The organism is Xanthomonas sp. NCPPB 2933 (assembly GCF_056725225.1).
In genome coordinates, this window is the sequence record NZ_CM161518.1 from 3,681,568 (window position 1) to 3,739,238 (window position 57,671).

General features: G+C 64.7%; 48 protein-coding genes and 2 pseudogenes (1 of these 50 running past the window's edge). 41 read left to right on the top strand and 9 right to left on the bottom strand.

What is annotated here, in order from left to right; genetic code table 11:
* Positions 1-152: 152 nt before the first annotated feature.
* The 16 genes and pseudogenes from AC1PLU_RS15185 to bamA all read left to right on the top strand — a co-directional run bounded on the left by AC1PLU_RS15185 (position 153) and on the right by bamA (position 18,465).
* The gene (locus AC1PLU_RS15185) at positions 153-677 is read left to right on the top strand and encodes a Csu type fimbrial protein (protein WP_481106651.1); all 525 of its coding nucleotides are present in this window, start codon (positions 153-155) and stop codon (positions 675-677) included.
* Between the two features lie 8 nt (positions 678-685).
* A complete protein-coding gene (locus tag AC1PLU_RS15190) occupies positions 686-1,456 on the top strand; it encodes a fimbrial biogenesis chaperone (protein ID WP_115038081.1) in 771 nt (256 codons plus the stop codon).
* A 16-nt stretch (positions 1,457-1,472) separates the two neighbouring features.
* Positions 1,473-3,823: pseudogene (locus tag AC1PLU_RS15195) on the top strand (fimbria/pilus outer membrane usher protein).
* Positions 3,820-4,854 carry a Csu type fimbrial protein gene (locus tag AC1PLU_RS15200; RefSeq protein ID WP_268212153.1) on the top strand — a complete coding sequence of 345 codons (1,035 nt, stop codon included), beginning with the start codon at positions 3,820-3,822 and terminating at the stop codon, positions 4,852-4,854. The pseudogene AC1PLU_RS15195 and the gene AC1PLU_RS15200 overlap by 4 nt, the downstream one beginning before the upstream one ends.
* A 48-nt stretch (positions 4,855-4,902) precedes the next feature.
* The gene (locus tag AC1PLU_RS15205; RefSeq protein ID WP_023903442.1) at positions 4,903-5,229 is read left to right on the top strand and encodes a hypothetical protein; all 327 of its coding nucleotides are present in this window, start codon (positions 4,903-4,905) and stop codon (positions 5,227-5,229) included.
* Positions 5,230-5,231: 2 nt separating this feature from the next.
* Positions 5,232-5,939 carry a fimbrial biogenesis chaperone gene (locus AC1PLU_RS15210; RefSeq protein WP_481106652.1) on the top strand — a complete coding sequence of 236 codons (708 nt, stop codon included), beginning with the start codon at positions 5,232-5,234 and terminating at the stop codon, positions 5,937-5,939.
* 638 nt (positions 5,940-6,577) lie between these two features.
* Positions 6,578-7,417 (top strand): 30S ribosomal protein S2, encoded by an 840-nt coding sequence (gene rpsB / locus AC1PLU_RS15215; protein ID WP_023903440.1) that lies wholly within the window; start codon positions 6,578-6,580, stop codon positions 7,415-7,417.
* 170 nt (positions 7,418-7,587) lie between these two features.
* Positions 7,588-8,466, top strand: coding sequence for a translation elongation factor Ts (gene tsf / locus AC1PLU_RS15220; protein WP_023903439.1), 879 nt, complete (start codon positions 7,588-7,590; stop codon positions 8,464-8,466).
* A 279-nt stretch (positions 8,467-8,745) separates the two neighbouring features.
* Positions 8,746-10,269: a sensor domain-containing diguanylate cyclase gene (locus AC1PLU_RS15225; RefSeq protein WP_095574863.1), complete on the top strand. Its 1,524-nt coding sequence runs from the start codon at positions 8,746-8,748 to the stop codon at positions 10,267-10,269.
* A gap of 107 nt (positions 10,270-10,376) precedes the next feature.
* Positions 10,377-11,099 carry a UMP kinase gene (gene pyrH / locus AC1PLU_RS15230; protein ID WP_006452833.1) on the top strand — a complete coding sequence of 241 codons (723 nt, stop codon included), beginning with the start codon at positions 10,377-10,379 and terminating at the stop codon, positions 11,097-11,099.
* A gap of 189 nt (positions 11,100-11,288) precedes the next feature.
* A complete protein-coding gene (gene frr / locus AC1PLU_RS15235) occupies positions 11,289-11,846 on the top strand; it encodes a ribosome recycling factor (RefSeq protein WP_006452832.1) in 558 nt (185 codons plus the stop codon).
* A 17-nt stretch (positions 11,847-11,863) separates the two neighbouring features.
* Complete coding sequence (gene uppS, locus AC1PLU_RS15240; protein ID WP_481106653.1) at positions 11,864-12,625, top strand: polyprenyl diphosphate synthase; 762 nt, start codon at positions 11,864-11,866, stop codon at positions 12,623-12,625.
* Positions 12,622-13,449, top strand: coding sequence for a phosphatidate cytidylyltransferase (locus tag AC1PLU_RS15245; RefSeq protein ID WP_349779039.1), 828 nt, complete (start codon positions 12,622-12,624; stop codon positions 13,447-13,449). Before uppS ends, AC1PLU_RS15245 begins: the two co-directional genes overlap by 4 nt.
* Before the next feature lie 2 nt (positions 13,450-13,451).
* A complete protein-coding gene (locus tag AC1PLU_RS15250) occupies positions 13,452-14,642 on the top strand; it encodes a 1-deoxy-D-xylulose-5-phosphate reductoisomerase (protein ID WP_481106654.1) in 1,191 nt (396 codons plus the stop codon).
* Positions 14,643-14,668: 26 nt separating this feature from the next.
* Positions 14,669-16,015 (top strand): RIP metalloprotease RseP, encoded by a 1,347-nt coding sequence (gene rseP, locus AC1PLU_RS15255; protein WP_481106655.1) that lies wholly within the window; start codon positions 14,669-14,671, stop codon positions 16,013-16,015.
* 83 nt (positions 16,016-16,098) lie between these two features.
* Complete coding sequence (bamA, locus tag AC1PLU_RS15260) at positions 16,099-18,465, top strand: outer membrane protein assembly factor BamA (protein ID WP_006452827.1); 2,367 nt, start codon at positions 16,099-16,101, stop codon at positions 18,463-18,465.
* 79 nt (positions 18,466-18,544) lie between these two features.
* Here bamA and AC1PLU_RS15265 read toward each other — a convergent pair whose 3' ends face one another.
* Complete coding sequence (locus AC1PLU_RS15265; protein ID WP_205391954.1) at positions 18,545-18,736, bottom strand: hypothetical protein; 192 nt, start codon at positions 18,734-18,736, stop codon at positions 18,545-18,547.
* A 127-nt stretch (positions 18,737-18,863) separates the two neighbouring features.
* Here AC1PLU_RS15265 and lpxD point away from each other — a divergent pair, with 127 nt between their 5' ends.
* The 8 genes from lpxD (at position 18,864) to AC1PLU_RS15305 (ending at position 29,050) form a co-directional block, all read left to right on the top strand.
* On the top strand, positions 18,864-19,877 hold the full coding sequence (gene lpxD, locus AC1PLU_RS15270; protein ID WP_481106656.1) for a UDP-3-O-(3-hydroxymyristoyl)glucosamine N-acyltransferase: 1,014 nt from the start codon (positions 18,864-18,866) through the stop codon (positions 19,875-19,877).
* A complete protein-coding gene (fabZ, locus tag AC1PLU_RS15275; RefSeq protein ID WP_006452824.1) occupies positions 19,874-20,332 on the top strand; it encodes a 3-hydroxyacyl-ACP dehydratase FabZ in 459 nt (152 codons plus the stop codon). Before lpxD ends, fabZ begins: the two co-directional genes overlap by 4 nt.
* A 25-nt stretch (positions 20,333-20,357) precedes the next feature.
* Positions 20,358-21,149 carry an acyl-ACP--UDP-N-acetylglucosamine O-acyltransferase gene (gene lpxA / locus AC1PLU_RS15280; RefSeq protein WP_317061877.1) on the top strand — a complete coding sequence of 264 codons (792 nt, stop codon included), beginning with the start codon at positions 20,358-20,360 and terminating at the stop codon, positions 21,147-21,149.
* Complete coding sequence (gene lpxB, locus AC1PLU_RS15285) at positions 21,146-22,465, top strand: lipid-A-disaccharide synthase (protein ID WP_430544159.1); 1,320 nt, start codon at positions 21,146-21,148, stop codon at positions 22,463-22,465. The genes lpxA and lpxB overlap by 4 nt, the downstream gene beginning before the upstream one ends.
* Complete coding sequence (locus AC1PLU_RS15290) at positions 22,462-23,202, top strand: ribonuclease HII (protein WP_481106657.1); 741 nt, start codon at positions 22,462-22,464, stop codon at positions 23,200-23,202. The genes lpxB and AC1PLU_RS15290 overlap by 4 nt, the downstream gene beginning before the upstream one ends.
* 286 nt (positions 23,203-23,488) lie before the next feature.
* A complete protein-coding gene (gene dnaE / locus AC1PLU_RS15295; RefSeq protein WP_481106658.1) occupies positions 23,489-27,079 on the top strand; it encodes a DNA polymerase III subunit alpha in 3,591 nt (1,196 codons plus the stop codon).
* Positions 27,080-27,261: 182 nt separating this feature from the next.
* Positions 27,262-28,221: an acetyl-CoA carboxylase carboxyltransferase subunit alpha gene (locus tag AC1PLU_RS15300; RefSeq protein ID WP_023903424.1), complete on the top strand. Its 960-nt coding sequence runs from the start codon at positions 27,262-27,264 to the stop codon at positions 28,219-28,221.
* A gap of 73 nt (positions 28,222-28,294) precedes the next feature.
* Positions 28,295-29,050, top strand: coding sequence for a tetratricopeptide repeat protein (locus tag AC1PLU_RS15305; protein WP_481106659.1), 756 nt, complete (start codon positions 28,295-28,297; stop codon positions 29,048-29,050).
* A 74-nt stretch (positions 29,051-29,124) separates the two neighbouring features.
* Here the strand turns inward: AC1PLU_RS15305 and AC1PLU_RS15310 are convergent, their stop codons facing one another.
* The gene (locus AC1PLU_RS15310) at positions 29,125-29,571 is read right to left on the bottom strand and encodes a CopD family protein (protein ID WP_023903422.1); all 447 of its coding nucleotides are present in this window, start codon (positions 29,569-29,571) and stop codon (positions 29,125-29,127) included.
* A 73-nt stretch (positions 29,572-29,644) separates the two neighbouring features.
* Between AC1PLU_RS15310 and AC1PLU_RS15315 the strand changes: the two genes are divergently transcribed.
* Together AC1PLU_RS15315 and AC1PLU_RS15320 are read left to right on the top strand one after the other, a co-directional pair.
* Positions 29,645-30,247 carry a class I SAM-dependent methyltransferase gene (locus AC1PLU_RS15315; protein WP_317061872.1) on the top strand — a complete coding sequence of 201 codons (603 nt, stop codon included), beginning with the start codon at positions 29,645-29,647 and terminating at the stop codon, positions 30,245-30,247.
* 242 nt (positions 30,248-30,489) lie between these two features.
* Positions 30,490-31,833 (top strand): polyhydroxyalkanoate depolymerase, encoded by a 1,344-nt coding sequence (locus tag AC1PLU_RS15320; protein ID WP_162498260.1) that lies wholly within the window; start codon positions 30,490-30,492, stop codon positions 31,831-31,833.
* A 66-nt stretch (positions 31,834-31,899) separates the two neighbouring features.
* Here AC1PLU_RS15320 and AC1PLU_RS15325 read toward each other — a convergent pair.
* The 3 genes and pseudogenes from AC1PLU_RS15325 to AC1PLU_RS15335 form a co-directional block, all read right to left on the bottom strand.
* A pseudogene (locus AC1PLU_RS15325) lies at positions 31,900-32,127 on the bottom strand (hypothetical protein); the annotation flags it as partial.
* A 794-nt stretch (positions 32,128-32,921) separates the two neighbouring features.
* The gene (locus tag AC1PLU_RS15330) at positions 32,922-33,833 is read right to left on the bottom strand and encodes a sensor domain-containing protein (RefSeq protein WP_176340578.1); all 912 of its coding nucleotides are present in this window, start codon (positions 33,831-33,833) and stop codon (positions 32,922-32,924) included.
* Positions 33,830-34,192, bottom strand: coding sequence for a PadR family transcriptional regulator (locus AC1PLU_RS15335; protein WP_162498259.1), 363 nt, complete (start codon positions 34,190-34,192; stop codon positions 33,830-33,832). Before AC1PLU_RS15335 ends, AC1PLU_RS15330 begins: the two co-directional genes overlap by 4 nt.
* 342 nt (positions 34,193-34,534) lie before the next feature.
* Here AC1PLU_RS15335 and AC1PLU_RS15340 point away from each other — a divergent pair, with 342 nt between their 5' ends.
* Positions 34,535-36,109, top strand: a complete 1,575-nt coding sequence (locus AC1PLU_RS15340) for an alginate export family protein (protein ID WP_481106660.1) — start codon at positions 34,535-34,537, stop codon at positions 36,107-36,109.
* 902 nt (positions 36,110-37,011) lie between these two features.
* Here the strand turns inward: AC1PLU_RS15340 and AC1PLU_RS15345 are convergent.
* Complete coding sequence (locus AC1PLU_RS15345) at positions 37,012-38,379, bottom strand: hypothetical protein (protein ID WP_481106661.1); 1,368 nt, start codon at positions 38,377-38,379, stop codon at positions 37,012-37,014.
* A 155-nt stretch (positions 38,380-38,534) separates the two neighbouring features.
* Between AC1PLU_RS15345 and AC1PLU_RS15350 the strand changes: the two genes are divergently transcribed.
* The 3 genes from AC1PLU_RS15350 (at position 38,535) to AC1PLU_RS15360 (ending at position 40,807) form a co-directional block, all read left to right on the top strand.
* Positions 38,535-39,209: a DUF502 domain-containing protein gene (locus AC1PLU_RS15350; protein WP_023903330.1), complete on the top strand. Its 675-nt coding sequence runs from the start codon at positions 38,535-38,537 to the stop codon at positions 39,207-39,209.
* A 4-nt stretch (positions 39,210-39,213) separates the two neighbouring features.
* A complete protein-coding gene (locus AC1PLU_RS15355) occupies positions 39,214-39,990 on the top strand; it encodes a queuosine precursor transporter (RefSeq protein ID WP_115038507.1) in 777 nt (258 codons plus the stop codon).
* A 226-nt stretch (positions 39,991-40,216) separates the two neighbouring features.
* Positions 40,217-40,807, top strand: coding sequence for a LysE family translocator (locus tag AC1PLU_RS15360; RefSeq protein WP_481106662.1), 591 nt, complete (start codon positions 40,217-40,219; stop codon positions 40,805-40,807).
* Here the strand turns inward: AC1PLU_RS15360 and AC1PLU_RS15365 are convergent.
* A complete protein-coding gene (locus AC1PLU_RS15365) occupies positions 40,773-41,636 on the bottom strand; it encodes an AraC family transcriptional regulator (RefSeq protein WP_481106663.1) in 864 nt (287 codons plus the stop codon). The genes AC1PLU_RS15360 and AC1PLU_RS15365 overlap by 35 nt on opposite strands.
* Before the next feature lie 184 nt (positions 41,637-41,820).
* Between AC1PLU_RS15365 and AC1PLU_RS15370 the strand changes: the two genes are divergently transcribed.
* Positions 41,821-43,761 carry a DUF885 domain-containing protein gene (locus AC1PLU_RS15370; protein ID WP_481106664.1) on the top strand — a complete coding sequence of 647 codons (1,941 nt, stop codon included), beginning with the start codon at positions 41,821-41,823 and terminating at the stop codon, positions 43,759-43,761.
* Positions 43,762-43,767: 6 nt separating this feature from the next.
* Here AC1PLU_RS15370 and mmuM read toward each other — a convergent pair whose 3' ends face one another.
* Both mmuM and mmuP read right to left on the bottom strand, forming a co-directional pair.
* A complete protein-coding gene (gene mmuM, locus AC1PLU_RS15375) occupies positions 43,768-44,730 on the bottom strand; it encodes a homocysteine S-methyltransferase (protein ID WP_481094978.1) in 963 nt (320 codons plus the stop codon).
* Complete coding sequence (gene mmuP / locus AC1PLU_RS15380; protein ID WP_481106665.1) at positions 44,727-46,124, bottom strand: S-methylmethionine permease; 1,398 nt, start codon at positions 46,122-46,124, stop codon at positions 44,727-44,729. The genes mmuM and mmuP overlap by 4 nt, the downstream gene beginning before the upstream one ends.
* Positions 46,125-46,560: 436 nt before the next feature.
* Between mmuP and gloA2 the strand changes: the two genes are divergently transcribed.
* The 10 genes from gloA2 to AC1PLU_RS15430 form a co-directional block, all read left to right on the top strand.
* Positions 46,561-46,950, top strand: coding sequence for an SMU1112c/YaeR family gloxylase I-like metalloprotein (gene gloA2 / locus AC1PLU_RS15385; RefSeq protein ID WP_481106666.1), 390 nt, complete (start codon positions 46,561-46,563; stop codon positions 46,948-46,950).
* A gap of 208 nt (positions 46,951-47,158) precedes the next feature.
* Positions 47,159-48,052: an ABC transporter ATP-binding protein gene (locus tag AC1PLU_RS15390; protein WP_481106667.1), complete on the top strand. Its 894-nt coding sequence runs from the start codon at positions 47,159-47,161 to the stop codon at positions 48,050-48,052.
* A 12-nt stretch (positions 48,053-48,064) separates the two neighbouring features.
* Complete coding sequence (locus tag AC1PLU_RS15395) at positions 48,065-51,655, top strand: ABC transporter permease/M1 family aminopeptidase (RefSeq protein WP_481106668.1); 3,591 nt, start codon at positions 48,065-48,067, stop codon at positions 51,653-51,655.
* 105 nt (positions 51,656-51,760) lie between these two features.
* Entirely contained in the window at positions 51,761-52,210 is a 450-nt protein-coding gene (locus AC1PLU_RS15400) for a DUF2147 domain-containing protein (protein WP_006450214.1), read from the top strand.
* Positions 52,211-52,479: 269 nt separating this feature from the next.
* Positions 52,480-54,570, top strand: a complete 2,091-nt coding sequence (gene metG, locus AC1PLU_RS15405; RefSeq protein WP_481106669.1) for a methionine--tRNA ligase — start codon at positions 52,480-52,482, stop codon at positions 54,568-54,570.
* Positions 54,571-54,917: 347 nt separating this feature from the next.
* A complete protein-coding gene (locus tag AC1PLU_RS15410) occupies positions 54,918-55,508 on the top strand; it encodes an HAD family hydrolase (protein ID WP_481106670.1) in 591 nt (196 codons plus the stop codon).
* A gap of 1 nt (position 55,509) precedes the next feature.
* Positions 55,510-55,941, top strand: a complete 432-nt coding sequence (gene rnfB / locus AC1PLU_RS15415; protein WP_481106671.1) for an Rnf electron transport complex subunit RnfB — start codon at positions 55,510-55,512, stop codon at positions 55,939-55,941.
* A 117-nt stretch (positions 55,942-56,058) separates the two neighbouring features.
* Positions 56,059-56,844, top strand: a complete 786-nt coding sequence (locus AC1PLU_RS15420; RefSeq protein WP_046931879.1) for a hypothetical protein — start codon at positions 56,059-56,061, stop codon at positions 56,842-56,844.
* Between the two features lie 85 nt (positions 56,845-56,929).
* Complete coding sequence (locus AC1PLU_RS15425; protein ID WP_023903316.1) at positions 56,930-57,298, top strand: hypothetical protein; 369 nt, start codon at positions 56,930-56,932, stop codon at positions 57,296-57,298.
* Positions 57,299-57,356: 58 nt separating this feature from the next.
* Positions 57,357-57,671 carry the 5' portion of a sigma-70 family RNA polymerase sigma factor gene (locus AC1PLU_RS15430; protein ID WP_023903315.1) on the top strand. 249 nt of this gene lie beyond the right edge of the window, so the window shows 315 of its 564 coding nt (coding positions 1-315); the start codon lies at positions 57,357-57,359; its stop codon lies off the right edge, out of view.

Sequence of the window (57,671 nt, forward strand, 5' to 3'; positions counted from 1 at the left end):
ATCCGCAGGACATCCCAATTTTGCGAAAAGAACCAGATTAAACAGCTAGATAGCGCGTGAATTCGGCGTTATCGTTTGGCACAGCTGATGCATTGGAGGAAGGGCGATACGTCGTCGCGTCACCAATGACCAGACCGGTCAAGGAAATGTCCATGCGTACTGTCCGTCCTGTCCTGCTGTCCCTCGGCCTGCTCTCGACCATTGGCGTTGCCACAGCAGCCGATACCACCACATTCAACGTCAAGATCGCCGTCACCAAGGCCTGCACCATTACGGCGGCGTCTGCGACGGACGTCGACTTCGGCTCGGTGTTGTCCACCTCGACTGCCAATGCCGACGCCAACGGCAGCGTGACCGCACAGTCCACCGCGTTGACGCCGTACAACATCGCCTTGAGCGCAGGCAGCAATGCCGGCACCGCCAACGACGTCACCACCCGCCGCATGAAGAACACCGATGCGCTGGTCACCACCAACAACTTCATCGCCTACCAGCTGTATCAGGATCTGGGACGCAGCACGGTGTGGGGCAGCACCAGCGGCACCAATACGCTGAGTCGTACCGCCACCGGCATCAACCAGGTCTATCCGGTCTACGGCCGTGTGACCAACCCGTCCGCCAACAATCCGGCAACCGGTGCGTACCAGGACACGATCACCGCCACGATCGTCTATTGAGCGCGCGCATGCCCTTGCACCACCGCCTGTCGTCTCGCATGCCGGCGTGGCTGGTCACGACCGGAATGGTCTTGACGCTCGCGCTGAGCAGCGCCTGGCCGCTGCTATCGGCGCGCGCAGCCAGCCTGCAATTGGCACCGACCTCGCTGACGCTGAGCGCAGAACAGTCCGCCGACGGGTTGTGGCTGAGCAACAGCGGCGGCGTGCCGGTGCAGGTGCAGACCCGCGCCTATCGCTGGACCCAGCGCGACGGGCAGGACCAGCTCGACCCGACCCAGGAACTGCTGGTCAGCCCACCGATGCGCACCTTGGCCGCCGGCGAGCGCCAGTTGATCCGGGTGATCCGCGCCGGGCCTGCGCCGACCAGCCAGGAAGTCTGCTACCGCATCATCGTCGACGAATTGCCCAACGCCGATGCCGACCGCAAGGGCATGCAGTTCGTGCTGCGCTACTCGGTGCCGATCTTCGTGCTGCCGCCCGGAAAAGCCGAGCCCACGCCGACCTTGAGCACGCAAGTGGTGGCCGGCAGCGACGGCAATGCGCAGATCCAGATCAGCAACACCGGCAATGGGCATGCCCAGGTCGCCGACCTGCAGCATCGGGTCGATGGCGCGACCAAGACCACATTGAACGGACTGGTGGGCTATGTACTGCCCGGCCAGACCATGCGCTGGTCGCTGGGTGCACCGCTGGCGCAGTTCGCCCGCGGCACCATCATCGCAAGGATCAATGGTGAGGCGGACGAACGCACCCTGTTGGCAACGCCGACAGCGCCGTGACACGGCCCGGCTGGCGATGACGCTGCTCGCGACCGCCACCTGCCTGGGAAGCGCCGCGGCTGTCGATCTGGCCGACGTTGCCGCGCTGCCCGATCAAACCCCGCAAAGCGCCAGCGCACTGCCGCAGACGCTGTACCTGGATGTCACCCTGAATCAGGCCGACCGCGGCCTGGCGCCGTTCGAACTGGTGGACGGCCACCTGCGTGGGTCGGTCGAACGCTGCGCAAGCTAGGCTTCATCCTGGCCGACCGCAGCGCCGGCGAGCTGGTCGATCTGGATCGCCTGCCCGATGTGGAAGTGCGCTACGACGCCGCGCTGCAGCGGCTGGCGCTGCAGGTACCGCTGGCGCAGCTGTCGCTCTCCACCACGGTGTTGAAAGCCGAAGAAGTCGCCCCGCCCAGCGCCACCGCCTCCCCGGGCATGCTGCTCAATTACGACGTCTATGCCACGCGCAATGCCGGTGCCAGCAGCGTGTCGTTGGCGACCGAACTGCGCGGCTTCGGCATCGGCCGCGGCATGGTCGACACCACCGCCGTGTTCCTGGCCTACGACCGCCCGCAGGACCAGCGATGGCGCAGCGAAGCGGTGCGTCTGGACAGCGCCTGGCAGATGGATTTCCCGGACACCGCTACCAGCCTCAGCGTTGGCGATTTCTACAGCGGCTTCGTCGACTGGAGCCGTTCGATCCGCCTGGGCGGCGTGCAGATCGGCCGCAATTACGCCTTGCAGCCCTATCGCGTGTTGACGCCGACGCCGAGTTTTCTGGGCGAAGCGGCGGTGCCTTCGACCATCGAGCTGTACGTCGATGGCCTGCGTCAATACAGCGGCCAGGTGCCGGCCGGGCCGTTTCAGCTGGCCGCACAACCGGGCATCAGCGGCACCGGCCAGGCGCAGATCGTGGTGACCGATGCGTTCGGCCGCGTGCGCCGGCTGGACTTCGCGTTCTACGGCACCCCGCAACTGCTGGCGCGCGGCATCTCCGAATGGTCGGCCGGGATCGGCCACCTGCGCCAGGACTACGGCGTGCGCTCGTTTTCCTACGATGCGCGCACGGTTGCCAGCGCCACGCTACGCAAGGGCCTGCGCGACGATTTCACCATCGAGGCGCATGCCGAAGCCGGCGGCGGCGTGGTCAATGCCGGTGCCGGCGGGATCTGGCTGCTCGGCGTGGGCGGGGTGTTCAACATCGCCTATGCGCATAGCCAGATGGATGCGCTGCGTGGCGGCCAGTACGTGCTGGGCTATGCCTGGAACAACCGTCGCTTCAACTTCAATCTCGGCACCCAGCGCACCCACGGCGACTACCGCGACCTGGGCGCGCTGCAGGGCGCATTGCCGGCACGCATCAGCGACCGCGCAGTGTTCGGCGTCAACGTCGCTCCGATCGGCTCGCTCGGCACCAGCTACGTGCGGCTGAGCTATCCGCAAGGCGACACCTCGCGCTATGCCAGCGTGTTCTGGTCGCGCAGTTTCGGGCGCAACTGGGCGGCCAATCTGTCCGGCAATCAGAACCTGGACGTGCGCAGCGATCGCAGCCTGTATCTGTCGCTATCGACCACCTTCGGCGAGCTGCGTCAGGCCAGCGCCTCGATGCAGCGCAACGGCAATCGCACCGGATTTGTGGCTGATGTCAGCCAGCCGTTGCCGGGCGACGGCGACCTGGGCGGCATCGGCTGGCGCCTGCAGGGGCGTGCCGGCGACGATGCCAGCGGCGGCTTGGCCGAACTTGGCTGGTTGAACCGGGTCGGCCGCTACAACCTCGGCGCGGCCAATCAGGATGGCGACAACTTCGGCTATGCCAGCGCCAGCGGCAGCCTGGTGTGGATGAACGGGCGCGGCTTTGCCGCGCGCGATATCCAGGATGCGTTTGCGGTGGTGTCCACCGACGGCCAGGCCGGCATTCCGGTGCGGCTGGAGAATCGCCTGATTGGCGTCACCGATGCGCGCGGCACGCTACTGGTCACCCCGCTGCAATCGTGGCAGCGCAACCAGTTGTCGATCGACACCTTGAACCTGCCGGCAGATCTGCGCGTGGACCGCGTCGATACCGCAGTGACGCCGCGCCAGCAATCCGGCGTCGCGGTGCGCTTCGGCATCACCCGCGTGCGTGCGGCGATCATCGTATTGCACGACGCACAAGGCGCCCCGCTGCCGGTGGGCAGCGTGGTGCAGCGCGAGGGCGATGCCGAACGCGTGGTGGTCGGCTACGACGGCGAAACCTATCTGGACAATCTGCAGAGCGACAACCGCCTGCTGGTCGACTTGCCGCAGGGCCGCTGCAGCGCGCAGTTCACCTATCCGGCCAACCCGAGCGGTATTCCGCGGGTGGGACCACTGCAATGCGTCACCGAGCAGAAAACGCCATGAACCTGCACGGCCTCTGGCGCCTGGTGATTGCACTGGCTATCGCGATGTTATGGCTGACACCAAGCCAGCGCGCGCAGGCCGACACCACGTGTACCGTCACGCTGGGCACGCCATTGGCGTTCGGCAATGTGGCAGCCAATGGCACCACCGATGCAGTGGCAACGCTCAACGTCTCCTGCGCAACCGCCGCGCTCAGCGTCCTGGGCTATGCACAAGTGAGCCTTTGCCTGGACCTGGGGCCAGGCAGTGCCAGCAGCGGGCTGTATGCACCACGCCGCATGCTCAACTCCACCAGCGACAGCCTGGACTTCCAGGTCTACAGCGATGCCACGCGTACCCAGATCTGGGGCGCCACCGGATCGACAACGCCGTCGCCGCGCACCTTGACGCTGTCGTACGGCGTCCCGGTGATCACCGGTGGCTCGCAGACGGCCACCATCACGCTGTACGGACGCATTCCGGCCAACCAGATCCTGTCGGTCGGCAACCACACCAGCAGTTTCGGCGGCGCCGACACCGTGCTGCGCTATGCCTACAACGAAAGCATCATCGGCATCCCACCGCTTCCGGGCAGTTGCATGGCCGGCGGCAGCGGCGCCAAGACCGCCAGCAACGCCTTCCCGTTCACCGCCTCGGCGAACGTGCCGGCACGCTGCAATACCTACGTCACCACCGACCTGGATTTCGGCAGCATTGCCGGCACCATCAGCACCGCCATTGACCGCAGCTCCACCATCAGCCTGACCTGCACCAACCGCACCGCCTGGAACATCGGCCTGGGCGACGGCATCAACGCCACGGGCAGTCTCCGCCGCATGCGGCATTCCAGCAGCGCCAATTACATCGCCTATGAGCTCTACAGAGACGTCGGCCGCGGCAGCCGTTGGGGGACCAGCATCGGCGTCGATACGCTCAGCGGCACCGGCAACGGAGTGGCCCAGACGGTGACCGTTTACGGCCGCGCGCCCGCACCGCAACTCCCCATCGCAGGCGACTACAACGACACGGTGACCGTCTCCATCACTTATTGACAGTTAATCAAGTTCGCATCCGGGACGTCGCTATTTGTTACGTCTCCAATGCAAACGATTGCCTTCATGATGCCGGTCACTCTCCTGAAGCGCCTGATGCTGCTTGCTCTGTTCTGCAGCGCGTCTGTGGCCAATGCGGCGGCCAGCCGCGGCCCGGAAAATTCCACCCTGCACATCGGCCTGCGCCTGCTCAGCGGTTGCGAGCTGCGCACCACGCCGCCGCGCGCCAGTTGTTCCAGGGGCACGCCGATGGCGATTGCCCAGCCGGCGCGTGCCGCCGAAACACCAGCCATCGCAAGCACCGGCCAGGACGCCAGCGCATTGGCAGGCCCTGCGCCGGCCACCGCCGCACGCATCACCACGATCGCGTTCTGACCATGGCCACGCGACGCTCCCTTCATTGCTGGATCGCAGTTGCGCTGGCCTGCGTCGCAATCGACGGCGGCGCCGTCGCTGCCGAGATCGCCATCGCACCGACCACTGCGCATATCCCGGCCGACAGCGATCAGGCAACGGTCTGGCTCTACAACCAGGCCGCGCTGCCATGGCGCGCCGAAGCCAAGCTCTACCGCTGGCGGCAGGATGGCGAGCGCGAAGTACTTGAACCCGCCACCGGCGCCACGGTCAGCCCGAATCATTTCGAGATCCCGTCGCAAGGGCGCCAGCTGTTGCGGGTGATCCGGCTCGGCCCCAGCCCGGTGCAGACCGAAGACAGCTATCGACTGGTGGTGACCCAACACGCCACCAGCGACGAAACCGAGTTGCTGCGTTATTCCACCCCGGTATTCGCCCTGCCCCGCCAGCCAGCCGCGCCAAATCCGGTGCTGCGGACCACCCTGTCCGGCCACGGCGGCGGACGCGCACTGAGCGTGCACAACGCCGGGCTCAGCCATGCACGGCTGGCCGATCTGGCCTACATCGATGCCGGCGGCACCCGCCGCAGCATCCGCGATGATCTGGCCGGTTACGTGTTGCCAGGCCAAACCCGCCAATGGGCACTACCGGCCAACCTGCCCACCGGCAGCGGCCGCTTCGTGGCGCGCATCAATAGCGACATCGAGACCACGCTGACGCTTGAGCCGTGAATCGGGAATCGGGAATCTTTTAGGGTGGCTGACGAAACCGCTCAGTTGTTTGGATCGAACTGAGCTAATCAGGCCGCACCGCATCTGACCGCCGCGTCGCATTCACCGCTCGCAACCATGCACACCGACCATCTCCACTGGTCCTTGCCCGCCCACCGTCGCGGGACCTTACGCGGCATGGATGCCGCGTAAGAGCCTACATGGATGTACTTGCGGCGTGTCCCGCGATGGTAGGCGGGCAAGGACCCTGCAGCCAATCAACAGACCAGCCGCTCTGCCCCAACGCATCCACACCTCCAATGCACCTCTCAAGGCGCGAAGACCTTGAGCTTCAGCGCAGCTGGACGTCCCCAATCCGACCAATTGCGCAGACGCGCCCTGCCGGCTATACTCCGCCGGCTGTTTTGCGTCTTTACGCATTGCGTCGTCCACGTCGGACGTCACCGACGAATTCACACCTGCCGCCGCCATCCGTGCCGGGGTGCCCCGCGAGGGGTTCGACACGGAGGCGACAGGGAAGCCCAACCCCGGAATCATGTGCGTTTTGATGCGAGTCCCTCGCAACAGCCCGCACATCCATGTGCGGACTTTTCAACAACAAGCCGCGCACGGCGATTCCGCTACCAGGAATTACTTCAATGCCCCAAGTCACCATGCGTCAGATGCTGGAAGCCGGCGTCCATTTCGGTCACCAGACCCGTTATTGGAACCCCAAGATGGCGCCGTACATCTTCGGCGCGCGCGGCAAGATCCACATCATCAACCTCGAGAAGACCGTTCCGCTCTTCAACGACGCGATGAACTTCCTCTCCTCGATCGCGCAGAAGCGCGGCACCATCCTGTTCCTGGGCACCAAGCGCAGCGCGCGCGAGTCCATCAAGGAAGAAGCCGAGCGTTGCAACATGCCGTTCATGACCCAGCGCTGGTTGGGCGGCACGCTGACCAACTTCCGCACCGTCAAGCAGTCGGTTGCGCGCCTGAAGGAACTGGAAGCGGCCGAGACCGATGGCACCTTCGAGAAGCTGGTCAAGCACGAAGTGCTGGGCCTGCGTCGCGAGCGCGAGAAGCTGGACGCCTCGCTGGGCGGCATCAAGGAAATGAACCGCCTGCCCGACGCGATCTTCGTGATCGACATCGGCCATGAAGATATCGCCATCAAGGAAGCCAAGAAGCTCGGCATCCCGGTGATCGCCGTGGTCGATACCAACTACGACCCGGCCCTGGTCGACTACGCCATCCCGGGTAACGACGACGCCATTCGTGCCGTGCAGCTGTATGCACGCGCCGCTGCCGACGCCGTGCTGGAAGGCAAGGCTGCTGCTCCGAACTCCGCTTCGGTGCGCGAAGAAGAGTTCTCGGCCGAATCCGCCGACGAAGGCAAGGGCCGTCGCGCCCCGGCCAAGAAGGCCGAGAAGACCGAAAAGAAGGCTGACGCTCCGGCCGATGCCGCAGCTCCGGCTGCTCCTGCTGCCGAGTAATCGGCCTGCAATGCGGCCGCACCATGCTGTGCGGCCGCAGCCCCGACGGGACCATGGCGTCCCGTCGCCCGGGCCACTGAAGACATCTACGGGGGCGGCCAGCACATTGCGCCGTCTCCTCATTGGCGGAACATCTCCGCCGCATGCATTCGTCCAAACGAGGTAATTCCATGGAAATCACTGCTTCCCTGGTCAAGGAACTGCGCGAGCGCACTGGCGCCGGCATGATGGAGTGCAAGAAGGCACTCGTCGAAAACGCTGGCGACATCGACGCCGCTGCCGAATGGCTGCGCAAGTCGGGTCTGGCCAAGGCCGACAAGAAGGCCGACCGTGTTGCCGCCGAAGGCCGCATCGCGACCGCCCAGGCTGGCGGCAAGGCCGTACTGGTCGAAATCAATTCCGAAACCGACTTTGTCGCCAAGGATGAGAACTTTCTGGCCTTCACCGAGACCGTGGCCACCGCCGCGTTGAACTCGGATGCGGCCGATGCCGAAGCGCTGAAGAGCGTCAAGCTCGACAGCGGCGAGACCATCGAAGAGCGCCGCGCTGCAGTCATCGCCAAGGTCGGCGAGAACCTGCAGGTGCGTCGCCTGGTGCGTATCGACAGCGCCAACAACGTCGCAGCCTACGTGCACGGCGGCCGCATCGGCGTGCTGGTCGAGCTGAAGGGTGGCGACATCGAGCTGGCACGCGGCATCGCCATGCACATCGCCGCGATGAACCCGCCGCACGTCAAGGCCTCCGACGTTCCGGCCGAGTTCGTTGCCAAGGAAAAGGAAATCGAACTGGCCAAGATGTCCGAGAAGGACAAGTCCAAGCCGGCCGAGATCCTGGAAAAGATCATCAGCGGCAAGATCAGCAAGATCATCAACGAAGTCACGCTGTACGGTCAGCCGTACGTGCTGAACACCGATCAGACCGTCGAACAGGCCGTCAAGGCGGCCGGTGCAGAGGTGATCGGCTTCCAGCGCCTGGCCGTTGGCGAAGGCATCGAGAAGGTGGTGGAAGACTACGCCGCCGAAGTGATGAAGCAGGCCGGCCTGGCCTGATCTTCGCCACACGCAAAAAAGCCGCGGCATGCCGCGGCTTTTTTTTGCCTGAAACCTGATGCGCATCCGCACTGACGCTCAAAGCTGAAGCGCACGCATACACCGCACCGACAACCGACCTCGACTCTACAGATGTTGTGACGGTGGCCGCTAAATCTGAATGCCGACAAGGCTCTCAGCGTCCAGAACGCGCACATCGCAACGCAGCGATTGCAAAGCTTGGCGTGCCCCACTCAACGAACGCAGCTGTATGCTTGCGCTCACTGTCGGCGATGAATCATGCAACCAGACCTCCAAGCCGCCTTGCACTATTGCCGCAATCTGCCATCGCCGCCCGGCGTCGCGCTGCGCATCATTGAACTTGCGCAAGACCCCGATGTGGACATGACCGCGACGGCCAATGTCATCGGCATGGACATGGCATTGAGCGCACGCATGCTGCGCGTTGCCAATTCGCCGCTGTACGCCAGCCGCCGCCGCATCGACAACCTCGGCCAGGCGCTGACCATGCTCGGCCTCAACGCCACCTTGAGCCTGGCACTTGGGTTTTCGATGGTGCACGGCGTGCGCAGCACCTTCACCGCGCATCCGCTGCACGATCGTATCTGGCGGCGTGCCGGCTTGTGCGCACTGGCCAGCCGCATCCTCGGGCAGGCCTACGGCATCCGCAAACCCGAAGAATTGATGCTGGCCGGCCTGCTGCAGGACATCGGCAAACTGGCTCTGCTGCAAGGCGCACCCGCGCTGTATGCGCCGCTGCTGGAACAGGCACCGGACAACACCGCGTTGCTGGAAGCCGAGCGCGAGCACCTGGGCGCAACCCATGCCGAGGTCGGCGCCTGGCTTGCGCATCAATGGCAGTTGCCGCCGTATCTGCAGAACGCGATCGCGCAAAGCGAACAGGAGCCAGCCAGCCTGGAACCGTTCATGGCCTGTGTCGCGCTGTCCGGGCGGCTGGCCGATATCTGGCTGTCGGCCAGCGCGGTCACCGCCACCGAACACGCACAACAGCAGGCCCAGCAGGTGCTGGAACTGGACGCCGAACGCTTCGAAAAAGTGATCGAGCGCATCGCCGAATCGCTGCCCGAACTGGAAGCCCTGTTCGACATCCGCGTGCCGCAGCCCGAGCACATCCAGATGATCTTCGAGCAGGCCCGCGAGTTGGCGATGCTGCGCAGCCTGCGCGAGTTGCAGGATGTGGCCGAAGCGCGCCGGCATGCCGACGAATCGGAAAACCGCATGCGTCATCTGGCCGAACAGGCCAGCCGCGACGCACTCACCGGTGTGTTCAATCGGCACCAGCTCGGCACTGCGCTCGAGCACGAATTCGAGCTTGCATCACGCCAGAGCTGGCCGCTGTCGATCGCCTTCATCGACCTGGACGACTTCAAGCGCGTCAACGACTCGCATGGGCATCTGATCGGCGACGAAGTGCTGCGCAATTTTGCGCAGACACTGCAGCGGATGGTGCGCACCAGCGACCTGGTCGCACGCTACGGCGGCGAAGAATTTCTGGTGATCCTGCCCAACACCACAGCCGACGCGGCGTTGATGGTGATCGAGCGCATCCTGGTCGAAACCGCACGCACGCCGATGGCGCAATTGCAGAGCGGACCGCTGCACATCACCTTCTCCGCAGGGCTGGCCACGCATGGCGGCGGCGGCCGCCAGTTCGAGAGCATCGAGCATTTATTGCAGGCTGCCGACAGCACGCTGTATCGCTCCAAGCATCGCGGCCGCAACCGTGTCACCGCTTACGATGCGACCGATGTGCCAGCCCCGCAGCCGCCGCGCGCGCACTGAGCAACGCATCACGTCACGCCCCGACAAGCGAATTTTTACCACGCCCGGTGACAGGCTTCCGCTAGACTTGCCGGCGTTTGCCGATCCCCCACACCGAGGTTTCCCCCATGTCTGCACTTCCCTATCGCCGCATTCTTCTCAAACTTTCCGGGGAGGCGCTGATGGGAGACGGGGATTACGGCATCGACCCCAAAGTCATCAATCGCCTCGCCCATGAAGTGATCGAAGCGCAGCAGGCCGGCGCGCAGGTCGCACTGGTGATCGGCGGCGGCAACATCTTCCGCGGCGCAGGTCTGGCCGCCAGCGGCATGGACCGCGTCACCGGCGACCACATGGGCATGCTGGCCACCGTGATCAACGCACTGGCCATGCAGGACGCGCTGGAAAAGCTCGGCGCCAAGGTGCGCGTGATGAGCGCGATCAAGATCAACGACGTGTGCGAAGACTTCATCCGCCGGCGCGCGATCCGTCATCTGGAAAAGGGCCGCATCGCGATCTTCGCCGCCGGCACCGGCAACCCGTTCTTCACCACCGACTCGGGCGCGGCGCTGCGCGCGATCGAGATCGGCGCCGACCTGCTGCTCAAGGCAACCAAGGTCGACGGCGTCTACGACAAGGACCCGAAGAAGCACACCGATGCGGTGCGTTACGACACCCTGACCTACGACCAGGTCATCATGCAGGGCCTGGAAGTGATGGACACCGCCGCCTTCGCCCTGGCACGCGACAGCGACCTGCCGCTGCGCATCTTCGGCATGAGCGAGCCCGGCGTGCTGCTGCGCATCCTGCACGGCGAGCAGATCGGCACGCTGGTTCAGGGCCGGAGCTGAGGTTGGGAATCGGGATTGGGGAATCGCAAAAGCGCCGTTCCAGCAACTGCGCTGATACCTGACCGATAGCGCCGCCGGGCTGAAGCGGCGCCGCAAGTGAACCGGCTGCGCAGGACCCTGCCAGCCGGCAAGTCTCAAAACGCAGTCCCGGCTATAATCCCCGGATTCAGTTCCACACGGATTCCGGCGATGCTCAACCAGATCAAACAAGACGCGCTCACGCGCATGACCAAGAGCATCGATGCTCTGCGCCATTCCCTGACCACCGTGCGTACCGGCCGCGCCTCTCCGGCGCTGCTGGACAACATCAAGGTCAAGGCATACGGCACCGACACCCCCTTGAATCAGGTTGCCAGCATCAGCGTCTCCGAAGGCCGCTCGCTGGTCATCAGCCTGTTCGACAAGGGCATGATCAAGGACGTCGAAAAAGCGATCTATGCCTCGGATCTGGGCCTGACCCCGACCGTGGTCGGCACCGTGATCCGTCTGAACCTGCCGCCGCTGACCGAGGAGCGCCGCAAGGAGCTCAGCAAGTCCGTGCATGGCGAAGGCGAAGACAGCAAGGTGGCCATCCGCAACATCCGGCGCGATGCCAACCAGCAGGTCAAGGATCTGCTCAAGGACAAGGCAGTCACCGAAGACGAGGCGCGCAGCGCCGAAGACGACATCCAGAAGCTGACCGACAAGGCCATCAAGGACGTGGATGAGGTCGTCAAGGGCAAGGAACAGGAACTGATGACGGTCTGATCGTGGCATCGCCTGCCATGCATGCAGAACCCTCCGCTGCCGCCGTGCCGCGCCACATCGCCATCATCATGGATGGCAATGGGCGTTGGGCGCAGCGTCGGCGCCGTCCGCGCATGATCGGCCATCGCGCGGGCGCGCGCGCGGTCAATCGCACCATCGACTTCTGCCTGGAAAAAGGCGTTTCGGCGCTGACCCTGTTCGCGTTCTCCAGTGAAAACTGGGGCCGCCCGCAGGAGGAAGTCGATGCCTTGATGAAGTTGTTCCTGCATGCGCTTGATCGCGAGGTCGACGAACTGCAGCGGCGTGGCGTGCAAGTGCGTTTCATCGGCGACCGCAGCCGCTTTGCCGCGCCGTTGCGCGAGCGCATGGCCGGCGCCGAGCGCATCACCGCCGCCAACTCGCGGCTGGTGCTGAGCATCGCTGCCAGCTACGGCGGCCGCCAGGACATCGCGCTGGCCGCACGTGCACTGGCCGAAGAAGTGGCTGCCGGCCGTCTGCAGCCGCAGCAGATCGACGAAGCCCTGCTGGCCAGCCGGATCGCATTGGCCGACCTACCGGCGCCGGATCTGTTCATCCGCACCGGTGGCGACACCCGCATCAGCAATTTCCTGTTGTGGCAGCTGGCCTATACCGAACTGTGGTTCACCGAAACCCTGTGGCCGGAGTTCGATGCCGCGGTGCTGCAGCAGGCGCTGGACGACTATGCCGGGCGCGAACGTCGCTTCGGACTGACCAGCGCCCAGATTGCCGACAAGGCGACAGAGACCCCCTCCGCATGACCAGGACCCGCGTGATTGCCGCGTTGATCATGGCGCCGCTCGCCATCTGCGCGATCGTGCTGCTGCCGACCCAATGGCTGGCAGCGCTGGCGGCGATCCTGTTCCTGACCGGCCTGTGGGAGTGGCTCAAGCTGTCCGGCATCGACGACAGCCTGCCGCGCACCGTGCTGCTGATGCTCAATCTGCTGCTGATGGTGCTGATGGTGTGGGCGTCGGCCGGCTCCATGGTGCTGTTCCAGATTGCCGCGTTGGTGGGTGTCGCCTGGTGGCTGCTGGCCTTGCTCTGGCTGCGCTTTTTCACCTTTGGCGCCGACCACGGCAACGGCCAGGCGCGTGCGCTCAAGCTGGCCGCCGGCACGTTGGCGGTGCTGCCTGCCTGGGCCGCGCTGGTGCTGCTGCATGCCAATCCGGACAAGGGCAACCTGTGGTTGCTGACCGCGCTGACCATGGTGTGGGCGGCCGATTCGGGCGCGTATTTCGCCGGTCGCGCGTTCGGCAAGCACAAGCTGGCGCCGCGGGTCAGCCCGAACAAGACCATCGAAGGCCTGCTCGGCGGCATGCTTGCCGGCATCGTGGTCGCCTGTGCATTCGGCTGGCTGGCCGGTCTGACCCTGGCGCATGTGCCGCAGCTGATTCTGGTCTCTGCCATTGCGGTGCTGGCCTCGGTGCTGGGCGACCTGTTCGAGAGCCTGCTCAAGCGCCACGCCGGCGCCAAGGATTCGGGCGCGGTGATTCCGGGCCACGGCGGCGTGCTGGATCGCATCGATGGCGTGCTCGCCGCCCTGCCGGTGTTCGCACTCGGCAAGGAAATTCTCGGATTCTAGGCATGGCTGGCTCCTCTCTCCGTCAGGTCGCCGTGTTCGGCGCCACCGGCTCGATCGGTGCGTCGGCATTGGATGTGATCGCCCGTCACCCCGAGCGGCTGCGCGCCAGCGTGCTGTCGGCCGGTAACAAGGTCGAGGCATTGCTGGCGCTATGCGCCGCGCATCGACCCGCGCATGCGGTGATTGCCGACCACTCCATGTACCCGGCGCTGCGCGATGGCTTGCGTGCGGCCGGCCTGGCCACGCAGGCGCATGCCGGTAGCGAGGCGCTGGATGCACTGGCCGGCAGCGATGCCTGCGACACCGTGGTGGCCGCCATCGTGGGCGCCGCCGGCCTGCCTTCGACCCTTGCCGCCGCACGCGCCGGCAAGCGCCTGCTGCTGGCCAACAAGGAATCGCTGGTGCTTGCCGGCGAGCTGCTGACCCGCACCGCGGCGGCGGCGGGCGCGGAGATCATCCCGATCGACAGCGAGCACAGCGCCATCTTCCAGTGCCTGCGCTCCTGCGACGCCAGCCGTGGCGTGCGTCGGGTGATCCTGACCGCCTCCGGCGGGCCATTCCGCGGCTGGGAGCGCGCCGCGCTGAGCGCGGTCACCCCGGCGCAAGCGGTCGCGCACCCCAAATGGTCGATGGGCCCGAAGATTTCGGTGGATTCGGCGACCCTGATGAACAAAGGCCTGGAGGTCATCGAGGCGCATCATCTGTTCGGCCTGCCCGGCGCGCAGATCGATGTACTGGTGCACCCGCAAAGCCTAGTGCATTCGCTGGTCGAATTCGTCGACGGCTCCACCCTGGCCCAGCTGGGCCTGCCGGACATGCGCACCACCCTGGCAGTCGGCCTGGCGTGGCCGGAGCGGGTCGAATCGGGCGTTGCCGGGCTGGACCTGCTGACCCAGGGGCGACTGGATTTCGAGGCACCGGACACCGCCGCATTTCCGTGTCTGCGGCTGGCCTGGGAGGCACTGGAGGCCGGTGGAACCGCGCCAGCGATCCTGAACGCGGCCAACGAAGTGGCTGTTTCAGCCTTTCTTCAGGGCAAAGTGGGTTTCCTAGCGATCCCTGCGTTGGTCGAACACACACTGACAACGCTCCCACGGCACAATGCCGACACCCTCGACACCCTTCTTTCTGCCGATGCCCAAGCCCGGCAGATCACTGAACGCGCCCTCGCCCATCATTCCTTTCATGCCTGATCGATCCACGCAGCCGAGTTGCATCCATGGGTGATTTCATCGGTTCGGTCTGGTGGATGATCGTCAGCCTGGGCGTGTTGGTGACGTTTCACGAATTCGGGCACTTCTGGGTCGCGCGCCGCTGCGGCGTCAAGGTGCTGCGCTTTTCGGTGGGTTTCGGCAAGCCGTTGTGGATGCGCCGCGACCGCCACGGCACCGAGTTTGCGATCGCCGCGATTCCGTTGGGCGGCTACGTCAAGATGCTCGACGAGCGCGAAGGCGAGGTGCATCCGGCCGAGCAGGATGAGGCCTTCAATCGCAAGACGGTGTGGCAACGCATCGCGATTGTCGCGGCCGGCCCGATCGCCAACCTGTTGCTGTGCATGGCGATGCTGTGGGCGATGTTCGTGGTCGGCAAGCAGGATTATTCGGCCACCGTCGGCCGTGCCGATGGCCTGGCCGCCGAAGCCGGGCTGACGCCTGGCGAGCGCATCGTGCGGATCGACGACCGCAACGTGAGCAGCTGGAGCGATGCGAGCATGCAGCTCACCACCGCAGCGATGGACAGGCGCGATATCCGCGTGCTGACCGCCGCCGAGGGCGCCGGCAACAGCGAGCACACCCTGCGCCTGTCGCAGCTGCCGGCCGGTTTCGACGAGCGCCGCGTGGCCGCGCTGGCCGGTATCGGCTGGCAGTTCATGCTGCAGCCGCCGGTGGTGGGTCAGGTGGTCGCCGGCTCTGCGGCAGAGGGCCTGCTCAAGCCGGGCGACCGCATTGTCGCCATCGATGGCCAGCCGATCCGCTCGGCCGACGAGATTCCTGCCCAGCTGCAGACGCTGGGCGCGCAGGGCGGGAACGGCATGATCGAGGTCGCACGCGGGGAAGACCGGCTGGCGCTGGAAATTGCCCCGCGCAAATCGCCGCAAGGACAGTGGATGCTGGGCGTGGGGTTTGCCCCCGCACCAGCCCCGGCCTACGACAGCCGCCAGCAGTACGGCCTGTTCGCCGCCGTCCCTGCCGCCATCCGCGAAACCGGCAAGATGACCGCCGATTCGCTGGGCATGATGAAGCGCATGCTGACCGGCCAGGCCTCGGTGAAAAACATCTCCGGCCCGGTCACAATTGCGCGCGCCGCCAATGCCTCGGCCGAACGCGGGCTCGACTGGTTCCTGTATTTCCTGGGATTGCTGTCGCTCAGCCTGGCGATCATCAACCTGATGCCCATCCCGATCTTGGACGGTGGGCATCTGCTGTATTACCTTATCGAGTTGATCAAGGGCAGCCCGATCAGCGAACGGGCCATGATTGCCGGGCAATATGTCGGCCTGGCGCTCCTGGCAGGGCTGATGGGACTGGCGTTCTACAACGACATCCTCGGCCTGCTTCCACGATGAAACCGCTCCACCCTTTCCGCCTGTTGTCGTCGTCATACGTCGGCATCCAGCAACACCCGAAATCGACTCCAACCGGATGTGACATGACGCGTCTTCCCACTCGCCGCCTGCTTGCCCTCGCTCTTGCCGCCGGCCTCAGCCTGCCAGCCCTCGCCCTGGCGGCCGAGCCGTTCGTTGCCAGCGACATCCGCGTCGACGGCCTGCAGCGCATTGCCTCCGGCACCGTGTTCACCTATCTGCCGGTGAATCGCGGCGACACCGTGGACGATGGCAAGGTTGCCGACTCGATCCGCGCGCTGTACCGCACCGGCTTCTTCGAAGACGTGCAGCTGGATCGCCAGGGCAACATCCTGGTGATCACGGTCAAGGAGCGCCCGGCGATCAACAAGCTCACCGTGACCGGCAACAAGGACATCAAGTCCGAAGAGCTGCTCAAGGGCCTGGGCGATATCGGCCTGACCGAAGGCGGCACCTTCGACCGGCTGAGCCTGGACCGCGTGACCCAGGAACTGACCCGCCAGTACAACAACCGCGGCAAGTACAACGTCGAGATCACCCCGACGGTGAGCCCGCTGGATCGCAACCGCGTGGACGTGGCCATCGCGATCAAGGAAGGCAAGGCGGCCAAGATCCGCCACGTCAACCTGATCGGCACCGAGAAGTTCGCCAACGAGGACATCCTGGAAAACTGGGAATCCAAGGAGCACAACTGGGCCTCGTGGTATCGCCGCGACGACCAGTACTCCAAGGAAAAGATGTCCGGCGACCTGGAGAAGCTCAACTCCTGGTACCTGGACCGCGGCTATGTGGATTTCAGCATCGACTCCACCCAGGTGGCGATCAGCCCCGACAAGCGCGACATGTTCGTCAGCGCCGGCGTCACCGAGGGAGAGCAGTACAAGATTTCCGAGATCAAGGTCACCGGCGACACCGTGTTGCCGCAGGCCGACATCGAGCGGCTGGTCATTCCCAAGGCCGGCGACATCTTCTCGCGCGCGTTGCTGGAATACACCTCCGATGCGATCACCAACACGCTGAGCAACGTCGGTTACGCGTTCGCCAAGGTCAACCCGATCCCGACGCCGAACCGCGAGGACCGCACCGTTGCGGTGAACCTGCAGGTGGTGCCGGGTCCGCGCGTGACCGTGCGCCGCATCCTGTACAAGGGCAACAGCCGTACCTCCGACGAAGTGTTGCGCCGCGAAATGCGCCAGTTCGAAAACACCTGGTACTCGCAGGCGGCGATCGACCGTTCCAAGATCCGTCTGCAGCGCCTGGGCTACTTCGAGAGCGTGGACGTGGAAACGCCGGCCGTGCCGGGTAGCAACGACCAGGTCGACGTGGTCTACAACGTCAAGGAAACCACCTCCGGCAGCTTCGTGTTCGGCCTGGGCTACTCGCAGAGCTTCGGTGTGACCACCTCGGTGCAGTTGTCGCAGAACAACTTCCTGGGCGGCGGTAACCGCGTGGCGGTAGAAGCCTCGCGCAGCACCTTCCAGCAGCGTTACGCGTTCTCCTACACCAACCCGTTCTTTACCGACGACGGCGTGTCGCTGGGCTACAACCTGTCCTGGCGCGCACTCGACTACTCGGACTTCAACACCGCGCAGTTCAACAGCAAGAATGGCTCGGCGCAGGTGGTGTTCGGCGTGCCGATCACCGAGAACGATACCGTCTCGGCAATGGTCGGCATCGACAGCAATCAGATCACCACCTTCCCGGGCACGACGCCGCGGGCAATCATCGATTACATCGATGCGATCGGCACCCGTACCTTCCACGCCTGGCGTACCGAGCTGGGCTGGGCGCGCGATACCCGCAACGACTTCTTCATGCCAACCCGCGGCATGTACCAGCGCGTGGGTCTGGAAACCACCCTGCCCGGCTCCACGGTCGAGTACTACAAGCTCAATTATCAGATCTCCAACTACTGGCCGATCATTCCGGCGATCGTGTTGAACACGCGCTTCGAACTGGGCTATGGCGACAGCTACGGCAACGACAGCACGCGTGTGGTGACCGATGGCAATGGCGTGTCACGCACCATCACCGCCACCGGCCTGCCGTTCTACGAGAACTTCTACGCCGGCGGCACCAACTCGGTGCGCGGCTTCGAAGACAACACCCTGGGCCCGCGTTCGGAAACCATCAACGGATTCAATCGCGGCCAGCCGCTCGGTGGCTCGTTCAAGACCGTGGGCTCGGTGGAAATGTATTTCCCCAAGCTGTTCGACAGCCCGTCGGCGCGCGTGTCGGCATTCTTCGACTTCGGTAACGTGTACAGCGGCGTGGACAACTTCAAGGCCAATGAACTGCGCGCGTCCACCGGCGTGGCGTTGCTGTGGCGCGCACCGGTCGGCCCCATCTCGATCAGCTACGCGTTCCCGCTGAAGAAGGAAGACAACGACGAGATCGAACGTCTGCAGTTCACCTTCGGCGGCCAGTTCTAAGAGCTGCAGGCAAAACAATGGCGGCCCGAACTTCGGGCCGCCATTGTTTGTTTGACTGCTTCCTGTCTGAAACCCGGACTTAGAAGTAGGTGTTCCAGACGTTGCCCAGGCAGGTGGCAGTGGCGCCCCAATCGGACGAGTCCACGCACTGGACCTGCTGGTCCCAGAAGCCCTGAGCGTTGGCGCGCTGTTCTGCGAAGTCGTCGGCCGAGGCACTGGCAACCGCGCCCAGCAGGATCACGCTTCCGAAAATGGAGAGGACAGTTTTCATATGCTTTTCCTGGGTTCGCCGCACAGTTGCGGCCCAGCCAGAGATACGCCCGACTGTTTGGCAAACATTTGGCAACGTTTTTTTTCCGTAAAACCAGCCACTTACTGTTTACGCGAGGTTCACCCTGATGCGCTTGACCGCCAGTGCGATTGCCGAACAATTTGGGTTGACCGTCGTTGGCGACGGCACCACCGAAGTCACCGGTGTCGCCACCCTGGCGCATGCCGGCGCGGGGCAGCTGAGCTTCCTGTCCAACCCACGCTATCGGCCGCAGCTGGCTGACACTCAGGCAGCCATCGTTGTCCTGCGTGCCGAGGATGCGCAAGCCGCACGCGGCACCGCGTTGGTCGCCAAGGATCCCTATACCGCGTTCGCCAAGATCGCCGCCTTGTTCGATGTGGCGCCGGTGCGCGAACCAGGCATTCATCCGTTGGCGGTGATCGACCCCACCGCTCAGGTCTCCCCAAGCGCGCATGTCGGCCCGTTCGTCAGCATCGGCGCGCGCAGCCGCGTGGGCGATGGCTGCGTGATCGGCACCGGCAGCATCATCGGCGAAGACTGCGTGGTGGATGTCGGCAGCGAACTGATCGCCCGCGTCACCCTGGTGACCCGGGTGCGCCTGGGCAAGCGGGTGCGCATTCACCCTGGCGCAGTGATCGGCGCCGACGGTTTCGGCCTGGCGATGGATGCCGGCCACTGGATCAAGGTGCCGCAACTGGGCGGTGTGGTGATCGGCGACGATTGCGAGATTGGCGCCAACACCTGCATCGACCGCGGCGCGCTGGAAGACACCGTGCTGGAAGAAGACGTGCGCGTGGATAACCTGGTGCAGATTGCGCACAACTGCCATATCGGTGCGCATAGCGCGATCGCCGGCTGCACCGGCATTGCCGGCAGCGCCAAGATCGGCCGTTATTGCCTGCTTGGCGGGCATGTCGGCGTGGTCGGCCACCTGGAGATCTGCGACAAGGTCGTGATCACCGGCAAATCGGTGGTGCGCAATTCCATCCATGAGCCGGGCGAGTATTCGTCCGGCACCCCTCTCACCGACAATCGCACGTGGCGCAAGAATGCCGCGCGCTTCAAACAACTCGATGTGCTGGCAAGGCGCATTCTGGCTGTGGGCAAGGAGAAAGAATGAGTTACCCCACGTATGAGCTGCCGATCGACGTCAGTCAGATCCAGACGCTGCTCCCGCACCGTTACCCGTTTCTGCTGGTCGACCGGGTCCTCGAACTCGATCTGGAAACCAAGTGGATCGTTGCGCAGAAGAACGTCACCATCAACGAGCCGTTCTTTCAGGGCCACTTCCCGAACCGACCGGTGATGCCTGGCGTGCTGATCATCGAGGCGCTGGCGCAGGTCGGTGGCGTGATGACCCAACTCGGTTTGGGCCGCGATGCGTTGTCGCAGTTGTTCTACATGGTCAAGGTCGACAACGCCCGCTTCAACAAGCAGGTGATCCCGGGCGATGTGTTGATCATGGAGGTGAAGATGAAGCGCCTGATCCGTAACGTGGGATGCTTCTACGGCGAGGCCAAGGTCGATGGCGAAGTGGTGGCCAGTGCCGAGGTGATGTGCGCCGGCGCCAGGTAATAACCCGCTTTCGGAGTAAGACACGATGCGTGATTCGACACCTTTGATTCATCCCACGGCGGTCATCGATCCCTCGGCAACGCTGGCCGACGACGTCCGCGTCGGCGCGTTTTCGCTGATCGGCGCCGATGTGGAGATCGGCGCGGGCACCGAGGTCGGGCCGCATTGCTCGATCCATGGCCCGACCCGGATCGGCCGCAATAACCGCTTCATCGGCCACGCGGCGATCGGCGGTGAGCCGCAGGACAAGAAATACGCCGGCGAGCGCACCGAACTGGTGATCGGCGACGGCAATGTGATCCGCGAATTCGTCACCATCAATCGCGGCACCGGCGGCGGTGGCGGCATCACCGTGGTCGGCGACGACAACTGGATGCTGGCCTACACGCACGTGGCGCACGACTGCCATGTGGGCAATCACTGCGTGTTTTCCAACAACACCACGCTGGCCGGCCACGTCACCGTCGGCGACTACGTGATCATCAGCGGCTTTGCCGGCGCGCATCAGTTCTGCCGGATCGGCGCGCACGCCTTCCTGGGCATGGGCGCGCTGACCAACGGCGACGTGCCGCCGTTCACCATGGTCGGCAGCGAATCGCTAGGCCGCCCACGCGGCATCAACAGCGAAGGGCTCAAGCGCCGCGGCTTCGATGCCGAGCGCATCACCGCGATCAAGCGCGCCTACCGCACGTTGTACGTCGCCGGCCTGCCGCTGAGCGAGGCCAAACTGCAGCTGGCCGAACAGGCCAAGAGCAGCGAGGACGTGCGCGGGTTGCTGGAGTTCATCGAAGCGGCGGAAAGGCCGTTATTGCGATGACGGGAATCGGGAATCGGGAGTCGGGAATCGATGCAGGCGCGCACGACGACGCGTCTGTCGTCGGCCACCCGACGGCACTGCCGATTCCCCATTCCCCACTCCCGATTCCCAGCGCGCGCGAGCGCGCTCCACGCATCGCGCTGATCGCCGGCGAAGCCTCCGGCGACATCCTGGGTGCCGGGTTGATCGATGAATTGCGCCGCCGCTATCCGACTGCCGAGTTCGTCGGCATCGGTGGCGATGCGATGCGTGGCGCTGGCTGCCAGACCTGGTTCGATGCCAGCGAGCTGGCGGTGATGGGCCTGACCGAAGTGCTGCAGCATCTGCCGCGGCTGTTGAAGCTGCGCCGCGCCTTCCGCGAGCGTGTGCTGGCCTGGAAGCCGGATGTGTTCATCGGTATCGACGCGCCCGACTTCAATCTTTCGGTCGAGCGCTGGCTCAAGCAGCGTGGCGTGCGTACCGTGCATTACGTCAGTCCCTCGGTGTGGGCATGGCGCGAGAAGCGTGCGGAAAAGATCGGTGCCAGCGCCGACCTGGTGCTGTGCCTGTTTCCGATGGAGCCGCCGATCTACGCCCGGCACGGCATCGATGCGCGGTTTGTCGGCCACCCGATGGCCGACGATATCGCCTACCAGGCCGATCGCGCGGCCGCGCGCGCCAAGCTGGGCCTGTCTGCCTCCAGCACCGTGCTGGCGGTGTTGCCAGGTAGCCGGCATGGCGAAATCAGCAAGCTCGGCGATACGTTTTTCCAGGCCGCCTGGCTGGTGTCCGAACATCTGCCCAACCTGCATGTGCTGGTACCGGCGGCCAACCCTGGCTGCAAGCAATTGCTGGCCGAACAGCTGTCCCACTCGTCGCTGCCGGTGCTGCGCTCGCACCTGCTCGACGGCCAGGCACGCACCGCGATGCTGGCTGCCGACGTGGTGTTGCTGGCCTCCGGCACCGCCACCCTGGAGGCGATGCTGGTCAAGCGCCCGATGGTGGTCGGCTACAAGGTCGCCCCGCTCACCTACCGCATCGTCAAGACGCTGGGGCTGCTCAAGGTCAACCGCTATGCGCTGCCCAACATCCTGGCCAACGACGATCTGGCGCCCGAGCTGATGCAGGACGACTGCACCCCGGAGCGCCTGTGCGTGGCCCTGCTGGACTGGTTCAAGCACCCGGAGAAAGTCGCCGCGCTGCAGCCGCGGTATCTGGCCCTGCACGCAGAACTACGCCGCGATGCATCGGCGCGCGCGGCCGATGCGGTGGCCGGGCTGCTGGAAGGAAGGGATTCGGGAGTGGGCATTCGGGATTCGTCAGGAGCAAAGGCATGAAAATCCTGGCTCCGCGTGCACAAGCCGATAGCGCCAGCACCGAGGCGCGCCAGCCGCCCTTGTTCGGCCAATCCCCAATCCCGAATGCCGAATCCCGGCGCTGGGTCGCCGGCGTGGACGAAGCCGGTCGCGGCCCGCTCGCCGGGCCGGTGGCGGTGGCTGCGGTGGTGTTCGACCCGAGCAAGCCGCGCATCAACGGGCTGGATGATTCCAAGCAACTGAGTGCGCAGCGGCGCGAGCAGTTGTACGCGCGCATCGTCGAGCGGGCGCTGGCCTGGTCGGTGGTGCTGATCGACAGCGAGGAGATCGACCGCATCAACATCTATCAGGCGACCATGCTGGGCATGCGCCGCGCGGTGGAAGGGGTGGCGCATGTGGCCGGGTTCGCACGTATCGACGGCAACCGCGTGCCCAAAGGGCTGCCCTGCCCGGCCGAGGCCTTGATCGGTGGCGATGCGCTCGATCGCGCCATCATGGCGGCCTCGATCGTGGCCAAGGTCACCCGCGACCGTTTGATGCATGAGTTGCACGCGCAGCATCCCGAATACCGCTTCGACCAGCACAAGGGCTACGCCACCCCGGTGCATCTGGCCGCATTGCAGACCCACGGGCCCTGCCCGCAGCATCGCCGCAGCTTCGCGCCGGTGCGGCGTGCGCTGGGGATCGAGACCACCGCCCCGTCGAACTGGGACGTGCCCTGCGTGGCCCCGGCCGATGGCCTGCTGCTGGCCGACTGACTGATCGCAGTCCAGGGGACCTGGCCCGATATCGGTGCCATCCATCCGCGCACATGCGGCCCGCTTCGGCCGTGGCTTCGCGCAGCGAGCGTTGCGCTCGCGCAGCCCCGCACGCACCCCGATCCGCGCAATCGCCATCGCTGCCCTCCACGCAGCTAGCCAAACCCTGAATCGGCTGCACCGGCCAGCCCCCGTGGCGTCTGGCCGCGGCACCCTGCCTGCGCTGTCAAGCCTTGTTCGGCCCGGCCACGGTCGCTACCCTGACCGCGCATTATTCCGGTCTCGCATGTCCACTTCCCGCTTCGTCCATCTGCACGTCCACACCGAGTTCTCGCTGGCGGATTCCACCATCCGTGTGCCCGAGAAACCGGATCAGGCTGACCCGAAAAAAGCCAAGCAGGCCAACCTGCTGAGCCGCGCGGTCGAGCTCGACATGCCCGCGCTGGCGGTCACCGACCTCAACAACCTGTTCGCGCTGGTCAAGTTCTACAAGGCGGCCGAAGGCGTGGGCATCAAGCCGATTGCCGGCGCCGACGTGATGATCGCCACGCCGGACATGACGCCCTGGCGCATGACCCTGCTGTGCCGCGACCGCGAAGGGTACTTGAGCCTGTCGCGCCTGCTCACCCGCGCCTGGATGGAAGGCCACCGCCCTGAAGGCGGCGTGGCCATCCATCCCGAATGGCTGCAGAGCGGCCACGCCAACCTGTTCGCCCTGGCCGGCCGCGACAGCCTGGCCGGGCGCCTGTTTGGCGAAGGCCGCGCCGATCTGGCCGAGCAGCAACTGGCCGACTGGCAACGCGTGTTCGGCGATGGCTTGCATCTGGAGCTCACCCGCACCGGGCGCGAGGGCGAAGAACGCTTCAACCAGTTCGCCCTGCATGCAGCCGGCGTGCGTGGCCTGCCGGTGGTGGCCAGCAACGATGTGCGCTTTCTGTATGCCAGCGACTTCAATGCGCACGAAGCGCGCGTGTGCATTTCGTCCGGCCGCGTGCTGGACGACCCCAAGCGCCCGCGCGAATACAGCGACCAGCAGTACCTGAAGTCTGCCGACGAGATGGCCGCGCTGTTTGCCGACGTGCCCGACGCGATCGACAACACCCATGCGCTGGCGCAACGCTGCAATATCGAGATGCGCCTGGGGACCTACTTCCTGCCCGCCTATCCGGTGCCGGAAGACGAGACGCTGGACAGCTGGATCCGCAGCCAGGCGCGCGACGGTCTGGCCGCACGCCTGGAAAAAAGCCCGATCGCACCCGGCAAGACCCGCCAGGATTACGTGGACCGGCTCGAATTCGAGCTGGACACCATCATCAAGATGGGCTTCCCCGGCTACTTCCTGATCGTGGCCGACTTCATCCAGTGGGGCAAGAACCAGGGCATTCCGATCGGCCCGGGCCGCGGTTCCGGCGCCGGCTCGCTGGTGGCCTGGGCGCTGCAGATCACCGATCTGGATCCGCTACCGTACAACCTGCTGTTCGAGCGCTTCTTGAATCCAGAGCGCGTGTCGATGCCCGACTTCGACATCGACTTCTGCATGGATCGCCGCGACGAGGTGATCGACTACGTGGCGCGCAAGTACGGGCGCGAGCGGGTCAGCCAGATCATCACCTACGGCACCATGGCGGCCAAGGCAGTGGTGCGCGACGCCGGGCGCGTGCTCGGCTTCACCTATGGTCTGGTCGACAGCGTTGCCAAGCTGATCCCCAACATCCTGGGCATCACGCTCAAGGATGCGATGGGCGAAGGCAAGGATTCGGAGATGGCCTCGCCGGACCTGATCCAGCGCTATCAGGTCGAAGACGACGTGCGCGACCTGATGGACCTGGCGCGCCAGCTCGAGGACCTCACCCGCAACGCCGGCAAGCACGCCGGCGGCGTGGTGATCGCGCCCGAGCCGCTCTCCGAATTCTGCCCGCTGTTCGCCGAACACGACGAGGGCGGGCGCGGCAAGAATCAGGTCACCCAGTTCGACAAGGACGACGTCGAAGCGGTCGGCCTGGTCAAGTTCGACTTCCTCGGCCTGCGCACGCTGACCATCATCGATTGGGCGGTCAAGGCGATCAACGTGCGCCACGCGCGCGCCGGCATCGACCCGGTCGACATCACCACGCTTCCGCTCGACGACGTGCCCACCTACAAGGGCGTGTTCGCCTCGGGCAATACCGGTGCGGTGTTCCAGTTCGAATCCTCGGGCATGCGCCGCCTGCTCAAGGACGCGCGCCCGGACCGTTTCGAAGACCTGATCGCGCTGGTGTCGCTGTACCGCCCCGGCCCGATGGACCTGATCCCGGACTTCAACGCTCGCAAGCACGGCCAGCAGGAGATCATCTACCCGGATCCGCGCACCGAGGCCATCCTCAAGGACACCTACGGGATCATGGTGTACCAGGAGCAGGTGATGCAGATGGCGCAGATCGTCGGCGATTATTCGCTGGGCGGCGCCGACCTGCTGCGCCGCGCGATGGGCAAGAAAGTGCCGGCCGAAATGGCCAAGCACCGCGAGATCTTCCGCGAGGGCGCCGCCAAGGGCGGCGTGAGCGCGCATAAGGCCGACGAAATCTTCGACCTGATGGAGAAGTTCGCCGGCTACGGCTTCAACAAGTCGCACGCCGCCGCGTACGCGCTGGTCAGTTACCAGACCGCCTGGCTGAAACGGCATTACCCGGCCGAGTTCATGGCCGCCACGCTGTCCTCGGACATGGACAACACCGACAAGGTGGTCGGCTTTCTCGATGAAGTGCGCAACCTCGGCCTGACCGTCAAGCCGCCGCGCGTCAACGAGTCGGCTTACATGTTCGAAGCCGCCACCCCGGACACGATTCAATACGGCCTGGGCGCGATCAAGGGCGTCGGCCAGGGCGCGTGCGAGGCGATCATCGAAGAACGCCAGCGCGGCGGTCCTTACACCACGCTGCTGGATTTCTGCACGCGTGTGGGCACTGCAAAGCTCAACCGGCGCACGCTGGAAGCGATGGTCAATGCCGGCGCGATGGACGGCCTGGGCAAGAACCGCGCCTCGCTGATGCTGCAGCTGCCGGAGGTGATGAAAGCCACCGAGCAGATGGCGCGCGAGCGCGCCTCGGGGCAGAACTCGCTGTTCGGGGGCGCAGATGCGAGTGCGCCTGCGCTGCGTTTGGACCTACCGGAAAGCAAGGAATGGCCGCTGGGCCAGTTGCTCACCGGCGAGCGCGAAACGCTGGGCTTTTATCTCAGCGGCCACCCGTTCGACCCGCACCGCGACGAAGTCCGCGAACTGGTCGGCTGCGATCTGGGGGCGCTGGAAAAGATCCTCGCTTCGCAACAACGTGGCGGCGGTGGGGGCGGCGGCGATGGCGAAAAACGTGCCTGGCGCCCGGAAGTCAGTGCCATTCTCGCCGGCCTGGTGGTCGGCGTGCGCCGCAAGGGCGACAGCCAGGTGTTCGTGCAACTGGAAGACGGCCGTGGCCGAGTCGAGTGCAGCGCGTTCTCCGATGCGATGGCCGAGTTCGGGCATCTGCTCACCCGCGACCGCATCCTGATCGTCAAGGGCGGCCTGCGCGAGGACGAATTCAACGGCGGCTACAGCCTGCGCATCCGCCAGTGTTGGGATTACGAGCAGATCTGCGCCGACCACGCGCAACGGCTGTCGCTGCGCCTGGACCTGCGCGAAAAACAGGCCTGGAAGCGCATCGACGCCTTGCTGGCCAAGCACCGCCCCGGCAAGACGCCGCTGCGCCTGGACCTGCTGCTACGCGCCCAAAGCGGCGGCGTCGCCGGCATGCTCGACCTCAACGGCAGCCACTCGGTCCGCATCGACCAGCACCTGATGGACAGCCTGCGCGCCGACCCGGCAGTGCGCACCTTGAAGATCAAGTACAGCCCACCGTGGGCGTGAGGGGCCGGGATTGGGCAGTCGGGATTGGGGATTCGTAAGAGCCGCGCGGCGACTCCGGCATCGCGTGGACCGCTGCTACGAATCCCGAATCTCCAATCCCCGCCACAAAACCGCACGGCGGCGTACGGGTCGGGCGCACCGCTTCAGCTACACTTCCCGCCTTACGTTGACGACACCACTGCATGAATCCTAACTACCTCGACTTCGAGCAACCCATCGCCGATCTGGAAGCCAAGATCCAGGAACTGCGCAAGGCCAGCACCGGCCCTGCAGTCAACGTGGACACCGAAGTGCGTGCGCTGCGCGACAAGCTGCGCATACGCACCGCGCAGATCTTCCGCGACCTCTCCGCCTGGCAGGTCTCGCAGCTGGCGCGCCACCCGCAGCGCCCGTACACGCTGGACTACATCAACACCATCTGCGACGAATTCCAGGAACTGGCCGGCGACCGCGCCTATTCCGATGACAAGGCGATCGTCGGTGGCCTGGGCCGCATCAATGGCCGCCCGGTGGTGATCATCGGTCACCAGAAAGGCCGCGACACCAAGACCAAGGTTGCGCGCAACTTCGGCATGCCGCGCCCCGAGGGCTACCGCAAGGCGCTGCGCCTGATGAAGCTGGCCGACCGCTTCCGCCTGCCGCTGCTGACCTTCATCGACACCCCGGGTGCCTATCCCGGCATCGGCGCCGAAGAACGCGGGCAGTCCGAAGCGATCGCACGCAACCTGCTGGAAATGGCCGAACTGAAAGTGCCGGTGATCTGCACCGTGATCGGCGAAGGCGGCTCCGGAGGCGCGCTGGCGATCGGCGTGGGCGACCGCACCTTGATGCTGGAATACGGCACCTACTCGGTGATTTCGCCCGAAGGCTGCGCCTCGATCCTGTGGAAGGACGCCGCCAAGGCCAAGGACGCTGCCGAACAGCTCGGCCTCACCGCCAAGCGCCTGAAGGGCCTGGGCCTGGTCGACAAGGTGATCCGCGAACCCACCGGTGGCGCGCACCGCAATCCCGAGCAGATGGGCAAGCGCCTGAAAGCGGTGCTGCTCAACGAGCTGGACGCGCTGGAAAAGATCCCGGTCGACGCCCTGCTGCAGCAGCGTTACGAGCGCCTGCGCAGCTACGGCGCTTACGAAGGCAATTGATCGGCGGTTGACTCACGATGGCGCAGAGCGCGCCATCGCATCGCCAGGCACGCATGGAAAGGATGTCCGCACAATGAGCCCGCTGCTGCTTTTATCGCTGGTGTTACAGGCCGCCTGCTGCGTGCACGTGGTCCGCAGCGGCCGCCCGCTGTACTGGATCTTCATCCTGCTGGTGCTGCCTTTTCTGGCGACGCTGGTCTACATCGTGGTGGCGGTGATTCCGGATCTGCGCAACGACCCGACCGCCCGCCGCGGTTTGCGCAAGGTGCGTCAGCGCATCGATCCGCAACGCGAACAACGCGACGCCTCGCGGCAACTGGATGTGGCCGACACTCCGGAAAACCGCCGTCGGCTCGCGCAGACGCTGCTGGAACAAGGCGATTACACGCGTGCGGCAGAGCTCTACCAGGGCGCGCTGCGTGGCATCTACCGCGACGATCCAGACTTGATGCTGGGCCTGGCCAAGGCGCAGTACGGGCTGGGCCAGGCGGCGGAAACACGCAAGACCCTGGACGCATTGATCACCGCCAATCCCAACTACCGTTCGCACGACGGGCATCTGCTGTATGCACGCGCGGTCGAAGACAGCGGCAGCATCGACGAGGCGCTGCACGAATACGAGACGCTTGCGCAAGGCTATCCGGGCGAAGAAGCACGCGTGCGCTATGCGCAATTGCTGCTGCGCGCTGCGCGCCAGCGGGAGGCCAAGGTCATCTTCGAGCAGGTGCTACGCCATGCGGCCGCCTCGCCCAAGCATTACCAGCGCGAACAACGCGCCTGGATCGACATCGCACGCAAAGGTCTGAGCGAGCTGGGCGTCGACGCGTAATTGCTACCTGACCCAATCACCCTGCGTCGGCCAGCGCCTCGGCTCGGCATACGCCGTCCGTTCGTCAACAGCGCTCAAAACGGCTTGGCGAGCACCAGCCAGATCACGCCGACCAACAAGAACACCGGCACTTCGTTGAACAACCGCAGTGCACGGCCGCTGGGCACGGCGCGCCCCTGGTCCACGCCCTTCAACCAGCGCCCGGACACGATGTAGTGCGCCAGAATCAGCGCCACTGCAAAGAGTTTCGCGTGCATCCAGCCGCCAGCCACCATCGTCGGGAAGTCAGGAATCACCCGATAGCCTTGCCACAACACCGCACCCAGCACCAGCGCCAGACCCAGCATGCTGTGGCCGAACTTGTAGAGGCGCCGCCCCATCAGCACCAGTCGCGTGCGCACTGCGGGTTCGGCGCCGGCTTCGGCGATATTGACCAGGATGCGCGGCAGGTAGAACACCGCTGCCATCCAGGCGATGACGAACAACAGGTGGAAGGTCTTGATCCACAGATACAGGGTCATGGGCTGGCTTCGCTGGCTGGCGTAGGATGGCCCGCATTTTCACCTATCCGCTTGCGCGAAAGCACATCCGTCCATGCATCAGCCCGACGACAAACAGTACGACGCCCACTATTTCAGCCGCTGGTATCGCGATGCAGGGCTAGCCGACCCGGCGCGTCTGCGACGCAAGGTCGCACTCGCGGTGAGCCAGGCCGAGTACTACCTGGAGCGCCCGATCCGCAGCGTGCTGGACATCGGCTGTGGCGAGGCCGCGTGGCGCGCACCGTTGCTGGCGTTGCGGCCAAAGCTCAGTTATCTGGGTTTCGACAGCAGCGCCTATGCGGTGCAGCGCTACGGGCGCAGCCGGCAGATCCACCCTGCCCGCTTCGGCGACTTCGCCTGGCTGCGCCCGTGCGCACCGGTGGATCTGCTGATCTGCTCGGACGTGCTGCATTACGTACCCACGCGTGAGTTCAACCAGGGCCTGCCCGGATTGGCCGAGATGTGCGCAGGCGTGGCGTTTCTGGAGACGTTTGCACAGGAGGATGCCTTCGAGGGCGATCACGATGGTTTTCAGCCGCGTCCGGCGCGCTGGTATCGGCGCCGCTTCGCCAGCGTGGGCTTTGCGGCGCTGGGGTCGCATTGCTGGTTGTCGCCGCAGTTGGGTGGGGAGGCATCGGCACTCGAGCGCGGTTGAGAGTAGTCCGTTGGTTGCTTGAATGACTTACCGCGTGTGACTTTGCCCCGTACCCTCACCCCAACCCCTCTCCCGCAGGAGAGGGGCTTCGATGGTTCTACTATTAACGCGATCTTCCGTAGCGCTAAGCCGTTCGGAAGATCACAAATGGCGGCAGATGAAGCTGCTTACGCTTGCCATATCTCCTATGACAACCTCTACCGTCCGCAGCCCCATTAAGGTGCAAATGCGCCAAAGCGGGTATGCTGCGTGGCAGCAAAGCCGCACGGATGGGTGGAATGCTTTATCAACTGCACGAGCTAACCCGTAATCTGCTCGCCCCCTGGGTGCATCAGGCCCAGGCGAACGCCAAGATGTTCTCCGACCCCGACAGTCTGTGGGCCTCGCTCCCGGGCGCCGAACGCATGGCAGCCAGCAATGAGCTGTTCCACCGCCTCGGCAAGGAATACGAAAAACCCGCCTGGGCGCTCGACGATGTCGAGGTCGACGGCCACTCGCTGCCGATCATCGAACGCGAAGTCCTGAGCAAGCCGTTCTGCCGCCTGCTGCGCTTCAAGCGTTTCAGCGACCATGTCGAGCTGATCGGCACGATGAAGCAACAGCCTGCCGTGCTGGTGGTGGCACCGTTGTCCGGCCACCACGCCACCCTGCTGCGCGACACCGTGCGTACCCTGCTGCGCAACCACAAGGTCTACGTGACCGACTGGGTCGACGCGCGCATGGTGCCGCTGGAAGCCGGCGCGTTCCGGCTCGAGGACTACATCAGCTACATCCAGGAATTCATCCGTCACATCGGCGCCGACCGCCTGCATGTGGTGAGCGTGTGCCAGCCCACCGTGCCGGTGCTCGCGGCGGTATCGCTGATGGCCACCAACGACGAGCCCACGCCGCGCTCGCTGGTGATGATGGGTGGGCCGATCGATGCACGCCGCAGCCCGACCCAGGTCAACAACCTGGCCACCGAGAACGGCATCGAGTGGTTCCAGAACAACCTGATCCACACCGTGCCGTTCCCCTATCCGGGGCATGGCCGGCAGGTATATCCGGGCTTCCTGCAGCATGCCGGCTTCCTGTCGATGAATCCCAACCGGCACGTGATGTCGCACTGGGATTTCTACACCGATCTGGTCAAGGGCGACCTGCAGGATGCGCAGGCGCACCGGCAGTTCTACGACGAATACAACGCCGTGCTCGACATGCCGGCCGAGTATTACCTGGACACGATTCGCGTAGTGTTTCAGGACTTTTTGCTGCCGCAGGGCAAGTGGAAAGTGGATGGTCAGTTGGTGAAGCCGTCGGCGATCCGCAACACCGCGCTGCTCAGCATCGAGGGCGAACTGGACGATATCGCCGGCCTCGGTCAGACCGAAGCGGTGCACGATCTGTGCACCGGCATCGATGCTGCGCATCGCCGTCATCTGGTGGTGGAAGGCGCCGGCCATTACGGCATCTTCAGCGGCCGTCGCTGGCGCGAAGTGGTGTATCCGCAGGTGCGCGAATTCATCGGCCGCTACGACGCAGACCCGGTCGGCAGCCGCGACCCGGCCACAGTCACCCCGATCCGCAAGCGCGGCAAACGCGCTTGATCAGGTGAAAAAAAGCGCCTTGATCGATCTCGATCAAGGCGCTTTTTTTATGGACAGATTCTTGGTTCATGCGAAGACAGAGTAGTGCGTGGTCGATTGGTCGAGCGCGCGGTGCCCTCGCCGCTCGCGGGACACGCCGCAAGTACGTCCATGTAGGCTCGGTGGCGGCATCCATGCCGCCACACGGTCCGCAATCGGCGAGGACACCGCACCAGAAAGTTAGTCGGCTGCTTTGTTGAAAACATGCACACCGACCATCTCCACTGGTCCTTGCCCGCCCACCGTCGCGGGACCTTACGCGGCATGGATGCCGCGTAAGAGCCTACATGGACGTACTTGCGGCGTGTCCCGCGATGGTGGGCGGGCAAGGGCCCTGCAGCCAAGTGGAAGATCAACCGCTCTGCAACTGATCTATCCGCACTCTCCATGCGTTCAAGACAACCGAGATTTCGAGTCGTAGCGTCATTAGATACAGTCACAAGCTAGTTAGTCGAGCGCGCGGTGCCCTCGCCGCTCGCGGGACACGCCGCAAGTACGTCCATGTAGGCTCGGTGGCGGCATCCATGCCGCCACACGGTCCCGCAATCGGCGAGGACACCGCACCAGAAAGTTAGTCGGCTGCTTTGTTGAAAGCCTGCCTCTTGATCTCGTTGCGTTGCGAAGCTGATCGGACGCGCAGTTATCCAGACAGCGCATGTCATGCCTTGCTTGCAACCATGCATACCGACCATCTCGACTGGTCCTTGCCCACCCACCGTCGCGGGACCTTACGCGGCATGGATGCCGCGTAAGAGCCTACATGGACGTACTTGCGGCGTGTCCCGCGACGGTGGGCGGGCAAGGGCCCTGCAGCCAGGCGGAAGATCAACCGCTCTGCAACTGATCTATCCGCACTGTCCAGTCACTTCCACGACAACCTGAATTTCAAGTCGTAGTGTCATCAGGTCAAAAGCCAGTCAATCGAGCGCGCGGAGCCCTCATCGCACCTGGAAGATTGCTGGTTGTTTCGTTGAAACTGCGAGCGCCGCCGACTTGGTACTGCAGCGATCGCAGCCGCGTGTCGCACAACACGCAATCACGCAGTGCACTCAACTTTCGCCACTTTTGACCAGCAGATGCTTGGCGAACATGCCATGCAGCTTGCCGAAGGCGCGCGCCAGATGCAGCGTGACGAACAGCAGCAGCACGCCCACGACAAACAACGGCAGCGTCAGCCAGGGGCTGGTGACATCCACGCCATCCCAGGTCAGCACCGCCGTGTTATCGAACAACAGTGCCAACGGTGAAGCGGCCAAGCCCAGCGACAGCGACAACAACGTGGTGAACACGCTGAAGTAGATCACGCCCAGCGGCAGCATCAGCAGGAAGTACAGCATCGTGCTCCAGGTGCGCGCATCAGTGAACATCGCACCGATGCGTTGCAGCCAGCCACCTTGCGGCCCGGGATGGGCGGGACGACGCGGCATGCGCACACCGAGCAGCGTCTCCACCACGCGGCCTTCCACCAGCGACAGCACACGCACCGACCCGAAAAACAGTACCAGCAGCGGCACACCGATGATCAGGATCAACAGGCCCGCCGACAGACTCGCGCCGGTCACCACCCAGGTGAAATAGAACACCCCGGTGACCAGCGACAGCAGCATGTAGAACAATGCGCCGTACGTGCGCGGGTCGGCCGCGACGCCGAAGAACTTGCCCACCCAGGAACTGCGTTTGGGCGGTAGCGGCGGACGCAGTGCGCGCGTCACCGTCACTTCGGTCTCGCGATAGATCTCGGCCACTTCATCCGGCGCGCCGTAGCTGCTGGCCACGCCGGCGATCACCTCGGCCTCGCTCTTGCCAGCCTGCTCGGCAAGTTCGGCGCGCAGGTATTCCTCGGCGTCGTAGAGTGCGTCCTGGATCATCGCCGGGTCCGCGCCGGCCAGGGCCTGGCGCAACTGGGTCAGGTAATCGGGAATGGTGGTCGGCAACGGACGTGTCTGCGCAATGGTCGTCATGGGTGAGTCCCCTCCAGCACTGAATCAACGGAATCGCGGGTGGCGCGCCAGGCGGCGGTCCAGTCGCGCAGGCAATCACGCCCGGTTTGGGTGATGCGGTAGTAGCGCCGCGGCGGACCGGACGCAGAGGGCTCGACATGGCTCTGCAGCAGCCCTGCCGCTTCCAGATTGCGCAGCACCGGATACAGCGCACTCTGCTTGCCGCTCAGCACGCCATCCAATCGCTCCAGGCGCTTGGCGATCAGGTAGCCATACAGCGGCTCGTCGGCCTGCGCCAGCACTGCCAGCAACGCCAGCGACACGGTGCCGGCGCTCAGTTCTTTCTGAAATTTTCGTAGGTAGGCATCCGGCTCGCTCATCACCATCTCCGCTAGGTCGAAGACGATACTAGTGAGAAGTTAGGTATAGCGGATGTGCTGTTAGTCATGGAGCCGGGTTATGTCATTCGGGATTCGAGATTCCGGATTCGCGAAGGCATGCCGGCCGAGAATTTCCGTGTATCGACTCAAGCGAACTGGAGAAGAATTGGCACAGCAATCGACATGCCCGCTGTTGCGAATCCCCAATCCCCAATGACAAATTCCGGCTCATGTACTTAGAACCATTGGGTTACTGCCTTTACGGCATGGCTCCACTACAGTCCTTGGTCACTGAGCCGATACACCGTGCTCAGGCGACTCACTTTTAGATAGGGCGACACGATGCGACTTGCGCGTTTGGCACGACCGGCCATGGCTGACACTTCCTTTGGTACCACCCGGCGCCTCTGCCTCGCGATCGGGTTGTCGCTGCCTGGCGTGAGCGTTGCACAGGCGCAGACAGCGCCGGTCAATGCCGAGCAGACTCAGCCGGACACCAGCAAATCGCAAGCGCCTGCTGCTGCAGCAGCTGTCCCTGCTGCGCCCGCTGCATCCAAGGGTTACCCGCTCGAAGCGCAGGGCTGGGGTGCCAAACAGGGCGGCAATATGTGGCAGGTGCGCTGGGTCGAAGACTGGTCGTATCTGAAGGATCCGTCCAAGCGCAAGAGCCCGTTCGATCCGCTCAAGTACATCCCGCTCAGCGAATCCGGCGATGTGTATGTGTCGCTCAGCAACGAGCTGCGCGTACGCAGCAACACCATCACCAATCCCGGCCTGATTCCGGGCAGCCATTCGCAGCAGCAGTATCTGTTCCGTGCATTCTTCGGCGCCGACTTCCATGTCGGCGAGCACTTCCGTCTGTATACGGAACTGGCGCACGGCAGTCTGGATGGGCGCAACGAAGGCGCCAAGACCGGCACCCAGGAAAACAACGCGATCCTGCAGCAGGTGTTCTTCGACGTGAAGGGCAACATCGGCGGCGCCGACACCGGTCTGCGTGTGGGCCGTCAGGTGTTCGTCGACGGCCCGACCACATTGATGGCGCTGCGCGACAACACCGATATCTTCGTGACCTTCAACGGTGTGCGCGCCTGGGCGATCGGCGAAAAGACCCGTGTGGACGTGTTCGATTTCAACTTCAATCTGGATGGCACCGAAGGGTTGGGCGACGATCGCATCGACCGCTCGCGGCATTTCCGCGGCGTGGTTGGCGGGTATCGCCTGCCGACCGCCAAGCCGATGTATCTGGAGCCGTTCTTCTATCAGTTCCGTAACGACAATCAGTTGTGGGGCCGGCAGACCGCCGAAGAAAACCGCAATTACTACGGCCTGCGCCTATGGGGCAATGTGGGCAAGCTGCGCACCGATTCGTTCGTGACCGTGCAGCGCGGCAGTTTTGGCGGACGCGATCTGCGTGCCTACATGGCCAGCACCTCCAACGCCTGGACGTTGAGCGACAGCGGCTGGAAGCCACGCGTGGGGTTTCATAGCGAAATCGCATCCGGTGGCGGCGGTACCTCCGGCACCGGCACCTTGCGCAACAACAATTTTCTCTACGGCAACACGATCTATTTCAGCTGGGCGACGTTCTTCGGCCCGGTCAATTTGGTCACCGCCGCGCCGACGTTGATCTTCTCGCCCACGCCCAAGCTCACCGTGAATCTGGAGTGGGAAACCTTGTGGCGCCAGACCACCAGCGATGCGATCTACAACAACCAGGCGCGCGCCTATGCACGCACGCAGAGCACCGGCGAGCGCCGCATCGGCACCATGCCGCGCATTAACGCGACCTGGAACATCGACCCGAACTGGTCGGTGACCTTCCGCGCCGAACACCTGATCGCCGGCCCCGCGCTGACCAAGGCCGGTTACGGCGATTCGACCTTCGTGATGGGGTGGTTGAACTTCCGGTTCTGAGCAAGCGGTACGGTCCCGATCGTTGTTCTGAACTGATCTGCGCCCTGCAATCGGACGCGATGAATGTGTCGGTTTTTATAGCGGCTGATCTGCGGGTTTGCTGCAGGGCCCTTGCCCGCCCACCATCGCGGGACACGCCGCAAGTACGTCCCTGTAGGCTCTTACGCGGCATCCATGCCGCGTAAGGTCCCGCGACGGTGGGCGGGCAAGGACCAGTCAAGATGGTCGGTGTGCGTAGCTTTAAATAAAACAGCCAGCAAACTTTCTGGTGCGGTGTCCTCGCCGCTTGCGGGACCGTGTGGCGGCATGGATGCCGCCACCGAGCCTACATGGACGTACTTGCGGCGTGTCCCGCGAGCGGTGAGGGCACCGCGCGCTCGACTACCCAGGCTTTTGACCTAAGCATTTGACTGCACCTACGACGACGCACCGAATCGAAAGATTGATTGGCTTTGAGTAGTTGGACAGTGCGGATAGATCGCTTGTAGAGCCGACGGTCTCCGGCTTGGCGGCAGGGCCCTCGCCCGCCTACCGTCGCGGGACACGCCGCAAGTACGTCCGTGTAGGCTCTTACGCGGCATCCATGCCGCGTAAGGTCCCGCGGCGGTAGGCGGGCAAGGACCGGTCGAGAGTGTCGGTGTGCATGGTGCAAGCAATGCATGACGTGCGTTGCCTAGATAACGGCGTGTCCGATCATCTTCTCAATGCAGTCAAAACAATGGGCAGGCTTTCAACAAAGCAACCTACAAACTTTCTGGTGCGGTGTCCTCACCGCTTGCGGGACCGTGTGGCGGCATGGATGCCGCCACCGAGCCTCCAGGGACGGATTCACGGCGTGTCCCGCGAGCGGTGAGGGCACCGCGCACTCGACCGACTCGGTTTTTGACTGCATCTAAACGCCACTAACTCCGTTTGATCGATATCGCCGCCGGCTCAGGCGGCCGCTTGCTGCCGGCCAGCGGCCACTGATCTTCCACCACATTCTCCTCGCGCCTGGCGTATTGACGCAGTTGCATGCTCAAGCCATCGGCACCGGGCTGGAGTGGTCGCGCTTGTCCGCGCAGCGCTGGCGGCAAGCCGGCAAGGCGCTGCTCCAGTGCCTGCACATCATTGGAATGATCGCGTAACCACAGCACTGCCGACAGCGCGCGCAATGCGGCCGCGGTGTCCTGGAGCTTGTGCTGATAATGCGCATAGTCAGGGCGTGCCATACCCGCCAACAGACACCCCACCGCATTGGCAATACAGCACATCGATACCGTGTCCGGCACTGGAATCATTGCCTGCGGCACCGCTTGATCCTGCGCCAGCAGGGTCCGCACCGGCGCGCTACACGCCCAGGTATAGGTCGGCGCCATCAGCGCACGGGTGCGCTCGTGGTCAAGCAGACGCAGCGACAACAGATCGTCCCAGGACAGGTCGGTTGCCGGGTCCTTGCGAACCTCTGTCTCGAGCATCGACAGCACCATTCGCGATTCGCCGTGCAAGGCATTGCACAGCGAGACCTCATCGACCGCAAGCGGCGCGAATGCAGTGAGGCATTGCGCGGGCAATGGATGCTGCGTAGGCAGCTCGGCCAGCATTTCAGCAAACAGATGCGCGTTGGTACGCAGCATCGCCGCGCCAACCATCGGCATGATGAGGTTGTCGCCGCTGCGCAGCAGTACCCGCGCAATCCGTGCATCGGCGCAGACGCCCGACAGCGCCTGCTCGGTGCGTCCTTGTACGAAGTCCAACGCGTTGCTGGTCATCGACAGCTTGAACTGCGGCAGTGTCGGTAGCGGGGCGGTGGCGCTGGGCGGGAACGGGCTGCGGTAATCCGCATAGCCCGCAAGATCGCGCGACTTGATCAACTGCGGCCTATGCGCGGCTAGCGCGTCGGCATAGGCTTGCGGCCGTTGACGCACGCGGTCCAGGCACCCGTCATAGCGCGTACACAGTTCCGGGGCCGACGCAGGCCAATCCGGCCGGCGTGGATAGCGTGTGGCGGCGCTTTGCAACAGCATGCCGGCGGGCAGGCGTTCGAACCGCTGCACATCCTGCGCAAGCAGCGCTTCACGCTGTGCATCCGGCACCGCGTACTGCAACGACCATAGCGCGACAAACATGTTGGGCCCACGCAGCGGCAGCGGCGGTTGACGCAGTTGCGCCAACGCCTGGCGTTGTGCCTCAGGAATCGGCCAGCGCGCGGAGATCGCGTACAGGGCAACCAGTAGGGCAACCAGAATGCAGAGCCCCAGCAGGGCCGACTTGAGGAATCTGGCGAGCATGCGTTTGCAACCTTCCGTGGATGAACTGCGCCATCTTAGAGCGGCAGGCACCGGCTCACGCGTGCCATAACGCGTATGCGCACTTGCCGTCTCCCGGGCGAACAAGCACTGCCTCGGGTCTGCACCGGACCCGGCCGAGTGCCTACAATGCGCGGATGTCCGAATCCCCCACTCCGCATCCCCGCCCTTCCCTGCAACGGGTCTTTCTGACCGGTTTGCTCACCCTGCTGCCGGTCTGGTTGACCTGGGTGGTGGTGAAGTTCGTGTTCTCGCTGCTCTCTGGCATCAGCAGCCCGTGGGTGGTGCCGTTGTCCGAACGCATCGCCGCCTCGTTCCCCGACTATCTGGGCTGGATCAAGGCGCTGTGGGTGCAGAACACCATCGCGCTGATCGCCACCGTGGGCGTGATCCTGTTCGTCGGGATCCTGAGCCGGCGCGTGATCGGCCAGCGCCTGTTGCGCTGGTTCGAAGCGATCATGCGGCGCATCCCGCTGGCCAGCGTGGTCTACGACAGCGCGCGCAAACTGCTCGACATCCTGCAGACCCAGCCCGGCAGCACCCAACGCGTGGTGCTGATCGACTTCCCGCATCGCGACATGAAGTCGGTGGGCCTGGTCACGCGTGTGATCAAGGAACAGGGCACCGGCCGCGAGCTGGCGGCGGTGTATGTGCCGACCACGCCCAACCCGACCTCCGGCTATCTGGAGATCGTGCCGGTGGAGTTGCTCACGCCGACCGACTGGACCGTGGATCAGGCAATGAGCTTCATCATCTCCGGTGGCGCGGTGGCGCCGGAGTCGGTGCCCTTCACCCGTACCGCGGATCGCTAACGCCATGACACAGGTGCGTACCCTCGACGATCGTGCGGTCCGTCTGTTCATTGCGCTGGCGGCGTTCTTTTGCGTCAACGCGGCGCTGGCCGAGTTCATCGGCGTCAAGATCTTTGCGCTGGAAGATACGCTCGGCATCGCGCCGCTGAACTGGAATCTGTTCGGCCAGACCGGCTCGCTCAGCTTCACCGCCGGCACCTTGCTGTGGCCGGTAGTGTTCATCATGACCGACACCATCAACGAGTTCTTCGGCAGCCGCGGGGTGCGTTTCATCTCGTGGGTGGCGGTGGCGCTGATCGGCTACGGCTTTGTGTTTGCGTTCGCCGCGATCGCGCTGGCGCCGGCCGGTTGGTGGGTCACTGCGGCGCAGAGCCAGGGCGTGCCCGATTATCAGGCGGCGTTCGCGGCGGTGTTCGGGCAAGGGCTGTGGACGATCGGTGGGTCGCTGGTGGCGTTTCTGTTCGGCCAATTGATCGATGTCTCGGTGTTCCACCGCATCCGCCGCGCCACCGGCGAAAAGCACGTGTGGCTGCGCGCCACCGGCTCCACGGCGGTGTCGCAGTTGGTGGACAGCTTTGTGGTGATCTACATCGCCTTCGTGCTTGGCCCGCAGCATTGGTCCACCGACCAGTTTCTGGCGGTGAGCACGCTCAACTACGTCTACAAAATGGGCTTTGCGATCGCGCTGATCCCGCTGCTGTATCTGGCCCGGCGCGCCATCGGCGCGTATCTGGGCGCTGCACGCGCCGAGCAGTTGCGTGAGGAAGCTGCTGCCGACTGAACGCGGCCGGCAAGACGAACGCGCTCACCGCCAGGTACGCGCAGCGCCCGCAACGGCGTGTCGCACTCGACCGCCGTGTTTCCGAACACGCTCCCGCGCACATCACGACTGCCAGCTCCGTTTTGTCAGCCACTCCGAGCGGACCAAAGTCGCCCGTCGAAATTTTGTTCAATCCGCCAGCGCCCTCGCTGGCCATGCTGTTGCGCCCCGCTATGGACGTCGCGCAATGGATCATCTTGTGGCAATGGCGAGCTTCGCGCTGGTGTGCTCGATTTCGCCCGGCCCGGTCAACCTGGTCGCGCTGAGCACCGGCGCCAGCGCCGGCGCGCGTGCCGGGCATACCCATGTGATCGGGGCCACCGTGGGCTTCGTGGCGCTGCTGTTGTTGGTCGGCATGGGCCTGCAGCAGGTATTGGTGCGCTGGCCGCTGCTCGGACGCGCATTGCATCTGGCCGGGGTGGCGTTTCTGCTCTACATGGCGTGGCGCCTGCTGCGCGACGATGGCGTCATCGATGCTGCCAGACCGCGCCCGGCCGCCTCGTTCTGGAACGGCGCGGCAATGCAATGGCTCAACCCCAAAGCCTGGCTGGCGGCGACCTCCGGCGTGGCGCTGTATGCAACGGCAGACACCAAGCAACTGGCCGGCATTGCGGCGGTGTATGCGCTGATCTGCTATCCCTCGCTGGCGTGCTGGTTGCTGGCCGGTGCAGTGCTGCGGCGGCATGTGCAGGTACCGAAACAGCTACGCCGGTTGAACCGGGTATTGGCCGCGCTGCTGGTGCTCAGCGCCGTCTATCTGCTGAGGGACTTCTGCTGAGGACATGGGGTCCGGCACTGCGATAGTGCCCGGGTGTCACTGCCCACGCGCGTTTGAAGCTGCGCTGCAGATGCGCCTGGTCGGCGTACCCGTGCGCATAGGCGACCTCGGCAATGCCGCCACCGCGACGCAAGGCCTCACGCGCACGCTGAAACCGGCAGTCCAGCAGATACGCGTGCGGGGTCAGACCATGGGCCTGACGAAAACCCCGAATCAAGCGCGGCGCGGGCATCCCGGCCAGCGTGCACAGTTCGCGCAGCGACACCGCACGCGCGTGATGGGCCTGCAGATACTCGGCCACCTGCCGCATCGGCCCGGTATCGACCGCAACCGCACGGCTCATCGGCTCCACATGCAGATGCAGGCGCGCCACGAACGCGATCAACGCGCTCTCGCGTGCAAGCGCATCGGCGTTGTCGTCGATCAGCAGCGCATGCATGCGGTCGAAAGCGGCGTAGGCAGCCGGCGTCTGGCACAACGGCGCTGCCAGCATGTGCACATCCGTATTGGCAGCCAAACCGAGTGCGCGTTGTTGTTCGCGCAGCCACGCCACGTCCAGATACAGCATGCGGAACGACCAGTCCTGCTGCGGATCCGGATTGCAGGCATGTACATCGCCGGGGTTGATCAAGGTCAGCGACTGCGCGCCCACCTGCGCCCGCACGCGTCCATTGCGGTAACGCGCAAGCCCGCGATCCACCGCACCCACCGACCATTGTTCGTGCGTATGCGCCGCATAACAGAGCGTGCGGCTGTTGATCACCTGGCGGAGTTCGACGAAGGGCAATGCCGCATCGCGCCAGAACCCCTGCCCGCCTTGCAGGGGCAACTGCGTCCCGCGTGTCGATTCATCCTGTTGCATACGCGCAAGACTATCGCACTGCAACAGGCGTGTGCGCCGCCCATCTGCAACGCGGGCTTCATGAATTCCAGGCGCGCCCCATGGGCTGGGTGGGTGGCTTGAACGGTGCGGATCGGGCAAGCTCCCCGCTCGCTTGTTCCCGGAGCCGGTAATGCCCCTCAGCTTTTCCCGCCTGCTGTCCCTGGCCATGGCCGCCATCATGAGCCTGTCGCTGGCAGCGCCCGCCGATGCGGCCAAGAAGAAAACCGGCAAGGCACAGACCTCGCAAACGCGCGCGAAGGCGAGCAAAGGCAAGAAGACCGCCAAGCCGGCCGCCAGGACCACCAAGGCTGCCAAAGGGGGCAAAGCCGCTAAGGCCAAGCCGCGCGTCGTCGCCCCGCCCGTGGTGCTGACCAAGGCGCAGCAGCTCAACCTGCTCTACGACCAGTACTGGGATGCCTCGCTCAAGCTCAACCCGCTGCAGGCCACCTTCCAGGGCGAAACCCGCTACAACGACCAGTTGCCCAACTTCCTGTCGCCGGCGTTCCGCCAGCAGTCGCACGACTTCACCGTTCTGTGGCTGGGCAAGGCCGAAGCGTTGGGGCCGGACGGCTTGAGCGGGCAGGACCTGCTCAGCTACCAGATCTTCGTGCGCGATGCGCGCAGCGCACTGGCGGCCGAGCAGTTCCCCAGCTGGATGCTGCCGATCAACCAGTTCTACAACATCGCCAGCATCGCGGTGGTGCTGGGCTCGGGCACCGGCGCGCAGCCGTTCAAGACGGTCAAGGACTACGACAACTGGTCGCGGCGTGCGGTCGGCATCCCCGAGCTGTTCGACCAGGCGATCAGCAATATGCGCGCCGGCATGCAGGCCGGCGTGGTGCAGCCGAAGGTGCTGATGCAAAAAGTGCTGCCGCAGCTGGATGCGATCATCGCGCGCAATGCAGAAGACAGCCTGTTCTGGGGCCCGGTGCGCAACCTGCCGGCAGACATGCCCGAGGCCGACAAGCAGCGCATCACCGCCGAATACAAGCGCTTGATCGAAGTGCGCATCATGCCGGCCTACCGGGAGCTGCGCGGCTTCATCGCCACCGAATACCTGCCGGCCTGCCGCGATACCGACGGACTGACGGCGCTGCCCAATGGCGCGGCCTGGTACGCCTACGACGTGCGTCAGAGCACCACCTCCGAGCTGACCCCGGACCATATCCATCAGATCGGGCTGGACGAGGTGGCGCGCCTGCAGGGCGAGATCGCCGCGCTGGCCAAGCAGGTCAAGTTCCGCGGCAACCTGCCCAAGTTCTACAAGTTCATGCAGACCGACAGGCGCTTCGCCTTCCGCAGCGACACCGAATTGCTGGGTTATTACCGTGGCCTGCAAGGCCGTGTACAGCTGGCGGTGCCGCGCCTGTTCAATGTCCAGGGCATGCCGGCGCTGGAAGTACGCGTGGTGGAACCCCAGCGCGCGCAGGCGGCCGCCAGTGGCTCGTACATGCGCCCCAACGGCGACGGCAGCACGCCGGGCATCTTCTACGTCAACACCTCCGACCTGCCTTCGCGCAAGACCTGGGAGGCCGAGAGCCTGTATCTGCACGAGGCCATTCCCGGCCACCATTTCCAGCTCGGGCTGCAGCAGCAGCTGACCGATCTGCCCAAGTTCCGCCGCCTGGGCGGCGAGACGGCGTATATCGAAGGCTGGGGCCTGTACGCGGAGTCGCTGGGGCGCGAGCTGGGTCTGTATCAGGATCCGTACAACACCTACGGTTATCTGCAGAACGCGCTGTGGCGCTCGATTCGCCTGGTGGCTGACACCGGCCTGCACAGCAAGGGCTGGAGCCGCACCCAGGCGATCGATTACATGCTGGACAACTCAGGCATGAGCCGCACCGATGCCGAAGCCGAGGTCGACCGCTACATGGCCATCCCCGGCCAGGCACTGGCCTACAAGGTCGGCGAGATGAAGATCGCGCAGCTGCGCGAACAGGCGCAACGCGAACTTGGGCCACGCTTCGACGTGCGCGCCTTCCACACCGAAGTGCTCAAGGATGGCTCGGTGCCGCTGGAGATCCTGCAGGACAAGATCCAGCGCTGGATCGCCACGCAAAAAGGCTGAGGCAGCTCAGCCCGCCGTGCGCGCAGCCGCCAACGCGGCGATGTCGCGCGGCGTGGTGCGGCAGCAACCGCCGATTAACCGCGCGCCGGCCGCCAGCCACTGCGCGTGCTGGTCGGCCAAGCTGCATGCCGTCGTACTGCCGGCATGCCAGCGTTTGTCGTCGGCATCGTAGTGCTCGCCCGAATTGGGATACACCACCAGCGGCAGTGACGTCAGCGCGGACAACGTCTGCAAAGCGGCGGTGACATGTTCCAGCGCGATGCAGTTGATGCCCACTGCGATCAACTGCTTGCAGGCATCCAGCGCCGGGATGACCTGTGCCAACGGCGTGCCGTCGCTCAGATGCGCGGCATCGCGCAAGGTGAAGGAAAACCATGCATGCAGCTGTGGAAATTCTTCCAGCAGCAGGCGCAGCGCGACGATCTCGTTAGCCGACGGCAGCGTCTCGCAGGCCAGGACATCCACACCCGCCTCGGCCAACGCGGCGATACGTGGACGATGGAAGTCCATCAGCTGTGCCAACGGCAGAGCGTAGTCGCCGCGATATTCCGAGCCATCTGCCAGATACGCGCCATACGGCCCGACCGACCCAGCCACCCATAACGGCGCGTCCTGTGGATGGGCAAGCAGATGATCGGTGCGCGCCTGCACAGCCAATGCCACGCTGCGTGCGATCAGCGCTTGCGACTGCGCCAGGTCCAGCCCGCGCGCGGCAAAGCCCAACGGCGTGGCCTGGTAGCTGGCGGTGATGGCGCACTGCGCGCCGGCAGCGAAGTAGTCGCGATGCACCTGATAGATCAGCTCCGGCTGCTCCATCAGCACGCGCGCCGACCACAGCGCATCGTTGAGATCGCAGCCGCGTTGTTCCAGTTCGGTGGCGAGCGCGCCATCGAGCAGCACATAGCCATCGTGCTGCAGGGCCTGGCTGAAAGGCGCGTCGGCACGCGGCCGGCGGGGAAGAATCGTCATGCGTGCTGTCTCCGGGCCGCAAGCCATTGTGTGAGTGCGTAGGCGCCGTAGCACAGCGCCACAAACGGGATGCCGCACCACAGCGCGACGCGTTGCTGCGGATCGAATGCCAGCCCGATACAGGCCAGCAGACAGAGCGAAAACCCCAGGATCGGCGTCCACGGATACCACGGCGCGCGATATGCCAGGCTCTCCGGCGCGATGCCGTCGCGCAGCAACTGGCGCCGAAAAAAGTAGTGCGAGGCGCAGATGCTCAGCCACACCACCACCACCGCAAAGCCGGACACCGCCGAGATCGCAACGAACACGGTGTCGGCCGCGTACACGCCGGTGAGCAGCGCCAACAGACCACCGAGCATGCTCAACGCCAATGCAGGGAGCGGGATGCCGCGCCGGGTCAGGCGCGCCAGCCGCGCCGGCAGCGTGCCTTCGTTGGCCAGCGACCACAGCATGCGCGCGGCTGCGTACAGGCCGGAATTGGCCGCCGACAGGATCGCGGTGAGGATCACTGCATTCAAGATGTCGGCCGCATACGGAATGCCCAGCAATTCGAAGGCGCGCACGAATGGGCTGGTCTCCACTGCTGCCTGCTCGGCCGGTAACAGTGCGGCCAGCACCAGCACGGTGCCGACGAACAACACCACCAACCGGACCAGCGTGGTGCGGATCGCCAGCGGAATCGCACGCGCCGGCTGCGCGGTTTCGCCGGCGGCAACACCGATCAACTCGGTGCCGGAGAATGCGAAGTTCACCGCCACCATCGTCATCAAAATCGGCAAGGTGCCCTGCGCAAACCAGCCATCGGCGCGCAGGTGGCGCAGCCCGGGAGCCGGCGAACCATCTGCCAACGGCAACACGCCGATCACCGCCGCACCACCGAGCACGATAAACACCAGGATGGTGATCACCTTGATCAAAGAAAACCAGAATTCGCCCTCGGCAAACCAGCGCGCCGACACCGTGTTCAAGCCGAAGATCAGCGCGCAGAACAACAGACACCACGGCCATGCCGGTGTGTGCGGGAACCAGTACTGCATGCAGAACGCGGCAGCGGTCAGGCTCGATCCCAACGCCACCGTCCAGGTCAGCCAATACAACCACGCCACCACGTAGCCGGTGGCCGGGCCGAGGTAGCGCGCGGCATACACGTGAAAGGCACCGGTCTGCGGCATCGCTACCGCCAGCTCGCCCAGGCACTGCATCACCAGATACACCACCAATGCGCCGATCAGATACGCGATCACCGTGCCCAACGCACCGGTGCTGGCGATGATGTAACCGGTGTTGAAGAACAACCCGGTGCCGATCACACCGCCCAGCGACAGCATCACCAGATGGCGCACCTGCATGCTGCGCTGGAATTGCGGTGCGGCGTTGGAGGTGGGTTCGGGCATCGGCAGGACGGGTCGGTGACTCAGCATCCTGCCATGCGCGCGCAGGCGAGCACAGCCACGCGTTGGCCAGCCGTGACGCGGCACCAACAATCCGCGATGCCGTGCGGCGATACCGCGCGGGGCGTTCTGCCTCGATGCGCTCCAGCGCGCGTCGCGCCTGGCCTGGCCTGGCCTGGTCTGGTCTGGCCTGGTCTGCACGACACGCTCCGGGCACCCGGGCGGTATCCTCGCCACTGCTCATCCGGACCGCTGACATGCCACACCACTTGCACACACGCACCTACGCGAAGACGCAGCGCTGGAGTGCATCTTCGCTGCCTGCACGTATCGCAGATGCCATCAATGTCGCTATCGCCGTCGCTGCATGTGGTGCATCCGTCCTGGCCGCTGGCGACGCGGGGCAGCGCCAGCTCCCCCATCGCATGCGAGGCGCCGCATGATGCTCGCCGGCATTCACCACGTGGCGATCATCGCCGGCGACTATGCGCGCTCCAAGCAGTTCTATTGCGATGTCCTGGGTTTGCGCGTACTCGCTGAGCATTACCGGAAGCCGCGCGATTCCTGGAAGCTGGATCTGGCGCTGCCCGACGGCGGCCAGATCGAGCTGTTTTCGTTTCCCGACGCACCGCTGCGCCCCAGCCGCCCGGAAGCGCGCGGTCTGCGTCATCTTGCCTTCCGGGTCGAAGCGCTGGACGCGGCCGTCGCGCATCTCAACGCGCACGGCGTGGTCACCGAAGACATCCGCATCGACGAATACACCGGCCGCCGCTTCACCTTTTTCGCCGATCCGGACGACTTGCCGCTGGAGCTCTACGAAGTCGGTTGAACAGCAGACCCGGCAGGTTCGGTCACATCCGCCACGGAGGCACGTCGAAGAAGTCAGAGCGATCAACAAAGCTACTGCGCGGCCGCCAGGCGGGCGCTCGGTATGTTTTGTGAGCCGCTGGTAGTCGATGGTCGCTGTGACTTTCGGCGGATGCGGCGATGCGGTAACGCCATGAAGATCGAACCACACCAGGACACAGGAACCGTACATGCTGCAGATCCGTGCATTGTCCAAGACCTACGCCAATGGCGTGCATGCGCTGCAAGGCGTCACCCTCGACATTCCTCGCGGCATGTTCGGATTGCTTGGGCCAAACGGCGCCGGCAAGTCGTCGTTGATGCGCACGCTGGCCACGCTGCAGGAGCCCGATTCGGGTAGCGTCAGCCTGACCGGTGCCGACGGCAGCAGTATCGACGTGCTCTCCGACAAGGACGCCTTACGCCGCCGGCTGGGCTATCTGCCGCAGGATTTCGGTGTGTACCCGAAGGTCAGCGCGCTGGACATGCTCGATCACTTCGCCGTGCTCAAGGGGCTGAGCCATCGCGGCGAGCGCAAAGAGGTGGTCGAGCGGCTGTTGCAGCAAGTGAATCTGTGGGACGCACGCAAGCGCAAGCTCGGCACCTATTCCGGCGGCATGCGGCAACGTTTCGGCATTGCGCAGGCGCTGCTGGGCAACCCGCAATTGGTCATCGTTGATGAGCCGACGGCCGGGCTGGACCCCGAAGAGCGCAATCGCTTTCTCAATCTGCTGGCCGAAATCGGCGAGAACGTGGTGGTGATCCTGTCCACCCACATCGTCGAAGACGTCACCGACCTGTGCCCGACGATGGCCATCATGAACAAGGGCCAGGTGTTGCTGACCGGGCGGCCCGCCGACGCGATCGAGATGCTGCAGCAGCAGGTCTGGCGCAAACAGGTCGCCAAGCAGGCGTTGCCCGATTACGAAGCACGCTTCACCGTGCTGTCCACGCGCCTGATTGCCGGGCATCCGGTGATCCACGTGTTCAGTGCCGACTGCCCGGAGCCGGGCTTCGAACAGGTCGCTCCCGATCTTGAGGATGTCTATTTCCAGCGCCTGCGCAAGCAAGCGCTGGCTGCCTGACGGAGCGCTGCGATGATCCTGGCGTTCCTGCGCTTCGAGCTGCGCGAACAAATGCGCTCGCCCTTCCTGTGGCTGCTGGCTGCGCTGTATGCGTTGCTGGCGTTTGCCGCACTGTCCAGCGATGCGGTGCAGATCGGTGGCGGCATCGGCAACGTGCTGCGCAATGCGCCGACCGTGATCGCCACGCTGCTGGGGCTTTTCAGCCTGCTCGGTCTGCTGGTGATCACCCTGTTCGTCAGCAATGCCTTGCTGCGCGACTTCGACCTGGGCACTGCCGAGCTGGTGTTTTCCACACCGGTGCGGCGGCGCGACTATCTGCTTGGCCGCATCGGTGCGGCGCTGATCGCCGGCATGGTGATGTATGTGGTGATCGCGCTGGGCATGTTCGCCGCGCAGTTCATGCCGTGGATCGATCAGGCACGGCTCGGCCCGGTCGCAGTGCTGCCCTATCTGTGGTCGTTGCTGGTGCTGGTGCTGCCCAATCTGCTGTTCACCACCGCGCTGCTGTCGGTGCTGGCGGTGACCACGCGCAGCATCCTGTGGGTCTATATCGGCGTGATCGTGTTCTTCGTGCTGTATGGCGTGAGCCGTGCGCTGATGGCCGACCTGGACAATGTGTGGATCGCCACGCTGTCCGACCCGCTCGGCATCCGCGCGTTGTCGCAGACGCTGCGCTACTGGTCGGTGGACCAGCGCAATCACCAGTTGCCGCCACTGACCGGCTATCTGCTCGCCAATCGCGCGGTGTGGTTGGGCATGAGCGGTGTGCTGTTCGCCGCCACCTTCGCGCTGTTTCGCACCGAGCGCAGCGGCACGCGTCGGCGCCGTGGCGCTGGCGCGATTGCGCCTGCCGATACGGCGCCCACCAGCACACGCGTCACCACCACGCGCCTGACGGTCACGCCGAGCTTCGGCGTGGCCACCGCCTGGAAGCAGCTGCTGCGGCAGATCCGCTTCGACACGTTGGGCGTGCTGCGCAGTGCGCCGTTCGTGGTGCTGCTGATGCTGGGCCTGGCCAACTTCATTCCGACCGCCTTGTTCAATTCGCGCAATTACGGCACCGCCGTGCTGCCGGTGACCTTGTTGATGCTGGAGGCGCTGCAGAACAGCTACAGCTTTCTGCTGATCATCGTGGTGCTGTTCTATGCCGGCGAGCTGGTGTGGAAGGAGCGCAGCAACCGCATCGACGGCATCACCGACGCGATGCCGGTACCGGATTGGGTGCCGCTGCTTGGCAAATTCGTCGCTTTGCTGGCGGTGATCGCCAGTTTCCAGCTCGCCGGTGCGCTGACCTCGATCGCGCTGCAGCTTGGCCGTGGCTACACCAGCATCGAACCGCTGCTATATCTCAAGACCCTGGCACTGGGCTCGGTGTTGTACGTGCTGATGGGCGGCATGGCCTTGGCGCTGCAGGTGCTGAGCAACAACAAGTTCGTCGGCTATGCGCTGCTGATGCTGGTGTTGATCGGGCAATCGGTGCTGTCGATGCTCGACTACACCCAGAACCTCTACACCTTCGGTGGCTGGCCCAACGCACCATATTCGGACATGAACGGCTACGGGCACTTTTTGCCAGGGCAATTGTGGTTCCAGGGCTATTGGGGCGTGTTCCTGCTGGCCTTGCTGTTGCTGTCCTCGGCATTCTGGCCGCGCGGCGTGGGCCACGGGTTGCGACAGCGTGTGCGGCTGGCGTTGCGGCGCCTGCGCAGCCCGACCGGTGCGGCATTGGCGGCCACCCTGCTCGGCTTCGCGGCGGTCGGCGGCTGGCTGTACTGGAACACCAACATCTACAACAGCTTCCTGTCGCCGGAACAGCGGCTGGACCTGCAGGCGCGCTACGAGCGCGATTACCGCAAGTACAAGGATCTGCCGCAGCCGCGCATCGTCGCGATCGACAACCATGTCGATCTGCATCCAGAAACCCAATCGGTCGTCATCGATGCCACCTGGACAGTGCGCAACACCCACACCGCGCCGATCAGCGAGGTGCACATCGGCATGCAAGGCCGCACTGGCGACCGCAGCCTGGTGAAGGTGGATCTAGGCGGGCAGACCCTAACCATGCACGACGTCCCGGCCGGCTACCGCATCTATCGCCTGCAAAAGCCGCTGCAACCTGGCGAAGAGCGCGTGTTCCGCTTCCGCGTGGACCAGCATCCGCACGGCCTCACCGCCGAACAGGCGCAAACCGAATTGGTCGACAACGGCAGCTTTTTCAACAATACCCTGCTGCCCTGGTTCGGCTACAACACGCAGACCGAGATCACCGACCGCAACGACCGCCGCAAGCGCGGCCTGGGCGAACCCACGCGCATGCCCAAGCTGGAAGATCAGGCCGCGCGTGCCAACAGCTACGTCAGCAACGATGCCGACTGGCTCGGTTTTGCCAACACCGTCTGCACCGCACCGGATCAGATCGCCCTGGCACCGGGCTATCTGCAGAAAGAATTCCAACGCGATGGCAGGCGCTGCTTCCGCTACGTGATGGACCGCCCGATGCTCAACTTCTACGCCTACCTGTCGGCACGCTGGGAAGTGCGCAAGGCGCGTTACAAGAACATCCCGATCGAGATCTATTACGACCCCAAACACCCGTACAACGTGCAACGCATGATCGAGAGCGTGCAGAAATCGCTGGCCTATTACGAAGCCAATTTCAGCCCGTATCAGCACCATCAGGTGCGCATCATCGAGTTCCCCGGCTACGCGCGATTTGCGCAGTCGTTCGCCAACACCATTCCCTACTCCGAGTCGATCGGCTTCATTGCCGATCTGCGCGACAAGAACGATATCGACTACGTGTTCTATGTCACCGCCCACGAAGTGGCGCATCAATGGTGGGCGCATCAGGTGATCGGTGCCAATGTCCAGGGCGCCACCATGCTGTCGGAATCGCTGGCGCAGTATTCGGCGTTGATGGTGATGGAACGCGAGTACGGACGCGCCCACATGCGTCGCTTTCTCAAGTACGAACTGGACCGCTATCTGGAAGGCCGTGGTGGCGAAACCATCGAGGAATTGCCGCTGTATCGCGTGGAAGACCAGCAATACATCCACTACCGCAAGGGTTCGCTGGCGTTTTACCGACTGCGCGAAGAGATCGGCGAGCAGGCGCTCAACCGCGCGTTGCAGCGCTTCCTGGCCGCCAAGGCGTTCGAACAACCGCCTTACACCACCTCAGCCGAGCTGCTGCAGACCATTCGGGCCGAGGCGCGCCCGGACCAGCAAGGGCTGATCACCGACCTGTTCGAAAAGATCACCTTCTACGACAACCGCGTGGTGAGCGCGCAGGCACGCAAGCGCCCCTATGGGCGCTATGAGGTCACCGTGCAGACGCATGCGGCCAAGTTGCAGGCCGACGGCAAGGGCAAGGAGCATGCAGTGCCGCTGGACGACTGGATCGAAGTGGCGATCTACGGGAAGGCCGCTGGCAAGGACGCGCAAGCACCGGTGCTGTACCTGCAGCGTCAACACATCACCAGCGCCGCGCCGAGCTTTACCGTCACGGTCGACGGCCTGCCTGCCGAAGCCGGCTTCGACCCGGACAACAAGCTGATCGACCGCGTGCCGGCGGACAACCGCAAGCAGGTGACGCTGCAATAGCCGAATGAACGCATGCCGCAGCGCGTCTTTCCGCCACCATACTCCACGGTATACATTGCGATCAGGCCGCCGACGGCGGCCACAGCAATCCCTGGGAGGGGACACATGCGCAAGACCTTCAAGACCCTGATGCTGGCCCTGCCGCTGGCTGCGGCCTCGCTGCTGGCCCAGGCCGCCGACTCGCCGGTAGGCCGCTGGAAGACCATCGACGACGAGACCGGCAAGCCCAAGTCGGTGGTGCAGATCGAACAAACCGGCAACGGCACGCTGAGCGGCAAGGTGGTGGACATCCTGCAATCGGACAAGGGCCCGAACCCGCTCTGCGACAAATGCGATGGCGCCCAGAAAGGCAAGCCGATCAAGGGCATGACCATCCTGTGGGGCCTCAAGCCCGACGGCACCGCGGTGTGGAGCGGCGGCTCGGTGCTCGACCCGGCCAAGGGCAAGACCTACAAGGCCAAGGTCACCCTGACCGACGGCGGCAAGAAGTTGCAGATGCGCGGTTATGTGGGTATCGAGGCGCTGGGCCGTACTCAGACCTGGATTCGTGAATAGCCGGGATTGGGGATTGGGGATTGGGGATTGGGGATTGGGGATTCGCAAGAGCGGGCGTCCTTCGGGGCGCCTTTTTTGTGCGTCGGCGATTTTTGGGGGCTTGTTCTATTGGGCGGGATCATCGGCTGCTGGTGCCGCAGCGATGGCTGACGCCGCGCGTCTGGACAGGCAGGCGGCCTGATCCTGCTTTGACGAATCCCCAATCTCCCAGCCCCAATCCCGGCTCACGACTAATGCGATAATCGCCCGTCCCCCGCATTACGCCTGCCATGACCCGCACCGCACTCGTCACCACCGCCCTGCCCTACGCCAACGGGCCGCTGCATCTTGGCCATCTGGTCGGCTATATCCAGGCCGACATCTGGGTGCGCGCGCGCCGCTTGCGCGGCGACAAGACCTGGTTCGTCTGCGCCGACGACACCCATGGCACGCCGATCATGCTCGCCGCCGAAAAGGCCGGCGTGACACCGGAAGCCTTCATCGCCAACATCCAGGCCAGCCATGAGCGCGATTTCGCCGCGTTCGGGGTGACCTTCGATCATTACGATTCGACCAATTCGCCGGTCAATCGCGAGCTCACCGAGGCCTTCTACACCAAGCTCGAGGCCGCCGGTCACATCAGCCGTCGCTCGGTGGCACAGTTTTACGACCCGGCCAAGGGCATGTTCCTGCCGGATCGCTACATCAAGGGCATCTGCCCCAACTGCGGCAGCGCCGACCAATACGGCGACAACTGCGAGGTCTGTGGCGCCACGTATGCCCCGACCGAGCTGAAGGAGCCCAAATCGGTGATCTCCGGCGCCACGCCCGAACTGCGCGATTCGGAGCATTTCTTCTTCGAAGTGGGCCATTTCGACGGTTTCTTGCGTGAGTGGCTGGCTGGCGATGTCGCACTGCCGGGCGTCAAGGCCAAGCTCAAGGAATGGCTGGATACCGAAGGCGGCCTGCGCGCGTGGGACATCTCGCGCGATGCGCCGTACTTCGGCTTCCAGATTCCCGGCCAGCCGGGCAAGTATTTCTACGTGTGGCTGGACGCGCCGATCGGCTATCTGTGCAGCTTCAAGACGCTGTGCGCGCAGATGGGCGAGGACTTCGACGCGCATCTGGTCGCCGGCACGCAGACCGAGCTGCATCACTTCATCGGCAAGGACATCGTCAATTTCCACGGCCTGTTCTGGCCGGCCGTGCTGCACGGCACCGGCCATCGCGCGCCGACCCATCTACATGTCAACGGCTATCTGATGGTAGACGGCGCCAAGATGTCCAAGTCGCGCGGCACTTTCGTGATGGCGCGGACCTTCCTGGACGTGGGCCTGGAGCCGGAAGCGCTGCGCTACTACTTCGCGGCCAAGTCCTCTGGCGGTGTGGATGATCTGGATCTCAATCTGGGCGATTTCGTCACGCGGGTGAACTCCGATCTGGTCGGCAAGTTCGTCAACCTGGCCAGCCGCTGCGCCGGCTTCATCGGCAAGCGCTTCGACGGCAAGCTGGCCGACACCCTGCCCGACCTGGCGCAATACGAGCGCTTCGTCGCCGCGTTGGCGCCGATCCGCGAGGCCTATGAGCGCAACGATGCGGCCAGCGCGATCCGCCAGACCATGGCGCTGGCCGACGAGGCCAACAAGTACATCGACGACACCAAGCCATGGGTAATCGCCAAGCAGGAAGGTGCCGATGCGCAGCTGCAATCGGTATGCACGCAGGGTTTGAACCTGTTCCGCATTCTGGTCGCCGCACTCAAGCCGATCCTGCCGCGCACCTGCGCCGAGGCCGAGGCTTTCCTGTCAGCACCGATGACCAGCTGGGAAGACGTCGCGCGCCCGCTGACCGCACACACGATCCAGCCCTACACCGCCCTGTTCACCCGTATCGACCCCAAACTGATCGACGCCATGACCGACGCTTCAAAAGACACTCTCTCTGCGCCCGCAGCACCGGCTGCGGCCACCGTCAGCGCTGCAAAGGTGACCAAAACCGATGCAAAAGCGGCTACGCCGGCCAATCCCCCCGCCTCCGTCTCGAATCCAGGTCTTATTGGCATCGACGATTTCGCCAAGCTCGACCTGCGTATCGGCAAGGTGCTGGTGTGCGAGTTCGTGGAAGGCTCCGACAAGCTGCTGCGCTTCGAACTGGACGCCGGCGAGCTGGGCAAGCGCCAGATCTTCTCCGGCATCCGCGCCAGCTACGGCGAACCCGAAACGCTGGTCGGCCGCAGCGTGGTGTTCATCGCCAACCTGGCACCGCGCAAGATGCGCTTCGGCATCAGCGAAGGCATGATTTTGTCGGCCGGCTTCGATGGCGGCGCGTTGGCGTTGCTGGATGCCGATGGTGGCGCGCTGCCGGGGATGCCGGTTCGGTGAGGCGGGATTAGGGAATCGGGAATCGGGAATCGGGAATCGTAAAAGCAAGACCTGATTGTTGAGGGAGACCTGACACGAGTGCTTCGCCCGTACCCTCATCCGCCCCTACGGGGCACCTTCTCCCGGTGGGAGAAGGAAGAGGCTAAGCCCCTCTCCTGCGGGAGAGGGTTGGGGTGAGGGTACGGTGCGAAGCCCTGGTGTCGTTCCAACTGCACGTGGCTTCGCCCGTACCCTCATCCGCCCCTGCGGGGCACCTTCTCCCGGTGCGAGAAGGAAAAACACCGTGCCTTTAACCAATCTCTAATCCCCAATCCCCAATCCCACCTCCCATCCCCACTCCCAGCCCCATGCAACTCGCCCTGTTCGACTTCGATCACACCATCACTACCTGCGACACCTATGCGCGCTTCCTGCGCAAGGTGGCAACGCCGGCGCAGCTGGCGGCGGCGAAGTGGCAGGTGGGTCCGTGGGTGTTGGGCTATCGGGTTGGGTTGATCTCCGCGCAGGCCTTGCGCGCACGCGTCACGCGCCTGGTCTTCAGCGCTCGCTCGCTGGAGGAAATAACCATGCACGGGGCAGCGTACGCACGCAACGATCTGCCTGGCATGTTGCGCACGAACGTGATGCAGCGCATTGACTGGCACAAGGCACAAGGGCATGAAGTGGTGCTGGTGTCGGCGTCGCTGGATCTGTATCTGCAGCCGTGGTGTGCGCAGCATGACCTGTCGTTGATCTGCAATCGGCTGGAACACCACGCCGGCGTGTTGAGCGGGCGCTACGCCAATGGCGATTTCGGCCCGCACAAGGCCACGCAGATCCGCCTGCGCTACGACCTGTCGCAGTACGAGTGCGTGCATGCCTATGGCGATAGCCGCGAAGACACACCGATGCTGGCACTGGCGCAGCAGCGCTGGTATCGCGGCAATCTGTTGCACTGACATGCCCATTGCAACGCCCGCCCCCACGCCCGATCTGGTCGAACGCCTCGACCGCCTGCTGCCGCAGACCCAATGCGGCCAGTGCGGTTACGACGGCTGTCGCCCGTATGCGCAAGCGATGGCCGATGGGCACGCCGACGTCGATCATTGCCCGCCCGGTGGCGACGCCGGTGCCCGCGCGCTGGCGCACGCACTGCAGGTTCCTGCACGCCCGTACGACCGCACCCGCGGTACCCACACGCCGCCGCAAGTGGCATGGATCGTGGAGGCCGACTGCATCGGCTGCACCAAATGCATCCAGGCCTGCCCGGTGGATGCCATCGTCGGCGGCGCCAAACACATGCACACGGTGATCGCGCCGCTGTGCACCGGCTGCGAGCTCTGCCTGCCAGCCTGCCCGGTGGATTGCATCGAGCTGCGCACAATCGGCTAGACGGCTCGCAAAAGGCCTCCAACTCCTACCTTCCGTCAGGAACGTCCTGACGCATCCGGCGCATCCATGCTGCGGACGCGCTCGTATTGGTGTTTACTCCCATCGAGGAATCCGCCGATGCGCCCATTCGCCGCCCTTGCCACGTTAGCCGCACGCTGCCGGCCGATCCCGCCGTTGTTGTTGCTGGTGCTGGGCTGTTCGCCGCTCAGCGCAGCAGCTGTCACCCGTGTGGACGGCGATGCCTTCGATGGCGACAGCGGCGCGCTGCGTTACCGCGAGTCGCACTGGCTGCTCGACGACGGCGGCCGGGTGGTGCTGTATCGCTGCACGGACGGGCGCCCGTTCGCGCGCAAACTGGTCGATGGCGGCGGCCCCTCGCCCAACTTCAGCCTGCTCGATGGACGCGACGGCTACCGCGAAGGCGTGCGCCAACGCGATGGCGTGCGCGAGATGTTTCAGCAGGAACCCGGCAAGGCCGAACGCCGCACTGCGCTGCCCGCCAGCGAAGGCGCGCGCGTGATCGATGCCGGTTTCGATGCCTATCTGCGCACCCAATGGGACGCACTCGCCAGCGCAACGCAGCGCGTCGACTTCGTGCTGCCCAGTCTGCAGCGCCAGCTGGCCTTCAAGGTCGAACGGATCGGCGACAGCGCCGGCCAGCGTCGCTATCGGCTCAGCCTGGATGCCTGGTACGGCGCGGCGGTGCCGTCGCTGGAGGTGCGCTATTCCATCGCCGACAAGCGCCTGCTCGAATTCCGCGGCGTCGGCAATCTGCGCGACGAACGCGGCCGCTATCCGCACGTGCGCATCGTTTTCCCGGACACCGCTGCGCGTGCGGCCAGTGCAGACGAGTTGCGCCAGGCACGCGAGCAGCCGCTGGCCAAGCGCTGCAGCGCCCCGTGAACCAGACACGCGCCATCTTCACGTTCGACCACGCGCCGTTGCGTAAAACGGCCCGGGCACCCATTCCCCACGCAGGAACATCCTCATGGCCAAGGCCTATCTCTGGATCAACGCAGTGCTCTATGTCGTCCTGGCGATCTGGTGCACGCTCTCACCGGCCAAGACCGCAAATGCGGTCGGTTACACCCAGCTTTCGCCGGCCGGGCAGTCGGAATACCTGGTCATCTACGGCGGCCTGCAGTTGGGCATGGCGTTTTTGTTCGGTTACTTCGCCTGGATCGATCAACCGCGCACCGGGCTGCTGGTGGCACTCGCCTTCTACGTCCCGATCGTACTGTTCCGCACTGTCGCGCTCTCGCGGCTGTGGCCGGTCTCTGCACCGACGGTTGCGCTGGCAGGCGTGGAAATCCTGTTGCTGCTCGCCGCTGTGCTGCTGTGGTTCCGGCACAAGTGAAAGACACGCTGTAGCCAGTCCGGTAGGATCGGCGCCACCTTACTCAACGCCCGACCGCATGAGTGCCATTCCTGGCCACGACGACGATGAAACCGGACGCCTGCTCACCGCAACTGCGGGCGGCGACCGGCATGCTTTCGAAGCGCTGTATCGGCAGACCTCGGCCAAGCTGTTCGGGGTGTGCTTGCGCATGATTCCGCAACGCGCCGAAGCCGAAGAAGTGCTGCAGGACGTGTTCACGCTGATCTGGCACAAGGCCGGGCAGTTCGATCCGGCGCGTGCACGCGGGCTGACGTGGCTGGCGATGATTGCGCGCAACAAGGCGATCGACCATCTGCGCGCCAATGCACCGCAGCGCCGCAACGTGACCCTG

Bases quoted from the DNA above. Each gene is read 5' to 3' on its own strand.
- AC1PLU_RS15185 (WP_481106651.1), top strand. From the start codon at position 153: ATGCGTACTGTCCGTCCTGTCCTGCTGTCCCTCGGCCTGCTCTCGACC.
- AC1PLU_RS15190 (WP_115038081.1), top strand. From the start codon at position 686: ATGCCCTTGCACCACCGCCTGTCGTCTCGCATGCCGGCGTGGCTGGTC.
- AC1PLU_RS15200 (WP_268212153.1), top strand. From the start codon at position 3,820: ATGAACCTGCACGGCCTCTGGCGCCTGGTGATTGCACTGGCTATCGCG.
- AC1PLU_RS15205 (WP_023903442.1), top strand. From the start codon at position 4,903: ATGCAAACGATTGCCTTCATGATGCCGGTCACTCTCCTGAAGCGCCTG.
- AC1PLU_RS15210 (WP_481106652.1), top strand. From the start codon at position 5,232: ATGGCCACGCGACGCTCCCTTCATTGCTGGATCGCAGTTGCGCTGGCC.
- rpsB (WP_023903440.1), top strand. From the start codon at position 6,578: ATGCCCCAAGTCACCATGCGTCAGATGCTGGAAGCCGGCGTCCATTTC.
- tsf (WP_023903439.1), top strand. From the start codon at position 7,588: ATGGAAATCACTGCTTCCCTGGTCAAGGAACTGCGCGAGCGCACTGGC.
- AC1PLU_RS15225 (WP_095574863.1), top strand. From the start codon at position 8,746: ATGCAACCAGACCTCCAAGCCGCCTTGCACTATTGCCGCAATCTGCCA.
- pyrH (WP_006452833.1), top strand. From the start codon at position 10,377: ATGTCTGCACTTCCCTATCGCCGCATTCTTCTCAAACTTTCCGGGGAG.
- frr (WP_006452832.1), top strand. From the start codon at position 11,289: ATGCTCAACCAGATCAAACAAGACGCGCTCACGCGCATGACCAAGAGC.
- uppS (WP_481106653.1), top strand. From the start codon at position 11,864: ATGCATGCAGAACCCTCCGCTGCCGCCGTGCCGCGCCACATCGCCATC.
- AC1PLU_RS15245 (WP_349779039.1), top strand. From the start codon at position 12,622: ATGACCAGGACCCGCGTGATTGCCGCGTTGATCATGGCGCCGCTCGCC.
- AC1PLU_RS15250 (WP_481106654.1), top strand. From the start codon at position 13,452: ATGGCTGGCTCCTCTCTCCGTCAGGTCGCCGTGTTCGGCGCCACCGGC.
- rseP (WP_481106655.1), top strand. From the start codon at position 14,669: ATGGGTGATTTCATCGGTTCGGTCTGGTGGATGATCGTCAGCCTGGGC.
- bamA (WP_006452827.1), top strand. From the start codon at position 16,099: ATGACGCGTCTTCCCACTCGCCGCCTGCTTGCCCTCGCTCTTGCCGCC.
- AC1PLU_RS15265 (WP_205391954.1), bottom strand. From the start codon at position 18,736: ATGAAAACTGTCCTCTCCATTTTCGGAAGCGTGATCCTGCTGGGCGCG.
- lpxD (WP_481106656.1), top strand. From the start codon at position 18,864: ATGCGCTTGACCGCCAGTGCGATTGCCGAACAATTTGGGTTGACCGTC.
- fabZ (WP_006452824.1), top strand. From the start codon at position 19,874: ATGAGTTACCCCACGTATGAGCTGCCGATCGACGTCAGTCAGATCCAG.
- lpxA (WP_317061877.1), top strand. From the start codon at position 20,358: ATGCGTGATTCGACACCTTTGATTCATCCCACGGCGGTCATCGATCCC.
- lpxB (WP_430544159.1), top strand. From the start codon at position 21,146: ATGACGGGAATCGGGAATCGGGAGTCGGGAATCGATGCAGGCGCGCAC.
- AC1PLU_RS15290 (WP_481106657.1), top strand. From the start codon at position 22,462: ATGAAAATCCTGGCTCCGCGTGCACAAGCCGATAGCGCCAGCACCGAG.
- dnaE (WP_481106658.1), top strand. From the start codon at position 23,489: ATGTCCACTTCCCGCTTCGTCCATCTGCACGTCCACACCGAGTTCTCG.
- AC1PLU_RS15300 (WP_023903424.1), top strand. From the start codon at position 27,262: ATGAATCCTAACTACCTCGACTTCGAGCAACCCATCGCCGATCTGGAA.
- AC1PLU_RS15305 (WP_481106659.1), top strand. From the start codon at position 28,295: ATGAGCCCGCTGCTGCTTTTATCGCTGGTGTTACAGGCCGCCTGCTGC.
- AC1PLU_RS15310 (WP_023903422.1), bottom strand. From the start codon at position 29,571: ATGACCCTGTATCTGTGGATCAAGACCTTCCACCTGTTGTTCGTCATC.
- AC1PLU_RS15315 (WP_317061872.1), top strand. From the start codon at position 29,645: ATGCATCAGCCCGACGACAAACAGTACGACGCCCACTATTTCAGCCGC.
- AC1PLU_RS15320 (WP_162498260.1), top strand. From the start codon at position 30,490: ATGCTGCGTGGCAGCAAAGCCGCACGGATGGGTGGAATGCTTTATCAA.
- AC1PLU_RS15330 (WP_176340578.1), bottom strand. From the start codon at position 33,833: ATGACGACCATTGCGCAGACACGTCCGTTGCCGACCACCATTCCCGAT.
- AC1PLU_RS15335 (WP_162498259.1), bottom strand. From the start codon at position 34,192: ATGAGCGAGCCGGATGCCTACCTACGAAAATTTCAGAAAGAACTGAGC.
- AC1PLU_RS15340 (WP_481106660.1), top strand. From the start codon at position 34,535: ATGCGACTTGCGCGTTTGGCACGACCGGCCATGGCTGACACTTCCTTT.
- AC1PLU_RS15345 (WP_481106661.1), bottom strand. From the start codon at position 38,379: ATGCTCGCCAGATTCCTCAAGTCGGCCCTGCTGGGGCTCTGCATTCTG.
- AC1PLU_RS15350 (WP_023903330.1), top strand. From the start codon at position 38,535: ATGTCCGAATCCCCCACTCCGCATCCCCGCCCTTCCCTGCAACGGGTC.
- AC1PLU_RS15355 (WP_115038507.1), top strand. From the start codon at position 39,214: ATGACACAGGTGCGTACCCTCGACGATCGTGCGGTCCGTCTGTTCATT.
- AC1PLU_RS15360 (WP_481106662.1), top strand. From the start codon at position 40,217: ATGGATCATCTTGTGGCAATGGCGAGCTTCGCGCTGGTGTGCTCGATT.
- AC1PLU_RS15370 (WP_481106664.1), top strand. From the start codon at position 41,821: ATGCCCCTCAGCTTTTCCCGCCTGCTGTCCCTGGCCATGGCCGCCATC.
- mmuM (WP_481094978.1), bottom strand. From the start codon at position 44,730: ATGACGATTCTTCCCCGCCGGCCGCGTGCCGACGCGCCTTTCAGCCAG.
- mmuP (WP_481106665.1), bottom strand. From the start codon at position 46,124: ATGCCCGAACCCACCTCCAACGCCGCACCGCAATTCCAGCGCAGCATG.
- gloA2 (WP_481106666.1), top strand. From the start codon at position 46,561: ATGATGCTCGCCGGCATTCACCACGTGGCGATCATCGCCGGCGACTAT.
- AC1PLU_RS15390 (WP_481106667.1), top strand. From the start codon at position 47,159: ATGCTGCAGATCCGTGCATTGTCCAAGACCTACGCCAATGGCGTGCAT.
- AC1PLU_RS15395 (WP_481106668.1), top strand. From the start codon at position 48,065: ATGATCCTGGCGTTCCTGCGCTTCGAGCTGCGCGAACAAATGCGCTCG.
- AC1PLU_RS15400 (WP_006450214.1), top strand. From the start codon at position 51,761: ATGCGCAAGACCTTCAAGACCCTGATGCTGGCCCTGCCGCTGGCTGCG.
- metG (WP_481106669.1), top strand. From the start codon at position 52,480: ATGACCCGCACCGCACTCGTCACCACCGCCCTGCCCTACGCCAACGGG.
- AC1PLU_RS15410 (WP_481106670.1), top strand. From the start codon at position 54,918: ATGCAACTCGCCCTGTTCGACTTCGATCACACCATCACTACCTGCGAC.
- rnfB (WP_481106671.1), top strand. From the start codon at position 55,510: ATGCCCATTGCAACGCCCGCCCCCACGCCCGATCTGGTCGAACGCCTC.
- AC1PLU_RS15420 (WP_046931879.1), top strand. From the start codon at position 56,059: ATGCGCCCATTCGCCGCCCTTGCCACGTTAGCCGCACGCTGCCGGCCG.
- AC1PLU_RS15425 (WP_023903316.1), top strand. From the start codon at position 56,930: ATGGCCAAGGCCTATCTCTGGATCAACGCAGTGCTCTATGTCGTCCTG.